The following is a 57,671-nucleotide window of genomic DNA, read 5'->3' on the forward strand; positions in this document are numbered from 1 at the left end:
TGTTCGAGCTCGAAGCCGGCAGCGATGTCCTCGACAGTCCCCGTTACAACCACGATATCGCGCCGACCAAGGTGCGTGAACGAACCTGGAACAAATGGCACATCACCGCACTGTGGGTCGGCATGGCGATTTGCGTGCCGACCTATACCCTGGGCGGCGTGTTGACCGCGTACTTCGGCCTGAGCGTCGGCGAAGCGCTGTTGGCGATTCTGTTTGCCAACATCATTGTCCTGATTCCACTGACGTTGAATGCCTTCCCCGGCACCAAGTACGGCATCCCGTTTCCGGTGTTGCTGCGGTCGTCCTTTGGCATCCTCGGTTCCAACATTCCGTGCCTGATCCGGGCGCTGGTAGCGTGTGGCTGGTTCGGCATTCAAACGATGTTTGGCGGCCTGGCGATTCATCTGTTCCTCGGTTCGGTGTTCGAGGGCTGGAAATCCTTGGGCGGCACCGGTGAAGTGATTGGTTTCATGGTGTTCTGGGCGCTGAACCTGTGGGTGGTGATTCGCGGCGCCGAGTCGATCAAATGGCTGGAAACCCTTTCTGCACCGTTGTTGGTAGCGGTGGGAGTGGGTCTGTTGGTGTGGGCGATGCCCAATGTCTCAATGACCGAATTGCTGGCGATCCCGGCCAAGCGGCCCGAAGGCGCTGGCGTGGCGAGTTACTTCGCGGCCGGGCTGACGGCGATGGTCGGCTTCTGGGCCACCTTGTCGCTGAACATTCCGGACTTCAGTCGCTACGCGAAAAGCCAGAAGGATCAGATCGTCGGGCAGATTATCGGTCTGCCGCTGACCATGTTTCTGTTCGCGTCCCTGGGCGTGGTGATGACCGCGGCTTCGGTGAAACTGGTGGGGGTGACCGTGTCCGATCCAGTGACCCTGATCGGCCACATCCAGAGCCCGATGTGGGTGGCGCTGGCGATGGCGCTGATCATCATCGCCACACTGTCAACCAATACCGCCGCCAACATCGTGTCGCCGACCAATGACTTCCAGAATATCGCGCCCAAGGTGATCAACCGCACCAACGCCGTGCTGCTGACCGGGTTTGTCGGTCTGGCATTGATGGCCCATGAACTGCTGAAAAAGCTCGGGCTGATCGTCTCGGACATCAGTCTGGAAACCGTCTACTCCAATTGGTTGCTCGGGTATTCCAGCCTGCTTGGGCCGATCGCAGGGATCATGGTGGTGGACTATTTCCTGATTAAGAAACAGCAACTGGATCTCGCCGGGCTGTACCGCGATGACGTCTATCCGGCATGGAACTGGAGCGGCTTCATCGCGTTTGGTGTGCCCGTAGTGCTGACGTTGTTGTCGCTGGGCAGCGACGCGTTCAGCTGGTTCTACAGTTATGGCTGGTTTACCGGCTCGGCGCTGGGCGGGTTGATTTATTACGGGTTGAGTGTGATGCGCCCCAGCCCGTCTGTTGCGAAGACTGCGGTGTGAAGGAGGGCCTCATCGCTGGCAAGCCAGCTCCCACAAGTTTCTCGGGTGTTCACAAAACCCTGTGGGAGCTGCGGTGCGACGATTCGACTTGCCAGCGATGGCGGCCTAAAGCACAGCGCAGAATTGAACTGAACAAATTGATAAGAACAGCCTGAGGAGATCCCCATGAACGCGGCCGTTGACGTTCTGCAGTCCACCCATCAGCACATCGATCGCGATCGTCTATGGCAGTCGCTCATGGAGTTGGCCAAACTCGGCGCCACGGTCAAGGGCGGCGTTTGTCGCCTGGCCCTGACCGATCTGGACCGACAGGCCCGGGACATCTTTGTCAGATGGTGCGAGGAGGCAGGCTGCACTGTCAGCATCGACGCCGTCGGCAACATTTTCGCCCGCCGTGCAGGACGTAACCCGAACCTGCCACCGGTGATGACCGGCAGCCACATCGATACCCAACCCACCGGCGGCAAGTTCGACGGCTGTTTCGGCGTACTGGCCGGCGTTGAGGTACTGCGCACACTGAACGATTTGCAGATAGAGACCGAGGCGCCGCTGGAGGTGGTGGTCTGGACCAACGAAGAGGGCTCGCGCTTCGCGCCATGCATGATGGGCTCCGGGGTGTTCGCGGAAAAATTCACCCTCGAAGAAACCCTGGCCAAGGTCGATGCCGAGGGCGTGACGGTGGGTGAGGCGCTCAACGCCATTGGTTATGCGGGGGAGCGCAAGGTCAGCGGGCACAAGGTCGGGGCTTACTTCGAAGCACACATCGAGCAAGGCCCGATCCTCGAAGACGAACGCAAAACCATCGGCGTAGTGAGGGGCGCCCTCGGGCAAAAATGGTTTGACTTGAAACTGCGCGGTGTCGAAGCCCACGCCGGGCCGACGCCGATGCACCTGCGCAAGGACGCCCTGGTCGGCGCCGCGGTGATTGTCGGTGCGGTCAATCGTGCCGCACTCGGCCATCAACCTCACGCCTGCGGCACCGTTGGCTGCCTGCAAGCCTATCCCGGTTCGCGCAATGTCATTCCCGGTGAAGTGCGCATGACCCTGGATTTCCGCCACCTGGAACCGGCACGCCTGGACTCGATGATCGCCGAAGTCCGCGAAGTCATCGAGACCACCTGTGAAGAACATGGCCTGACGTATGAACTGACACCCACCGCCGACTTCCCGCCGTTGTATTTCGACAAAGGTTGCGTCGAAGCCGTGCGCGGTGCCGCTCAAGGCCTGGGCCTGTCGCACATGGACATCGTCAGTGGCGCAGGCCACGACGCGATCTTCCTTGCCGAACTCGGCCCGGCCGGCATGATCTTCGTGCCTTGCGAAGGCGGCATCAGCCACAACGAAATCGAAAACGCCGCACCCGATGACCTGGCCGCCGGCTGCGCGGTGCTGTTACGGGCGATGCTGGCGGCTTCGGCAGCGGTGGCGAAGGCTGAGCGGTAAACCCTGTAGGAGCGAGCCGCCCGGATCCGGCTCGCTCCTACAGGGGGACAGGTGCGGTGGGGGGTTATTCGTCGACGTTCATCAACTGCCTCACCCCATCCCACGCCTCGGCGCGCATCCGCTGTACATCCAGCCCCGGAATCACGCCGTCATCGACCACCACGCGACCGCCTACCAGGCTGTAGCGCACCGCGATCGGTTCACCCGCCACCACGGGCGCCACGGCAATGTCGTGGAAACCGAAGAACCGCGGATGATCCAGGCCATAAACCACCAGGTCCGCCGCTTGGCCCACTTCAAGCGTGCCGACCGCGCCCAGCCCGAGCACCTGCGCACCACCTGCCGTACCCCAGTGAATGACATCTTCGGCCGTGGTGGCTGATGCGCCTTGTTCCGCCCGGTGAATCAACCACGCGGTGTTGGCTTCACCGACCATGCTCCCTGACTCGTTGGAGGCCACGCCATCGACGCCAAGTGAGATCGGTACGCCCGCCTCGAACATCTGCGGGATTGGCGCAACGCCGCTGCCCAAACGCGCATTGCTCACCGGGCAGTGGGAAACGCCGGTGCCGGTTTGCGCGAGCATGCGGATTTCAGCGGGTTGCAGGTGCACCGCATGGGCGAACCAGACGTCCGGGCCGAGCCATTCGTGCTCGGCGACGAACTCCACCGGCAGGCAGTTGTACTTGTCGCGGCAGAAATTCACGTAGTTCTGCGTCTCGGACAGGTGCGTGTGCAAGCGCAAACCGAGGCCACGGGCCGTGTGCGCCAGTTCCCGCAGCAGGGTGGGCGGCAGAGAAAAAGTCGGAGTCGTCGGCGCCACCACCACCCGGCGCATCGCATCCGGAGTGTCCTGGTGATACCGCGACTTCAGGCGTTCGATATCGCCGACCATCTGCTCCAGGGTTTCCGGTTGCAGCGCGGTTTTCGAGAATCCGGGATGGGCGCTGGCGGACTCCAGCGCACCGCCCCGGCACAGCACAAAACGCAGACCGAATTCATCGGCCATGTCAAACAACAGGTCGCCGGTCTCGGTGGTGCCGTGGGCGTGATAGAGGTAGTGGTGATCGGCGCAGGTCGTTACCCCCGAGAGCAGCAACTCGGCCATTCCCAGTCGTGCGGCGATGCGCGCCAGTTGTGGCGTGAATCGGTTGAGGCGTGGATAGGGCACGCTGGCCAGCCAGCCTTGCAGGTCTTGATTCAAACCTTCCGGCACGGCTTTGAGCAGGTTCTGGAACAGGTGATGGTGGGTGTTGATCCAGCCCGGATAGACCACCGAGTGACGCGCATCGATGACCCGTTCACCGGGTTGCGCTTCGAGGTTGGCAGCCATTTCGGCGATGCGCCCGTTGACGATTCGAATGTCCACGGCACCGGCCCGGGCACGCGGGCCGCGCAGGCCGGTCATCACCGCCTGCGGGTTTTTGATCAGGATGTTTTGCAGTTGAGTCATGAGTGGCTCCAGTCAGAGGCTGTGGGAAGCGGATTTGCTGGTGGCGGCATCAGGCACGCTGACACCGTTGAGAGCGGCGTTGAGCAACACCGACACCAGGCAGGCGATCACCACGCTGCTGTGCAGGAACGGCTGCGACCACTCGGGAAGTTGCTTGAACAAGGCCGGTGCCAACACCGGCACCAGGGCGGCGGCGATGGTGAAACCGACGATCAGCACGTTGTAGCGATTGCGCTCGTAGTCGACCTTGGCCAGGGTCTGGATGCCTGCCGCCGCGACCACACCGAACATGGCAATCCCGGCTCCGCCAAGCGCCGCGGTCGGCATCGACGCAATGATCGCGCCGGCCTTGGGCACCAGCGCCACCGAGCACATCAACAAGCCGCTGACGGCCACCACCCAACGACTGCGCACGCCGGTGAGGATCACCAGACCGACGTTTTCCATGAAGGCAATGAACGGAAACGCAGCGAACATCCCGGCGATGGTGCTGGCCAGGCCGTTGGCGCGCAGGCCGTTGATCACCTGTTTGTCTTCCACCGGTTTGTCGACGATGTCGCCGATGGCCACGAACAGGCCCATGGACTCGACCATCTGCACGATCATCACCACCACCATGGTGGCAATGGGGATCAGGCTGAAGGTCGGCAGGCCGAAATAGAACGGGTAGGGCACGGTCAGCCAGGGGGATTCCTGCACGCTGTGAAAGCTGCCCATGCCCAGCCCATAGGCGAGCCCCGCACCCACCAGCATGCCCACCAGCACCGCCATGTTGCGCAGCATCGGGCTGCCATAGCGGTTGACCAGCAGGATGGTGAGCAACACCACCGCTGCCACCGCAAGGTAGGCCGGTGCGCCGAAATCAGCGGCATGACGCCCGCCGCCGACCCACTCATAGGCAATCGGAAACAGCTGCAAGCCGATCACCGTGACAATGCACCCGGTGACTACCGGCGGAAAGAACCGCCGCAAGCGTCCCACGAACGGCGCGGCGAGCATGGTGAAAATCCCCGCGCCGATCACCGCCCCGCAAACCCCGGCGAAACCGACCTCCGGGTTGCTGCCGATGGCGATGACGGGGCCGACGCTACTGAAGGCCACGCCCTGGAGGATCGGCAGGCGCACGCCGAATTTCCAGAAACCGACGGTTTGCAGGAGGGTGGCGATGCCGGAACAGAACAGCGTGGTGCTGATCAACACCACGGTGTCGGCCTGTGACATCTTCAAGGCGCTGGCGACAATCAACGGCACGGCGATGGCGCCGATGTACGAGACGGCCATGTGTTGCAGGCCGAGGGTGAGCATTTGTCGTACCGATAACACCTGGTCGACGGGATGGAGGGTGACGGGTTTTGCAGGGGTAGTGGCTGACGACATGGGGAAACACCTCTTGCTGTTTTTATGCTGTAGAGAGGGGTATTCGTTCTGATGCCAATTGCGGGAACGCCATCGATCACTGTGGGAGCTGGCTTGCCAGCGATAGCGGTCTGATAGTCGAAAAGAAAGTGACTGTCCTGCCCTCATCGCTGGCAAGCCAGCTCCCACAGGTTTTGCGGCGTTCTTTCGGACTGACATCAGTCATTCGTGTGCCCCGGAACCGCCATCCACCGGCTCCGATGCCTTCGTTCAGCCTGCCAGGCAGGCGGCAAAGCCCTGGTTCAACGCTGCGCGGTCCAGGTCGCGGCCGATGAACACGATCTTGCTGGAGCGCGGTTCGCTGCCCCACAGGGTTGATGCGCGGAACTCGACGAGGCTGTGCACGCCCTGCAGCACATAACGCTGATCCTGATCGGCGACCGCCAGCACACCCTTCATGCGGTACAGGTTGTCGGCCTGCTCGGTGCGCAACTGCGTGATCCAGCGGTGAAAGTCGCCGAGGTTGACCGCAGCGTCCACGGCAATGCCTACCGACGACACGCTTGGGTCGTGGTCATGATCCAGATCGTCATGATCGTGATGGTGCTCATCGGCGTGATGATCGTGCTCGGCGCCGATTTCCATGAGTTTTTGCGTGGACTCGAAGGCGCCGATGCCTAGGATCCTGGTCAAGTCGATTTCGGCGTAGCTGCAAGTCACCAGATCCGCCGTGGCGTTGAGGCCGCGGATCTTGTCGCTCAGGGACGCCACTTCGGCGGCGCTGACCAGGTCGACCTTGTTGATGACAATACGGTCGGCGCAGACAATCTGGTCCACCGCCTGATTGTCCACGCCATCGAGTTGCAGGTCTTCCAGGTGCTGGGCGATGTGCTTGGCGTCGACCATGGTGACGATGGCGTCGAGTTCGACTTCATCGGCAATCGGGTCGTTGATGAAGAAACTCTGGGCGACCGGGTAGGGGTCAGCCAGGCCACTGGTTTCGATCAGGATGTGATCTAGCCGCACCGGGCGCGCCACCAGTTCGCGGACGATGCGCACCAGATCCTCGCGGACTTCGGCGGTGCAGCACACGCAGCCGTTGACCATCTCGTAGATTTCTTCGGTTTCGGAGCTGAGCACCAAATCACCGTCGATGCCGACTTCGCCGAATTCGTTTTCGATCACGGCGATTTTTCGGCCATGGTTCTCTTTAAGGATGTAGTTGAGCAGGGTGGTTTTGCCGGCGCCGAGGAACCCGGTGAGGATGGTCACCGGGATTTTGGTGTTCGGGGTCGGGGCGTTGAAGGGCGTGTTCATGTGATGCTCCTTGCCTGTGTTATTTGTCGGAATGCGATCCACTGTGGGAGCTGGCTTGCCAGCGATTGCGGTATTTCATTCAGCAGAGATGGCAACTGATCTACCGCTATCGCGAGCAAGCTCGCTCCCACAGGGTTTTGTGTGTTCGCCCCAGCGCATCGCAGTGCCCGCATCGAGGCCAAACAGATCGAGGACCCGGCCGAGGCTGTGATCGACCATTTGCGCAAGGTCTTGCGGGCGGGCGTAGAAGGCCGGGACGGGCGGGGCGATGATGCCGCCCATTTCGGTCACGGCGGTCATGTTGCGCAGATGGGCGAGGGTCAGCGGTGTCTCCCGGGCCATCAACACCAGCGTGCGGCGCTCCTTGAGTGTGACGTCGGCCGCGCGACCGATCAGGCCCGATGAAGTGCCGGTGGCGATTTCCGCCAGGGTGCGCATGGAACACGGCGCAACGACCATGCCCAGGCAGCGGAACGAACCGCTGGCGATCCCGGCGGCCACATCGTCAGCGCGGTGGTAGTGGCTGGCCAGCGCGGTGACGTCGGCCAGCTTGTAGTCGGTTTCGTGGGCCATGGTCAGCAGCGCCGCGCGGCTGATGATCAAGTGGCTTTCGATGCCCAGTTCGGCGAGCAATTGCAGCAGGCGCACGCCATAGATGAAACCCGATGCACCGCTGATGCCCACCACCATGCGCTGGCGATTCATGACGCAAAGCTCCTGAGCAGATTGCGCGCGCGCTCCAGCACATCCCGGTCGAGCTGCGCCTTGATCCCGTCGAATCCTGAACCGCGCGTAGCGTCCAGGCCCATGCGCGAGGTGGTGCCGTTGACCGAGGAGGAAGGGTCCAGCGGGCTGCCGGGCAAACCGTCGATGACGAACAGGTCCTGGTGCGGCTGGAAGTGGGTGGCCAGCGCCCACAGCACCTGGCTGTCGTCGCTGATGTCGATATCGCTGTCCACCGCGATCACGGTTTTCAGATACGGGTCCCAGCCGAGTAACGCCAGCATGATCTGCCGTGCCTCGCCGTCACGGCTCTGGTCCAGCGCCACGTAGCAGTGAAAATGCGTGCCGGAATTCGGGTAATGCACGGCCGTCACGGCGGGGAAACGGGCCTTGAGCTTTTCACTCATCTCCGCTTCCCTTGGCAGTCGCGCCAGGGTCAGGTGCTCGGCATAACGACCACCGACCACATCCACCAACCAGGCGTCCTTGCGCCGCATCAGGGTGTCGACCCGCAGCACATTGTTGGTCGAGCGATCCGAGGAATAGCCGCTGAATTCACCGAACGGACCTTCTTCGGCATAGGCCGCCGGGTCAATGGCGCCTTCCAGGACGAATTCCGCGTACGCCGGCACGCCGATGCCATAGCGCGGGGTTTTCACCAGCTCCAGCGGCGCACCGAACAAGCCCCCGGCCACTGCGCGCTCATCGCTGCCGAAGGGCAAGCGTGCGGCAGCGGCGAGCATGAACAACGGGTGCGCACCGACCACCATGGCCACGCGCAATTCTTCGCCACGCTCGCGGGCGGTTTGCAGCATGCGCCACAAGTGGCCGCGCGAATGCAGGCTGGTGGCGAGGGTCTGCCGGGCATGGCGCATCGAGCGGTGATAGCTCATGTTGGCGATGCCGGTGAGCGGGTCTTCGGCGATGATGATCGCGTTGGTGATGTATGGCCCGCGGTCACTGGCGAAATGCTTGAGCATCGGCAGCAATGCCAGGTCCACGGCTTCGCCTTCGAAGATTTCATCCAACACTGGGCCGCTTTCCACGTAGCGCGGGGCGATGGGGTTATTGGCGCGTTGCTGGAAAGTTTCGTGCAGTTGCGCCGGGGCAACGCCGAACATCCGGGCGATTCGGCTGCGGGAAGCGAACAGGTTGGTGACCACGGGGGCGCCGAAGTTGCCGACTTTTTCGCAAATCAGCAGGGGATCGCGACCTTGTGAGGTCAAGGCATCGACCAGGGCGGTGACGTCCTGATCGGCAGAAAGGCAATGTTGGACGGCCAGCACATCGTCCGGGTACTGCCGGCGATAGGCATCTAGAAAGTCGTGAAAATCCTGGGTATCGCCGAGCGTCGAGAGGGTCATGGTTTCACCTCCATGTAGGCGCGAGCCTTGCTCGCGATGGTTTTAAAGACAACGCGGGATTCCAGACAGCACGGCGTCATCGTTGACCTCCATCGCGAGCAGGCTCGCTCCTACAGGTTTTGCGGGTTAGAGGTACGTCGTGGTCAGACGAATGTCCGCCTCGATCAGGTCCTTGGGCGGCGGCGTCGGTTCGATGCCGCACAGCCGGGCGATGTTGTTGCCCAGGTAATCCTCAAGGTGGTCCTCGTCGATGCCCAGGCCTTGCGGTGCGGGTGAGCACAACACTTCCAGTTCGCGCAGCCACATGCCCGGTTCGTTCGGCGGCGAATCGGTGCCGAACACGATCTTGTTGCGTGGCAGGTCCTTGGCGAACTCGACGATCCGCGACTGGAAACACCAGCCGGATTCGCAGTAGACGTTTGGCGTGTCCATGGCCATCCAGAACGCCTCGAATGAGTAGTTGCCGCCGGTCTGGATGCCGAAGTGGCCGATGATGAAGTTGACCATCGGGAACTCACGGATGATCGGGTAGAACATCGTCGGAATGGTGTACGGCCCGTCACCGGTGTGGATCAGCACCACGATGTTGTACTTGGCGCAGACTTTCATGGCCGGACGCAGCCAGTCCAGCGCCCGGTCCGGGCGATAGCCGTGCATGTTGGCGTGCAGCTTGAGCATCTTGAAGCCGTATTCCTTGATATGGAATTCCAGCTCCGCCGCGCCGTTTTCCGGTCCCCAGCGCGGGTTGAAGTTGAAGTTGCCGATGAAGCGGTCCGGGTACTTCACGCACAACTCAGCGACGTACGACATGTAATCGCGCACGCCCTCGCGGCCCCGACGGTTACCGTCGCGATAACCGGTGTTGCCCGGTGGCGGCTGGATGAATCCCATGTCGATACGGCGCGGTTTGCCATTGATCATGTAAGGGCCGTCCATCAGCTTGAGCATGCGCTCGCCGGTGAACGGTTCGCCGGTGTGGCGCCAGGCCTCGTCGACCAGGTTGGTGGGGTGCAGATGGGTATCGATAATCATCGGTTCAGCTCCTGGCCAGTTGCGTGGTGACGGGACGCTTGAGTTGCGCCTGTGCTTCGCTGACCGAGCGTGGCGGCGGGGTCGGTTCGAGGCCGATCATCCGGGCAGTGTTGTTGCCCAGGTATTCTTCCAGGGTGTCCTCGTCGAGGTTCAGGCCCTGCGGCGGCTCGTGGCACAACACTTCGAGCAGGCGCAGCCACATGCCCGGTTCGTTCGGCGGGGTGTCGGTGCCGAACAGAATCTTGTGGGTCGGCAGGACCTTGGCGAATTCGACGATCCGTGATTGCAGGCACCAGCCCGATTCGCAGTAGACATTGGGCAGCTCCATCGCCCATTGCATCGGTTCGAACACGTAGACGCCACCGGTCTGCACGCCAAAGTGCGCCATGATGAAATCGACGTTGGGGAACTCCTTGATCATCGGCACCCATTCCGAGGGGATGCTGTAAGGCCCGTCGCCGGTGTGCAGCTTGACCGGGATGCCCAGCTCGGCGCATTTCTCGAAGGCCGGGCGCACCCAGTCCAGCGCACGGTCCGGGCGGTAGGCATGCATGTTGGCCTGCATCTGGACCATCTTGAAACCGTGTTCCTTGACGTAGCGTTCGATCGCCTCGACGCCGTTTTCCACGCCGCAGCGCGGGTTGTAGACGAAGCAGCCGATGAAGCGGTCCGGGTAGGTCTGGACCATTTTCAGTGTGTAGGCCATGTACGCGTCGATGGACTCGCGGCCGCTGAGGTCGCCGTCGGTCCAGGTGTAGATGGTGTTGCCCTGCGGTGGCTGGATGAAGGCTTTGTCGATGCGGCGAGGCTTGCCGTTGACCATGTACGGGCCATCCATCATCTCCAGCAGACGCTCGCCGGTGAACGGGTCACCGTCATGCCTCCAGGCGAGGTCCACCAGATCGGTGGGATAGCAGCTGATATCGATGATCATTGAAGTCGATCTCCTGATAGCGGGGAAGGGAACCTTGCGGTTCACAGCAGCCACGTCCCGGGCAATCGGCCATTTCTATGCGCAAAGACTCACGCATTCCCTCGCCTGGTCGCATCCGGCTCGGGACGCTGGCTGCTTGGGGGGAAGTATTGGAAGGGGGTGTCGGGTTCGTACAATATTAATTGGGCGGGGGTTTGATATGCGTTCGATATGGCTTTGTATCGACCCGGCGGGCCTCATCGCTGGCAAGCCAGCTCCCACAGGTTTTCTGGTGTGACAGAGATTGGATTTGCCAGCTCCCACAGTTTTGAGGTGTGACAGAGATTGGATTTGCCAGCTCCCACAGTTTTGAGGTGTGACAGAGATTGGATTGCCAGCTCCCACAGGTTTTGAGGTGTGACAGAGATTGGATTGCCAGCTGCCACAGGTTTTGTGGTGTGACAAAGATTGGATTGCCAGCTGCCACAGGTTTTGAGGTGTGACAGAGATTGGATTTGCCAGCTGCCACAGATTTTGAGGTGTGACAGAGATTGGATTGCCAGCTCCCACAGATTTTGTGGTGTGACAGAGATTGGATTGCCAGCTGCCACAGGTTTTGTGGTGTGACAGAGATTGGATTGCCAGCTCGGTCACTGTGGGAGCTGGCTTGCCAGCGATGGCGTCAGTGTTGTGTAAGCAAGGCCAGCTGCCTGACCGCCTCAACCACCGGCGCCACCCGCTCGGCCTGCCCACGCGGCCACACTGCATACAGGTTGTAATGCGCCGCAATCTGCGCGTCGTTCAGCGCCACCAGCCGTCCGCTGCGCAACGCATCCGCGGCCAGCAGACCTCGCACCAGCCCGGCACCGACCCCGGCTTCGGCGGCGGCAATCAGGTTCGCCGCGTTATCAAAGACCACCCGCGCAGGAGGCTCAACGGGAGGCATGCCCGCCGCATCCAGCCATGGTATCCAGGAGCGCCGCGTGTAACCCAGCAAAGGCAATTCAAGGATCTGCGCCGGACTCAACGGCAACTGCAAACCATAGCGCTCCAGTAGCTCGGGCGAAGCCACCGCCATCACCCGATCACCGCAGATCTGCGTCATCTCGCAGTCTTCCCAATCGCCATAACCGTAACGCAAGGCGAGGTCGACGCGCTCGAACGCGCTGCGGTCCGAGCGTGGCATCGACAACAGCACCACCTCATGATCGGGCAACAGACCCAGCAATTGCGGCAAGCGCGGATTGAGCCAGCTCTGGGCCAGTTCACTGTCGACATCCAGGGTCAGCCGTTGGGTCACGCTGCGGTTTTTCACCGAAGACAGCGCCCGGTCGATCTGCGCCAATCCGTCGGACAACACACTGGCGAACAATTGCCCGGCATCGGTCAGGTTACTGCCGCCACCTTCGCGCACGAACAGCGGCTGGCCGATGAAGTCCTCAAGGGCGCGAATCTGCTGGCTGATGGCGCTGTGAGTCAGGTCGAGTTTGCGCGCCGCGCTGGAGAAACTGCCGCTGCGCGCCGCCTGGATGAATGCGCTCATGGACTGCACCGACGGGTATCGCTTGTACATGCTGTTAGTCCTACTTACACAGGATGGCAGAAATCGTCGCTGGCCCGGTTTTCACAAGGCTTCCAATAATCGATCACCAGGCCTGCACAAAGACGGGCCGCTCTCTTGGAGCCTGACAATGATCGAATTCTCGGTAAACGGCGAACGACACGAGCTGGTTGAGACATCGCCCTCCATGCCCTTGTTATGGGTGTTGCGTGACCACTTGAAACTCACCGGCACCAAGTTCGGTTGCGGCATGGGCCTGTGCGGTGCCTGCACCGTGCACCTGGACGGTGTCGCGGTGCGATCCTGTCAGTTGCCGGTCGCCGCCGTGGCGGGCCACAGCATCACCACCATCGAAGGCCTGTCAGCGACACAAGAGCATCCGTTGCAACTGGCGTGGGTTGCCGAAGATGTCCCGCAATGCGGCTACTGTCAATCCGGGCAGATCATGTCCGCCGCCGCGCTGCTCAACACTGGCGCTGCGGTCACCGACGATTCGATTCGCAATGCCATGTCCGGCAATCTGTGCCGCTGCGGCACTTACGGACGCATCAACAAAGCGATCAAGCGCGCGGCGTCCGCGTCGAAGGAGGCGTGATGACGATCTCCCAAGTGAATCTTTCGCGGCGCGTGTTTCTCAAGCAAGCCGCGACCGCTACCGGCGGTCTGGCCATCGCGTTTTATCTGCCATCGAGCCTGGGCGCGACTGACCCCAAAGCTCCGACGCCGACGGGAACGTTCGAACCCAATGCCTGGGTGCGCATCCTGCCCGACGGCACGGTGAAACTGGTGGTGCACAAGCACGATTCCGGCACCGGAACGCACACGGCTCTGGCGGCTTGCGTGGCCGAGGAACTGGATGTCAACCCGATGACTGTGCAGGTGATCTCGCCCGAAGATCCGTTTTTCGACACCTACATTCATCCGGTCTGGAAAGTCTTCTCCACGGGCGGCAGTACCAGTGTGTCGCTGGAGTACGACCGCTTGCGCATGGCTGGCGCCACGGCCCGGGCGTTGCTGATCACGGCGGCAGCGAGGCAATGGAAAGTCAGCCCCGACAGTTGCAGCACCGTTGAAGGGCGCGTGGTGCATGGCGCGAGCCAGCGCAGTCTCGCTTACGCTGAACTGGTGGACGTTGCCGCCGAACTGCCGGCACCGGCCCAGGTCACGCTCAAGGATCCGGCGCAGTTTCGCTACATCGGCAAGCTTCGGCATAAGCGCGACGCCCAGGCCAAGGTTTGCGGGCGCTTCAAGTACAGCATCGATGTAGAGCTGCCGGACATGTTGGTCGCAGTCATCCAACGCACGCCGGTGATCGGTGCAAAGGTGTTGTCGGTGGATGCCGCCGCGACCTTGCAAGTGCCCGGTGTGCGCCAAGTGATTGCCGTCCCGGGGCGGCCTGACGTGCTCGGTGGCAACGTGGAAGGCGTCGCGGTGCTGGCCGACAACTACTGGGCGGCGCATCAGGGCCGGGCATTGCTCAAGGTGCAATGGAGCGAATCGCCATTGGCCGGTTTCGACAGCGACGAACTGGTCAAGGCCCAGTCCGCAGCGCTGGATGACAAAGGCGCGCAACGGGTCTCCGCCATGGCGGCGGGCGATGTAGGCGCGCAATGGCCGGTCGCGTTGAAGCTGCTCGAAGCCGATTACCGCATGCCGTACAAAGTGCAGAACCCGCTGGAGCCGATCTGCATCACAGCGCAGGTCAAGGACAATGCCATCACTTATTGGGGCGGGGTGCAGGTGCCGTCATCGGCGCTGGAGGCAGCGCAAAAGGTGTGCAGAATCGCCAAGGACAAGGTGATCATCAACGAAATGGTGTCCGGCGGCAGTTTTGGTGCGCGAGAAGCCAAGTATTGGTTGTTTGAGGTGGCTTATCTGGCGCAGCAGGCCAAAGTACCGGTGAAGCTGATGAACAGCCGCGAAGATGAAATGCGCTCGTTGTTCATGCATCCGGCGACGCTGCACCGCGTCAAGGGCGCACTCGATAAACAGGGGCGCCTGACCGCGTTGCAGCTCAACGCGGTGTCGCCGGCCTCGCCGGAACAATGGGAGCCGGGTTATTTCGAGCGTCCGGACAAAATGGATTACAGCACCACCGAAGCCATCACGGCCTGGGATTTCGCCTATCGTCCGGCCAATCTGGACCTGATCTGGGTCAAACATGAAAGCAATGTGCCCAGCGGTTGGTATCGCTCGGTGAGTTTCATCCCCAATGTGTTTGCCGTGGAAAGCTTCATGGATGAACTGGCCGATGGCGCCGGGCAAGACCCCTTGGCCTTTCGCCTGGCCCATATGCACGAGCGGCCACGGCATGTCGCCGTGCTGAAAAGCGCTGCCGAACGTGCCGGTTGGGGCCAGCCACTGCCGGAGGGGACGGCGCTCGGGATCGCTACCCATCAGGGCTACACCAGTTTCATCGCGGTGGTCGCGCGCCTGTCGAAAAAGGACGGCGCAATCAACGTCGACAAGCTCACGTGCGTGGTCGATTGCGGCTTGGCGGTGTCGCCCGGTGGTGTCGAAGAGCAGATTTATGGCGGCTTGATGTGGGGCCTCGGCCATGCACTGTTCGATCGACTGGACATCAAACAGGGCAGGGTGTTGCAGAGTAATTTCCATGATTATCGGGTGACGCGCATGTCGGACATGCCCGCGGTGGACATCCTGATCTTCGACGGCGAACCGGGCAAACCCGGTGGTGTCGGTGAGCTGGGCAGCCCGGCGGTGGCCCCGGCCATCGCCAATGCCTTGTTCAGTCTGACCGGGGTGCGTCAACGCTCGACACCGCTGAACCTGGGGTAAACGGCATGGACCTGCGCTTGCTGCGGTACTTCATGGCGCTGGCCGAAGAGTTGCACTTCGGTCGCGCCGCCACTCGGCTGCACATCTGCCAGCCACCACTGAGCCAACAGATTCGCTTGCTGGAAGAGGAGTTGGGCACGCCGTTGTTCGAGCGCAGCCATCACCGCGTTGAACTGACCGCCGCCGGGCAGATGCTCAAGGAACAGGCACCGCTGGTGTTCGAACAGCTCAACCGCGCACTGGACCTGACCCGCCAGACCGGCCGCGGCCAGTTGGGCGAGCTGGAAATCGGCATGATCAGCTCGGTGATGGTCGGTGTGCTGCCGCGGGCCTTGCATCTGTTTCGTGAGCGTTATCCGCAGGTCAACTGGCGATTGCACGAAATGACCCCGGCGGCGCAGGTCAAGGCGTTGAAGGAGAAGCGCATCGATGCCTGTGTGTTCCGGGTCGGCTATGACGATCCGCAGTTGCGCAACGAACTGCTGATCTACGAGCCGATCCGGGTGGTCATGCCAATCGATCATCCACTGGCGACGCGGGAAACCCTGGCGCCTGCGGATCTGGCTCAGGAGCCATTCGTGGCCCTGGAACTGAAGCAGTCGCGGTTCGCCGATTTTCTGTTCCAGTGCTGCCTCCAGTCCGGGTTTACCCCGCAGATCCGCCAGCAGGTGATCGAGGTGCAAACCTTGCTCAGCCTGGTGCGTGCCGGGTTCGGCGTGGCGTTGCTGCCGGCGTCCATTGAGCAACTGGCGCCGGCGGGCCTGGTGTTCCGACGCCTGACCCCGGCATTGCCGGAAGTGCCGCTGTACGCCACTTACCGCGCAGATGATGATTCGCCGGTGCTCAAGCTGTTCCTCGATACGTTGCGCGAGTTGGTGTTGCAAGATCGAACGGTTTAACCCAAACCTTTGTGGGGCTAATCTCTTCCGGATGTGCCTCAACCCCTGTGGGAGCCAGCCTGCTGGCGAAGAACGTCCGGACACTGCGATCATTCAGACAGGGCGCGTTATCGTTGAAGTCCATCGCCAGCAGGCTGGCTCCCACAGGTTCTTCGCACGATCAGATACACCTGCGGTCGTAGTCTTCACAGGGTCATTACACGTGTGGAGCCACAATGAGCCAGGACGTCCTCGCCACCGAAACCAATCGCCGCCAGTTGCAGCAGATCATCGCCGGCCTGTCTGACGGGGTCATCCTGCTCGACCCCGACCAGACTATTCTCTGGGCCAATGACGCCGCGCTGGCCATGCACGGCGTCGAACAGGTCAGCGATCTGGGAAACAACGCCAAGGCCTACGCCAAGCGATTCTCCCTGCGCTATCGCAACAATCATGAGGTGCCGGTCGACAGCTACCCGATCAACCGCGTTGCGCGGGGCGAGACGTTCAGCGATGTGCAGGTGGAAGTCAGCTCCACGGCGGACAAAGACGAGCGCTCGTGGGTCCACAAAGTACGCAGCATCGTTTTGGCCGATAGCCGAAACGAGCCGGAATCCCTGGTGTTGATCATGGACGACGTCACCGACTGGGCCAGCGCCGAGCAGCGTTTCGAAAAAACCTTCGCTGCCAACCCCGCGCCCGCTGTGATCTGTCGCCTCAGTGATTTGCGCTACATCAAGGTCAACCCCGGCTTCCTTGAAATGACCGGTTTTGCCCGCGACCAGGTGATCGGCACGTCCACCTACGAGTTGGACGTGCTCGAGCAGGCCGAAAACAAGGAATTGGCCAAGCAGCGCTTGCTCGAAGGGACCACCATCCCGCAAATGCAGGCTGAATTGCGCATGGCTGACGGTACTGGCAAGCAGGTGATCGTTGCCGGCCAACCCCTGGAACTTAACGATGAGCCTTGCATGTTGTTTTCGTTCGTCGACATGGAGCCGCGGCACAAGGCTGAAGTCGCCTTGCGCCAGAGCGAGGAGCGTTTCGCCAAAGCCTTTCGCTTGTCCCCGGTGCCGATTCTGCTGTGCGGTGCGGGGGATCAGGTAGTGCTCGATGTCAACGAAGCGTTTCTCGACACCCTCGGTTACCCCAGCGAAGAGGTCCTGGGCGAGAGTATTGCGCACATTGATTTCTTCGATGACAAGAGCGCCCGTGCGCGGCTGTTCGCGGCACTGGAGAAAACCGGCAGGCTGGATCGCGTCGATGTTCGCGTGCGCAGCAAAGACAGCGGCCTGATTGATTGCGCAGTGTCAGCCGACACCGTGAACATTCAGGACAGCCCGTGCTACCTGCTGGTGCTGATGGACATCACCGAGCGCAAACGCACCGAGCTGGAACTGGTGTCGGCTATCGAAGAAGTGATGAAAGACGCTTCGTGGTTCAGCCGCACGCTGATTGAAAAGCTGGCCAACGTGAAGAGCGTCAACTCACCACGATTGCCCGACGTTTCCTTCACCGATCTGACCGCGCGCGAGCGTGATGTATTGGGCCTGATCTGCGAAGGCCTGGCCGACAAGGAAATCGCCGCACGCTTGAAACTGGCACCCAATACCGTACGTAATCACGTGGCGACGGTGTACTCCAAACTGGATGTTCACAGCCGCAGTGAAGCGATTGTCTGGGCACGCGAGCGAGGATTGTTTGCAGGCGCGGGGCGAAACAAGGGGCAACGTTAAGGTGCAAATGCACTAATGCACCGGGTGCAAATTAATGTGTTGGCTCGGTGTAGCGGCTTTTAGGCTGGTAGTGCAGGGCAGGCGTCTGCTGATCGCTTGTCTGTCCCCACGAAACCGCTAAAGGAACGGCCTCATGAACCTGCAATACCACGGAATATGCCGCCAGGGCCCACCGCAATGATTACGCTGGCCCAGTTGCGGACCCTGATCGAACAGAGTTTTTCACCGCTGGCCTGTGAGTGCAGCATCAGCGGCGACCATTCATTGACGGTCAAGCTCTACCATCCTCTTTCCGGGCAGGTGGACCTGGTGGTCAGTGGCTTGAACATGGCCACGTTGCAAACCGCCGAAGCCGCGGCAGCCCTGATTGAAGAATTGCGTTATGAATTGCAGAGCAACACCTTGCATCGCTCCGATTCGGTGATGTAAGAACTGCCAGGTTTTCATGGCCTTGCTCATGATTGGGCTATAAGTGATACGCGAGTAATTTTTTTTGTGACAGGTCCGTGGATTTTGCGCGCGGGTTTTGTTGTCACAAAAAGGTGTCGATCACTTATCGCGGGTCAACCTATGAAAAATCTTGGGAAACGCGTTTGTACACCTTTGTCGTTGGCATTTTGCGCAGCGATCCTCGGTGGTTGTGCCAGTCCGCCACCACCCCCACCTGTCACTCCACCCCCACCGCCTGAACGTACTTGCCAGACCCTGGATAAAACCGACGTCCTGGGCGATGTGCGTGACGAAAACGGCGAGGTGACCCGAGTCACCACGACCACCCGCTGCATCACCCAGTAAGCAGAAATACACAAACCCTGCAGGAGCAAGCTTTGCGCCTACAGGGATTTGTGTGGATCAGGGATCAGGACAGGAAACCGCCGTCCACGTTCAGCGAAACACCTGTGGTGTAGCTGGAGGCGTCGCTGGCCAGGTACAGCACCGCGCCGGCCATTTCGCTCGGGTCCGCCACGCGTTTCAAAGGGATCTGCTGCAACGCGGTGTTCAGGATCGCCTCGTTCTTGACCAGTGCCGAAGCGAACTTGGTATCGGTCAGACCTGGCAGCAGGGCGTTGCAGCGGATGCCGAACTGCGCACATTCCTTGGCGAAAACCTTGGTCATGTTGATGACCGCCGCTTTGGTCACCGAATAAATGCCCTGGAAGATTCCCGGCGAAACGCCGTTGATCGAGGCCACGTTGATGATGCTGCCGCCACCGTTTTCGCGCATCAGCTTGCCGGCTTCGACCGACATGAAGAAATAGCCGCGGATATTCACGTCGACGGTTTTCTGGAAGGCGCCGAGGTCGGTATCCAGTACGTTGCAGAATTGCGGGTTGGTGGCGGCGTTGTTGACCAGAATGTCCAGGCGACCAAACTGTTCCTTGATCCCGGCGAACACCTGGCTGATCTGTTCCATTTCGCCGATGTGGCAGGCGATGGCGGTGGCTTTTCCACCGGCGGTAATTATCGAGTCGGCCACGTGCTGGCAACCCTCGAGCTTGCGGCTCGAGACGATCACGTGGGCACCTTGCTGGGCCAGCAGTTTGGCGATGGCCTCACCGATGCCACGGCTGGCGCCGGAGACGAATGCGATCTTGCCGTCGAGGTCGAACAACTGAGTCTTGGACATGGGTTTTCCTTGTTATAGGCCTGATAGGTGTAGGTGCGGTTTGCTGACGAAGAGCGATGACGCGGTATGACCGCTACACCGCAGTGTCTGATTCGCCGGCAAGCCTGGCTCCTGCGGGTCGTGTTGGTATCAGAGGCTGGATTTCTGGATGACCTGCAAGCTCATCTGCTCCAGCAGTTTGTTCATGTGAATGAACTGCGCGAAGCGCTTGTCCTGGGTCTGGCCATGGTAGAAGCGGTAGTAGATCTGCTGCACGATGCCGGCCAGGCGGAACAGGCCGTAGGTGTAGTAGAAATCGAAATTGTCGATCTGGATGCCGGATCGCTGGGCGTAGTAGTCGACGAACTCGCGGCGGGTCAGCATCCCCGGGGCGTGGCTCGGCTGGCGGCGCATCATCTGCACCGGCGCCGGGTCGTCGGCCTCGATCCAGTAGGCGAGGGTATTGCCCAGGTCCATCAAGGGATCGCCGAGGGTGGTCAGTTCCCAGTCGAGCACGCCGATGATCTGCATCGGATTGTTCGGGTCGAGGATGACGTTGTCGAAACGGTAGTCGTTGTGAACGATGCTGGACGTCGGGTGGTCGGCGGGCATCTTGTCGTTGAGCCAGGCCTTGACCACGTCCCACTGTGGGGCATCGGGAGTCAGGGCTTTTTCGTAGCGGTCGCTCCAGCCTTTGATCTGCCGTGCCACGTAACCTTCGGGCTTGCCGAGGTCACCCAGGCCGTAAGCGTTGTAGTCGACCTGGTGCAGTTCGACGAACTTGTCGATGAAACTCTTGCACAGGGCTTCGGTTTTCGCTGAATCGAGCCCTAGTTCCGCTGGCAGTTCCGAGCGCAGGATGATGCCGTTGACCCGTTCCATCACGTAGAACTCGGCACCGATCACCGATTCGTCGGTGCAATGCACGTAGGCTTTGGGGCAGTACGGAAAACCCTCGCGCAATTGATTGAGGATGCGAAATTCGCGGCCCATGTCATGGGCGGATTTGGCCTTGTGGCCGAACGGCGGCCGACGCAGGACAAACTCCTGTTCGGGGTATTCCAGCAAATAGGTAAGGTTCGACGCACCGCCCGGGAACTGGCTGATCTGCGGCAAGCCGCTCAGACCCGGAATGTGGGCCTTGAGGTATGGATCGATCAGGCTGGCATCGAGTTCTTCGCCGGTACGGATACGGGTGGACTGGTCAGTAAGCGCCATGCTTATCCCTTCTACTTATTTTGGAGGCCAGACATCATTGGCTAATCTAATGGTGCGCCTTGGGAGCCACAAGCGCGACACGGTCTTATAGGTTAGCGTGTTGCCGGATAATCAGTGATCCTGATGTGTAAGCAACCCTCATCCGATCAGCCTCCATCACACCCCGGAGCCTCCTTGCTCGCAGGTGGGGCGCGCCTCAGAACGAATTGCTGACGCTCGCCACCACAGTGGCGCTGCAAACGTCATCGAACCCCCAGTTGCTGGTGCACTGGCTTTTCGACAGGTCGGTGTCGATGTAGCTCAGGCCCAGCATCACGCCGGCCAGTTCGTGGGTCAGCTTGACCTCCCACTCACGGTACGAATCTTCGGCTTCGCCCGAACGTGAGTAGAGATGCGGGTCCTTGAAGTCCATGTTGCCGTAACGCAGTTTCAGACCCACATCGTAGGGCAACTCGGTTTCGTAGCCGACATAGCTGTAGAGCGAGTTCTGCTCGCTGTCGATTCCCGGCGCATCGGCGGAGTAATAGGCTCCGAGCTTGACCCCGTAGACGCTGAGAATGCCGTAGGCCTCACTCTGGTTGAACTGGCTTTCTCTGGGATAGGTGTACTTCAGGTAGCCGACGTCCAGGCTCACTTCTTCAGTGGCTTGCCACAGCCAGCCGGCGTAATAGTCGACTTCCTGCCGGGTTTTCAGGCCACCGCCGAAATCGACGTTTGAACTCCATGCGCCGAGGTACAGGCCACTGCTGTGGGCCAGGGTGATGGCACCCTGAATGGCCGGGTCATTCTGGGTTTGCGAGATACCGCGGGTGCGGTAGTCGCTGGCCAGGGTCACGTCCAGCAGCAGGGCGAAGTCGTCATTCAAGGGGATGGCCTGGCTGCTCAAGGGCAGCAGGCTCAAGGAACCGAGGGCGAACAGGGTCAAGGCTTTCATAAGATGCATTCCGCTATTGTGATTGTTATGGGCAGATGTCGGGCAAGGCTGCGCCAGGCCCCGGGTGGGAACACACCGGGGGCGGGCAGCGAAGTGGTTGCGGGTTTTTATCAGAGGGTCGCTGCGTAGACCTGACGGCCGGCGAACCAGGTTTGCAGCACTTGGGTGTCGTGCAGGGCTTTGTCATCGACGCTGAACACGTCGCGGTCGAGGACGATGAAGTCGGCCTGTTTGCCGGCGCTCAACGAACCGATGTTCTTGTCCAGGCCGATGGTGCGCGCAGCGTTGAGGGTATAGGCGTAGAACATGGTTTCGCGGTCGATACGTTCATCGGCGTTGAGCACGCCCAGCGGGCCGACCCGGGTCATCGCCTGAGCCATGGCGTTGAACGGGTTCGGCGACGACACCGGCCAGTCGCTGGCGCCGGAAATGATTGCGCCCTGTTTGAGCAGCGAGTGCGCCGGGTATTGGTAACGGAATGCCTGGGCGCTGACGTAAGGCTTGATCATGTCGGTGGTGTAGTCGTCGGCGGCGGCCCAGAGCAGTTGCATCGAGGCAATGACGTCGAGCGGCTTGAACCGGGCGAACTCCTTCGGGTTGACCATTTGCAGGTGAGTGACCGAGTGCGTCACGCCGCTTTGGCGGTCCTTGCGCGCCTGGGCGATCCCGTTCAGTGATTCACGCACGGCACGGTCACCGATGGCGTGGATGTGCACCAGCCAGCCGCGCTGGTCGATGGCACTGACCAGCTCGCCGAAATGCTTTGGATCGATCAGCAGTTCGCCCTGTTTGTGCGAGTTGCTGTAGGGATCGATCATCGCCGCGCTCTGCGCCGGGTACTCGATCACACCGTCGGCGAAGATCTTGACCCCGGGCAAGGTCAGGTTGGGGATGCCCTGAAATTGCTGGCGGACCTTGTCCAGCGTATCCAGATCGGCCGGCACGCTTTTCGAATTGGCCACCAGCAGCGCGGCAATGTGGGCGGTCATGGCGCCACTTTGCGCCAGTGCCTTGTACACCGGCAGCACACCGACGGTTTTTTCCGTCGGCTTGAGGGCGAAGATCGGTTCGCCGGGCGCGGCGTTGGCGGCCGGGTCCATCCACGCGGTAATGCCCAGACTGTTGTTGTAGCTCACGGCGGTTTGCGCGGCCTTGAGCATGTCGGCGGCGCTCGGTGCCGGTATTTTCGAGGCCACCCGATCCCAGCCGGCATCTACCAGAAACCCGTTGGGCCTGCCGTCCTTGAGTTTGCCGATGGTGCCGTCTTCAGCTGCCGGCAATGACTTGATCAGCGCAGCATCGACACCGGCGCGCTTGAGCATTACATCATTGGCCCAGGCCGTATGGTGGTCGCTGCCGGTAAACACCACCGGCACGTCGGCCCATTCGCCACTGTTGAACTTCTTGCCCAGCGCTTCCGACTGCGCCCAGTACGCCGAACTCATGCCGGCCACGCTCAGCACATCGCCGTGCCGCGCTTTTCCGTCGTCACGCCAGGCGCGCAGGCGTTTCTCCAGTTCGTCAAGGTCCACGACCTCGTCTTCCATGTTGGCCGACACCATTTCCAGGCCACCGAAGATGGCATGGGAATGGGTGTCGATCAGGCCGGGCATCAGTGTTTTCCCGTCCAGGTCGATGACCTGTGTTCCAGACTCGATCAGCGCCTTGATCTGCGCATCGCTGCCCACTTGCAGCACTTTGCCGTCCTGGACCGCCAGCGCCTGGACCTTGGGCTGATTGCGGTCGGCGGTGAAAATCTTGCCATTGAATAACACCAGGTCAGTCGCTGCCATGGCTTCCAACGAGGCAAAACTAATGGCGGCCATCAATAGATTCGGGATGAATCTTTTCATTGAATGTTTCCTTGTTATTGCGTCTGATGGCCAGATTAGTGGCTTGCTGCGCTCGGCAGAACGCCTCACTCACGAAAAACGTTTTTGCCTGATTGGAAAAAATATGGACAAGCTCGGTGCACTGAAAATGTTTGTGGTCACGGCGCAACTGGGCAGTTTCAGCCGCGCCGCCGAGCAACTGGGCAAGACCCCGTCGGCCCTGACCAAAGCCGTCAATCACCTGGAAGCGGAGCTGGGCGCACGGTTGTTCGAGCGCAGCACCCGACGGATTTTGCTCACGGAGTCCGGGCGGCTCTACCTGGAGACTGCGCGTCAGGTGTTGCAGCGACTGGACGAGGCCGGCGAGGAAATCGAGCAGTTGCAGCATGGTTTGCGCGGCAGCCTGAAAATCACCGCACCGCTGGCCTATGGGCAGGCTTTTCTCGATCAGGTGTGCGGTGGTTTTCTTGAGCAATACCCGCAAATCAACCTGCAAGTGGACCTGTGCGACGAGTTCGTCAATCTGCTGGAGAGCGGCTACGACCTGGCGTTGCGCGAAGGGCATGACGACTTGCCGGGGTTGATTGCGCGGGTGGTCGGCAGCAATCGCCTGGCGCTGTGCGCCAGCCCGGAATATCTGGCACGCAAGGGGCTGGCGGTCACCCCGCAGACCCTTGATGACCACGAATGGTTGCTGTATCGCCATCCGTTGCTCAGCCGTGAATTCTGGTGGGCCGAGCGCGATGGCCAGCGCCTGAGCTTGCCACAACCGTTGGCACCGCGCCTGCGCAGCGACAATTACGACTTGCTGCTGGCCAATGCCCTGGCGGGGCGCGGTTTGCTGCACACACCCTTGTGGAGTGCCGCGCCGTACATCGCCGACGGGCGACTGGTGCGGCTGATGGCCGACTACGACATCGACCCGGACAGCTTCGGCCCGCACATTCTGGCGGTGTACCCGAGCCATCGGCGGGCGACGGCCAAAGTGCTGGCGTTCATCGATTACATCGCAGGGTTTCTGGCGTCCCGTGGGTTGAGCTGACTGGCGGTGCTTGTCAGGAAAATGGCAAAAGAGTACAAATGTACTCCATGACGACTCTGACTCCCCGCCGTACCGCCATCCTGACCTTTATCCGCGAGCGCATCGCCGAGCACGGTCAGTCCCCGAGCCTCGCTGAAATCAGCGAGGCGTTCGGCTTCGCCTCCCGCAGCGTGGCGCGCAAGCATGTGCTGGCGCTCACCGAAGCCGGGTTTATCGAGGTCAACCCGAATCAGGCCCGGGGCATTCGCCTGCTCGGGCAGCCACCGCGCCCCGAGTTGCTGGATATCCCGGTCCTCGGTCGCGTGGCGGCGGGTGCGCCGATCGGCGCCGATGCCGAAATCCATAGCCGCTTGCTGCTCGATCCTGCGATCTTTTCCCGGGTGCCGGACTACATGCTGCGGGTGCGCGGCGACTCGATGATCGAGGACGGCATTCTCGACGGCGACCTGGTGGGCGTGCACCGCAGCCCCGAGGCGGTCAACGGCCAGATCGTCGTGGCGCGCCTCGACGGCGAAGTCACCATCAAGCGCTTCGAACGGGTCGGCGACACGGTCCGGTTGCTGCCGCGCAATCCGGCCTATCAGCCGATCATCGTCGAAGCCGACCGGGACCTCGCCATCGAAGGCGTGTTCTGCGGCCTGGTGAGGCAAGGCTGATGGGCGCCGTCGTTGCGTTGGATACGCTGTTCAATGGCGGCCAGGTGTGGAAGGGCCGGCCTGCGCCGCCAGCCGTCAGCCCACAACCCACCGGGCATGCCGCGCTGGATGCGGCGCTGCCCACCGGTGGCTGGCCTGAGGCGGCGCTGACCGAAATCCTGCTGGCCGGGCAGGGTGTCGGTGAGTTGCAACTGGTGTGGCCGGCGCTGGCGCGATTGTCGGCGGCTGGCGAGCGCATCGTGCTGGTGGCACCGCCGTACGTGCCATATCCGCAAGCCTGGCAGAGCGCCGGGGTCGATCTGCGCCAGTTGTCGATCATCCAGGCCAGTGAACGCGATGCGCTGTGGGCCGCGGAACAATGCCTGCGTTCGGGCAGTTGCGGTGCGGTGCTGTGCTGGCCGCACAAGGCGGATGATCGCGCCTTGCGTCGCTTGCAGGTGGCGGCGGAAACCGGCCAGACCCTGGCATTCGCCTACCGTTCGCTCAATGAAGCGGTCAACCCTTCGCCGGCGGCGCTGCGCATCGCCATCGATGCCAGGCCGGCGCAATTGCGCGTGCTCAAGTGTCGGGGCGGGCTGGCCCGGTCGGCACCGATTGCCTTCGCCGTAGGGCATTGAGGTTGCCATGCGCTGGGTGTGTATCCTTTTCCCGCAATTGGCACTGGACGCAGTACTGCGTCAGCGCACCGATCCCGATGAACCGCTGGTGCTACTGACCGGTCCGGCTCAGCGCCGGATGCTGCAAGCGGTCAACGGCCCGGCACGCGCCCTGGGCCTGCGCCCCGGCCAGTCCATGAGCGCCGCCCAGGCCCTGAGCAAGGGCTTTGCCACGGCCGAATACGACGTCGCCGACATCGAGCACTGGCAGCAGTTTCTGGCGGCCTGGGCCTATCGGTTCAGCTCCCAGGTCAGCGTCCATTATCCGCGGGCCCTGGTGTTTGAAATCGAATCCAGCCTGGGCCTGTTCGGCGACTGGCCGCAATTCGAGGCGCGCCTGCGCAACGAGCTTGGCGAACTGGGCTTTCGTCACCGCATTGTCGCTGCGCCCAACCCGGTGGCGGCACGAATGCTGGCCAATGCCTATGACGGTCTGGTGGTGGCCAATGATCAAGCCTTGCAGTATCACCTCGGACAAATGCCCATCGACCGCATCGGCCTTGAGGCCAGCGTCGCCACGGCGTTGTCGCGCATGGGGCTGCGCACCCTGAGTCAGGTGCAGGCCTTGCCCCGGCACAGCCTGGCCCGGCGTTTCGAAGCCCAGGTGCTCAGGCATCTCGACACTTTGTTCGGGTTGCGGCGGCTGGCCCTGGCGTTCTACTTGCCACCGGATCGCTTCGACGTGCGCATCGAACTCAACTTCGATGTGCAATCCCATCAGGCCTTGCTGTTTCCGCTGCGTCGATTGACCGGTGACCTGTCGGCGTTTCTCTGTGGTCGCGACAGCGGCGTGCAGCGTTTCGACCTGCACCTGGAACACGCCGGATTGCCGGACACGGTGATCAAGGTCGGCCTGCTCAGCGCCGAGCGCGACCCGGCGATGCTTTTCGAATTGGCCCGGGGCCGGCTGGAGCAGGTTCAGGTCGAGGCCCCGGTGCGCGGTTTTCGCCTGTGCGCCGAAGACTTGCCGGCCTTCGTGCCCCAGTTTCAAGAACTGTTCGACGACCGTCCGCAGCAATCCTTGCCCTGGGAGCAACTGCGCGAACGCCTGCGTGCGCGGTTGGGGGATGAGGCGGTGCATGGTTTGCGCTTTCAGGCCGATCACCGCCCCGAGTGTGCGTGGCAGGCCCGTGCCGACAGCCAGCCCTGCGCAGGATTCCCGATCGTGCAGCGTCCGGGCTGGCTGCTGACCGAACCGCTGACGGTGCACGAAGGCTCGACCCGTATCCTCATGGGGCCAGAGCGTATCGAGTCCGGCTGGTGGGACGGTGATGATGTGCGCCGCGATTACTACCTGATCGAAACCCGCGCCGGTCAGCAGGGCTGGGCCTACCGTGTGGTGGGCGAGAATGGCCCGTTGTGGCTGCAAGGCTGGTTCGCATGAGTGCCGGGTATGCCGAACTGCACTGCCTGTCGAACTTCAGTTTCCAGCGCGGTGCCTCGAGTGCCCTTGAACTGTTTCAACGGGCGAAAAAACAGGGCTATCAAGCCTTGGCGATCACCGACGAATGCACGCTGGCCGGGATCGTCCGCGCCTGGCAAGCGGCGAAATCCGTTGAGTTGCCGTTGATTATCGGCAGCGAAATCCGCATCGAAAACGGCCCGAAACTGGTGTTGCTGGTGGAGAACCTTGAGGGCTATCAGACGCTGTGCCGTTTGATCACCCGCGCCCGACGCCGTACGCAGAAAGGCCAGTACCGGATATTACGCGAGGATTTCAGCGAACCATTGCCCGGGCTGTTGGTGCTGTGGGTGCCTGACACGGTGAATGACGTGGAGCAGGGCCGCTGGCTGCAACAGGTCTTTGCAGAACGGCTGTGGCTGGCGGTGCAGTTGCATCGGTGCCAGGACGATGTCCGCCGTCTCAACGACCTGCTGGCCCTGGCCCGGGAACTGCGGATTCCAGCGGTGGCCTGTGGCGATGTGCACATGCATGCACGCGGGCGCCGGGCCTTGCAGGACACCATGACCGCGATCCGCCATCACCTGCCGGTGGCCGATGCCGGGTTGCGCCTGCATCCCAATGGTGAACGGCATCTGCGCAGCCTTGAGGTTCTCACCAGCCTGTATCCGCCAGCCTTGCTCGACGAAACACTGGCCATTGCCCGGCGCTGCTCGTTCGACCTCGGCCAGTTGCGTTATCAATATCCTCGGGAGCTGGTGCCTGCAGGGCATTCGGCCGCGTCGTGGCTACGGGACCTCACAGAAAAGGGAGTCGCGTGGCGTTGGCCAAAAGGCCCGAAAATCGAAGTGCTGAAGCAGATCGACAAAGAACTGGAGCTGATTGCCGAGCTGGGCTACGAAAGTTATTTTCTGACCGTCCACGACATCGTGCGCTTCGCCCGTGAGCAGCAGATTCTTTGCCAGGGACGCGGTTCTGCCGCTAACTCGGCGGTGTGTTTTGCCTTGGGCATCACCGAAATAGATCCGGATCGCACCACGTTGTTGTTCGAACGCTTTATTTCCAGGGAGCGCAACGAGCCCCCGGACATTGATGTCGACTTCGAGCATGAGCGGCGCGAGGAAGTCTTGCAGTACGTGTTCCAGCGTTATGGCCGGGCCCGTGCTGCGCTGACGGCGGTGGTCAGCACCTACCACGCGGCGGGCGCGGTGCGCGACGTCGCCAAGGCGCTGGGTTTGCCAGCGGACCAGATCAACGCCCTGGCCGACTGCTGCGGTCACTGGAGCGATCAAACCCCACCCGTGGAACGCCTGCTCGAGAGCGGTTTCGATCCCGAGAGCCCGATACTGCGGCGGGTGCTGAGCCTGACGGGACAACTGATCGGCTTCCCCCGGCATCTGTCCCAGCATCCCGGCGGCTTCGTGATTTCCGAGCAGCCGCTGGACAGTCTGGTCCCGGTGGAAAATGCGGCCATGGCCGAGCGCACCATCATCCAGTGGGACAAGGACGACCTCGACGCGGTGGGGTTACTCAAGGTCGACATTCTCGCGCTGGGCATGCTCAGCGCGATTCGTCGCTGTTTCGATCTGGTGCGTCGACACCGAAACCTCGACTTGAGCCTGGCGACGATTCCGCCCGAAGACGCGGCCACCTACGAAATGATCGGTCGCGCCGACACGGTCGGCGTGTTTCAGATCGAGTCCAGGGCGCAGATGTCGATGCTGCCGAGGCTGCGGCCGAAGACGTTTTACGATTTGGTGATCGAGGTGGCAATCGTGCGGCCCGGGCCGATCCAGGGCGGCATGGTGCACCCGTACCTGCGACGGCGAAACAAGGAAGAACCGGAGGTTTATCCGTCGCCGGAACTGGAAGTCGTGCTCAAGCGCACCCTTGGCGTACCGCTGTTCCAGGAACAAGTGATGCAGATCGCCATTGTCGCCGCCGACTACAGTCCCGGCGAGGCCGACCAGTTGCGCCGTTCCATGGCTGCCTGGAAACGTCATGGCGGGCTTGAACCGCACAAGGAACGGCTGGCAGCCGGTATGAAAAAGAACGGCTACAGCGCTGAATTCGCCGCGCAGATTTTCGAGCAGATCAAAGGCTTCGGCAGTTACGGTTTTCCCGAGTCCCATGCCGCCAGTTTTGCGTTGTTGACCTATGCCAGTTGCTGGCTGAAATGCCACGAACCGGCGGCATTCGCCTGTGCGCTGATCAACAGTTGGCCCATGGGTTTCTACAGCCCGGACCAGATTCTGCAGGACGCGCGTCGCCATCACTTGCAGATTCGTCCGGTGGACGTGCGGGCCAGCGACTGGGATTGCAGCCTGGAGCCGGTCACCGGCGCACAACCGGCGATTCGCATGGGCCTGCGGATGATCAAGGGCTTTCGCGAGGACGATGCCCGGCGTATTGAAGCGGCCCGTTGTACAGGCGCGTTTACCGACATCGCCGGCCTCGGCGAACGGGCACGACTCGATGCCCGCGCCCGCGAGCAACTGGCCGATGCCGGAGCATTGCGCGGGCTGGCCGGTGATCGCCATCGGGCGCGCTGGGAGGTTGCGGGTGTGCAAAGGCAACTCGGGTTGTTTGCCGGTCTGCCGAGCCAGGAAGAGGGCGCCATCGTGCTGCCCAAACCCACGGTCGGCGAAGACCTGCGGGCCGATTACAACAGCCTCGGCACCACCCTCGGTCCGCATCCGCTGGCGTTGCTGCGCGCTGAGTTGAAAGCCCGGCGCTGCCGCAGTTCGAAGGAGCTGCTGGAGGTCGACCACGGGCGCCCGGTCAGCGTTGCCGGGCTGGTGACCGGCCGACAACGCCCGGGCACCGCCAGCGGTGTGACCTTCGTCACCCTGGAAGACGAGTTTGGCAACGTCAATGTGGTGGTCTGGCGCGACCTGGCCGACCGGCAACGAAAGGTGTTGGTCGGCTCGCAGTTGCTCAAGGTCGATGGCCGCTGGGAGCGCGAAGGCGAAGTACGACACCTGATTGCCGGGCGCTTGAGTGACCTGAGCTCCTTGCTGGACGGCATCAGCGTGCGCAGCCGGGATTTCCACTAACCCATGGTGAACTGACTTTTGTGGCGAGGGAGCTTGCTCCCGCTGTGCCGCGAAGCGGACCCAGAATCATCGCGCGCAATGATTCAACGACCGCTGCGCAGCCGGGCGGGAGCAAGCTCCCTCGCCACAGCGGGTTTTGATGATTTTTATTTAGCCTGCGGCCAAAACCGCTCACCGCCGCCCGGTGCATCCGTCCAGGCCTGCAACGACCGTGTCGGCAAGTCGAAGTAATCCCGCGTACGGGCATAACCATGGCCGCCCATGCGGCCAATCGCATCGAGCCCCAGTTGATCGATGTACAGGGTTTTCGGGTCGATCAGCTCGTCCCGCACATGGGCCATCAGCACTTCACCAAAGATGATTTCCCGGGATTGGCCGATGGACAGCGCCATCATCCGTCGACATTCCAGTGCTACCGGGGCTTCACCGATCCGCGGGCATTTGACCGTGGTGCCGGGGATGGCGGTGAGGCCGGCCGCGGTCAGTTCGTCGAAGCCGGGAGCGAAAGGCACGGCACAAACGTTCATGGCCTCCACCAGCGCATCGCTGACGATGTTCACGGTGAACTCCTGGTTGAGCTGGATGTTGCGCGTGGTGTCCTTGGGGCTTTGATCGCCATAGTTTTCCACGCCCAGGGCGAGGATCGGCGGGTCGGCGGAAAGTGCATTGAAAAAGCTGAACGGCGCGGCATTGACTCGGCCTTCGCCATCGACCGTGGTGACCAGCGCAATAGGGCGCGGCACCACACTGCCGATCAGAATCTTGTATTTGTCCCGTGGGCTCAGTTGGCTGAAGTCAAAGCTTTGCATAGTCAGAAATCTCTAGAGAAGAGGGTCAATGGCGCACAGTGGCGCCTGTGCGCTGTAGTCGTCGGCGTACGGGATGGCCGGTTGGAACAGACCTTTCCAGTCCGGTTGACCGAAGGCGCGATCGCTGTGGCTGCGCATCAGTTTTTCGAATTGTCGTTGGGCCTTGCGTTGCAGGGCGGGGTAGTCGACGCCTTGGACCTGACCTTCGTGCATCACGCAGCGGCCATCGATGTAACTGGCGATGCAGTCGTCACCGCGCCCGGCCAGAACCAGGTTTTTCAGCGGATCGAATAACGGCCCCAGGTGCATTCCGCGCAGATTGAACACCGTGATGTCGGCCTTGCAGCCCGGCGCGAGGCGACCGATATCGTCGCGGCCCAGTGCCTTGGCGCCGCCCAGGGTCGCCGCGTTGTACAGGTCCAGCGCGCTGGTCAGTTGATTGCCGCCCTCCATCAGGCGCGCAATGTTCAAGCCTTGACGCATGTTGTCCAGCAAGTCCGCCGGCCAGGTATCGGTGCCCAACGCGAAGTTGATGCCTTTGGCCCGATAGCGGCCGAACGAATTCAGCGCCTCGCCATCCCGGGCAAACACCACCGGGCAATGCACCAGGCTGGCGCCGCCATCCACCACTTGCTGCAGGTCTGCATCGCCGCGGGTATAGATGCCGTGGGGCAACAGGCTGCGCGGGGTCAGCAAGTCCAGTTGCTGCAACCAGCCCAGTGGCGAGGTGCCGCGCAGTTGCTCGACCATGGCCACTTCGCCGAGGCCCTGACAGCAATGCAAGCGCATCGGCGCGTTCAGCTCCCGACTCAGCGCGGCGGTGCGTTGCAACAGGGTGGGCGTGCAGGTCTGGATGCGATCAGGCAGTAGCGCACCGCGAATCAGGCCGCCGTTCGCGCCGTCGAAATCCACGAAAAAGCGCTCGGCCGCATCGAGTCCGGCCATGCCCCGGGGTTCATCCCAGTGATGCGCCAGGGTGCCGTCGGCCTGCCAGTAGCTCATCCCGCTCATGTAGCAAGGACCGAGGTAAGTACGCAGGCCCAACTCGGCCGCCACACCGGCCACGGCCGCGAACTCGTCGTAGGTTTCCGCCCATTCGCGGTAGTACATCGAGGTGATCGGCATGGCGGTGGTGATGCCGTTGCGGATCAGTTGCGTAAAGGCGTAGCGATACTTGGACACTTCTTCGTCGAGGCTGTAACTCTCCCGCGGACCGTGTGCCAGATACTCTGCCGACCACATGCGACCCATGTCGCGCTCTTCGCCGTTGTCCAGCGTCAACACCGTGGAATCGAGATCACCAAGGGCGTCCAGATCAATGAAGCCGGGGCCGATCAGTGCGTTGCCGTAGTCGATCCATTGATCCACCGGCCCAGCATAACCGCGCCCGACAAACTCAATGCGTGACCCGTTGAAGACCACTTCGCCGTCGCGCCACAGCACATGCTGCACACCGTCGAAGCCGACCACGCAACCGGCTCGTAAACCGATGCGTTTCACAGTCGGCTTTCCAGCAAGCGACCAGCCGATGCGATCAACCGACCTGCGCGATAGACCTGACGCAGCGGCCGGGAAACCACCGCCTCACCCAGTGTTTGTACCGGCATCAGCAGGAAGTCCGCGGGCTGGCCGATCTCCAGGCGATTCGCTTCGCAGCCCAACGCCTGGGCGCCATTGACCGTCGCGGCCTCAAACGCCGCTGCCAACTCTTCGTCCTTGTTCAAATCGAAACGGAACGCCAGCAACATGGCGCGCTCGAGCATGTCGCCATTACCCATGGGCGACCAGGCATCACGGATGCCGTCAGACCCCAGGCACACATTCACCCCGGTTTCGCGCAAGGCAAGGAACGGCGGCACGGCGCAGTCGGCAGGCGCCGAACTCATCAGTGAAATGTGCAAGGCAGCCAAGCGTTCGGCCAATGGTTTGACCTGACTCCACTGCAGCATGCCGAGGCAATAGGCGTGGCTGATCATCACTCGACCCTGGCGGTTGAAACGCTCGGTGTAGTCAGCGATCAGTGCAATCTGCCACAGGCCCAATTCGCCCTTGTCGTGCAGGTGAATGTCCACGCCGCGGTCAAAATCGCTGGCCAGCTTGAACACGAAATCCAGTTGCGCGACGGGATCATTGTCAATGCCACACGGGTCGAGCCCGCCGACGTTTTCCACGCCGAGGGCCATGGCTTCGCGCATCAGTTCGGCCGTACCGGGGCGGCTGATCAGGCCGGTTTGCGGGAATACCACCAGTTGCAGGTCGATCAGGTCACGGTATTTTTCGCGCAATTGCTGCATGGCCTCGACGTGACGCAAACCGAACTCCGGGTCGATGTCGACGTGGCAGCGCATCGTCAGCGAGCCACGGGCGATGCAGTTTTCCAGCAGCGCGCCGGCCCGTTGCGCGATGGGTGTCGTGACCTCGCGCAGAATGCGCCGTTCGTTGGCGATGTAGTCCTTGAGTGTCGGACCGGCGCTGTTTGGACGCCAGGGTTGGCCCCAAAGGGTTTTGTCCAGGTGCACATGGCTTTCCACCAGTGCCGGGGTCAGGAGTTGGTTCTGGCCATCGATGTCGGTCGCCAGCAGTTCGCTGGAGGAGGCCGGGCGGCGTTGGCTGAACCGACCGTTTTCGATCAACAGGTCCAAGGCGGTCGAACCGTAGGGCCGCACGTTGCGCAGCCAGCGAGGTTGGGTCATTGCGTACCTCAAAATCTTTGGTGTTTGCGCGGGCCTCATCGCTGGCAAGCCAGCTCCCACAGTGATTTGCATTGATCACAAAACGTGTGAACACCTTCAAACCCTGTGGGAGCTGGCTTGCCAGCGATGGCCGCGACTCGGTTTCAAACCGGGCGATCAGCCCTTGAGCTTGGCCCAGATCCGGTCCTGCAGTTCCCGCGCCTTGTTGCTGCATTCCTTCTCGGGACGCAGGCGCGAGGCGAATTCGTCGGGCATGTTGATGGCGTCCATGACCCGCCATTTGGCGTCGATCAACTTGTCGCTCTGAATGCCGTTGGCGTAGGCGATGGCGTTGGACACGGCGGCGGCGTTTTCCGGCTTCATCATCCAGTCGATGAAGATTTTCGCGTTGCCGGGATGCGGTGCGCTTTTCGGCACGGCGAAGTTGTCCTGGAACATCGCCAGGCCTTCCTTCGGATAGACGTACTTGATCGTGCTCTTCTGCAAGGTGGCTCGGGCGGTGGAGCCGTTCCAGTTTTGCATCATGATCACTTCACCGGAGGCCATGCGGTCGACGGTGTTGTCCGAGCTGTACATTTTCAGGAAGGGTTTCTGCTTTTGCAGCAGTTCGAGGATGCGTTTGGCGTCCTGCGGGTTTTCGCTGCACTCGTCGACGTTCAGGTAGTGGCTGGCGGCGTTGATCACGCTGCTGGAGGTGTCGAGGGCGGCGAGTTGGCCTTGCAATTCCTTGCGCGGTTCGAAGAACTCTTTCCACGAGTCGTCGAGTTTGCCGCCAGGCACCCGGGCGCTGTCATAGGAAAACCCGGTGGTGCCCCACAGGTAAGGCGCGGAGAACTTGCGTCCAGGGTCGAAGCTCGGGTCACGGAACGCCGGTTTGACGTACTGGAAATTGGGCAGGGTCGAAGCGTCGATTTCCAGGAGCAAGTCCTGGTTGATCAGGGTGCGCATGATCGATTGCGACGGCACGATCACGTCATAGGCCGCGCCACCGGCCTGCAACTTGGCCAGCAGGGTTTCGTTGCTGTCGTAGCCGTCCATGGTGACTTTGATGCCGGTCTCTTTTTCAAACTTGGCCAGCAGCTCGACCGGGTAGTAATCGGTCCAGTTGTAGAAGAACAGCTCTTTGGGCTCGGCGGCCTGGACGCTGAACGACGTGAAGCAACTCAAGGCCAGACCGGCAACGGCGAAACGCATGCTTTTGACTTTCTTGTTCATATCAGAAGGCTCCAGGCTTATTGTTGTTTGCCGCGCTGTCCCAGCCAGAAAGCCAGAACCACCAGCACGATGGAAATCACCAGCATCAGAGTCGAGATCGCATTGATCTCCGGCGTTACCCCGGACTTGATTGCCGAGAAGATGTACACCGGCAGCGTCGTCGAACCCGGTCCTGCGACGAAGAACGTCATGATGAAATCGTCGAGGCTGACTACGAACGCCAGCACCGCTCCGGACAACACCGCCGGCCATAACAGCGGCAAGGTCACTCGGCGAAACACCTGCCACGGGTTGGCGTAGAGGTCGTTGGCCGCTTCCAGCAGACTCTTGTCCAGGTCATTCAGGCGTGCGCGGATCGGTAAATAGGCGAAGGGAATGCAGAAGCCGATGTGCGCGACGATCACCGTCAGCAAACCGAGCTTGATCCCCAGGGCCATGAACAGCAGCAGCGTGGCGACCGCGGTGACGATCTCCGGCAGGATCAACGGCAGGTTGATCCCGCCCTCGACCATTTTCTGCCCGTAGAACGGTCGGTAAGTCGCCAGTGCCGCGAGCAGCGCAATCGCGGTGGCGCAGACCGTGGCGATGCTGGCGACGATGATCGAGTTCAGCGCCGCCGTCTGGATCGACGGGTTGGCCAGGATGCGCCCGTACCAGGCGAAGGAAAATTCGGTCCAGACCGTGGCCGAGCGATTGGCATTGAAGCTGTAGGCGATCAACACGAAAATCGGCAGGTACAGGTAGGCCAGGATCAACAGGCTGACTTCGCGGGTCAGCGGCAGTTTTTTCAGGTGCAAGGCAATCATGCGGTAGCTCCCCGACGAAGGGTTTTGGCGGCGCTGCGGCTATACAAGGCGTACAGCACCAGCGACAGCAGCAGAATTCCCAGCAACAGGAACGACAGCGAACTGCCCAGCGGCCAATTGCGCGCGGTGCCGAATTGCTGCTGGATCAGGTTGCCGATCATCAAGGTCTTGCCACCGCCGAGAATCGCTGGGGTGATAAATGCGCCCAGGCTCGGCACGAACACCAGCAGGGAGCCGGCTATCACCCCCGGCATCGACAGTGGCAGGATGATCCGCCGCAACGCGTGCCACCGATTGGCGCCAAGGTCATAGGCGGCTTCCACCAGGCGCCAGTCGAGTTTTTCCAGAGTCGAGTAGATCGGCAGAATCATGAACGGCAGGAAGCTGTAGACCAGCCCGACGCTGACCGCGAAGTCGTTGTAGAGCAGGGTGATGCCACCGGCCTGGGGCAACAGCGCGTTGAGGCCTTGGGCGACCCAGCCGTGTTCGCGCAGGATGATCAGCCAGGCGTAGTTGCGGATCAGCAGGTTGGTCCAGAACGGGATGGTGATCAGCAACACCATCAGGTTGCGTCGACGCGGGGTCAGGCTCGACATCCACAACGCCACCGGAAAGCCGAACAGGAAACACAGGATGGTGGTGCCACCGGCCTGGAACACCGAACGGATCAGCGCCTGGGCATAGACCCAGTTCAGCTCCAGTTCGCCATCGAAACCCTCCTGGAAAAACAGCTGCACGTAACTTTGCAATTGCCAGTCGGCCTGCCAGTCAACGCCACCGTAGACGTTGCGCGGCAACAGGCTGATGTAACCCATGATGCCCAGCGGGATGGCGATCAGCGCCAGCAGGGTCAGGACCACCGGGCTGAGCAATAACGCACGGTTGAGGGCGGGAGAAGTACTGCTGACGCTCATCTCAGGCCTCCATCAACAGACAGGCGTGGGGCGGCAGGTTGACCGCGACGCGATCGCCGACCACTCGGCCATGGTTCAGGCCTTCGTTGTTCTCGCGCAGCATGACTTTGATGTCATTGTTCAGGCGGCACTGATAGAGGGTTGCAGTGCCGACATACAACACGGCCTCGATCACGCCGCGCAGGTGATGCGGTTGCGCCGGATCGACCAGTTGCGAGCGCTCGGGGCGAAACGCCAGTTGCACCCTGGAGCCGTCGAAGCCTTGGGCCGGGCAGGGGATCTCTACCGGCATGCCGTTGGGCACGAAGAGTTTTTCATTTTGCTGGCCACGCTTGAGGTGGCCGGGAAGGAAGTTGATGTCGCCGATGAATTGCGCGACGAACTGGTGCTGCGGACGCTCGTAGATGTCATTCGGTGTGCCGATCTGCAAGATCTTCCCGGCCGACATCACCGCAATGCGATCGGACAGGGTCAGTGCTTCTTCCTGATCGTGGGTGACGAAAATGAAGGTGATCCCGGCTTCTTTTTGCACGCGCTTGAGTTCGACCTGCATTTCCTTGCGCAGCTTGAGATCCAGCGCCGACAGCGGTTCATCCAGCAACAGCACTTTGGGTTTTGGCGCCAGAGCGCGGGCCAGAGCCACCCGTTGCTGCTGGCCGCCGGACAGTTCGGCCGGTTTGCGTTTGGCCAGGTGCTGCATTTGCACCAGCGCCAGCATCTCATCGACGCGTTGCGGGATCAGTTTGCGATCAAGGCCCTGCATCTCCAGGCCGAAGGCGATATTCTGCGCAACACTCATGTGTGGAAACAGCGCGTAGCTCTGGAATACCGTGTTGACCCGACGCTTGAACGGCGGCAGGTCATTCACCGGTTCGCCGGCCAGACGGATTTCACCGTCGCTGACGTGCTCGAAACCGGCAATGGTGCGCAGCAAGGTGGTTTTGCCGCAGCCAGAAGGGCCAAGCAGGGTAAAGAATTCGTTGTCGGCGATATCGACCGAGACGTTGTCCAGGGCTGGAGCCATACCGGGATCGTCGGAATAGCGCTTGGAGACGTTTCGCACTTCAATTGCAACTGGATGACCCATAATGGTGCATTCCTCTAATTATTGTATGCAAAATCTGGATGCAATTTAGAAATACCCGGATTAACCTGCCGGTGCAAGCCCCTTTTTCAATGGCTGGTTATTTCGCCAGGGCTGTTTGCACAGGGCGCCAGGAGTTGATGAATGACTGAAAAGAAACTGGAAACCACGGTCGACCGCGTCTACCAAGGGGTTTACGAAGCGATCAGCAAGCGTTCGTTGCGTCCGGGAATGAAACTCGGCGAGGCTTCCTTGGCCGAGCTTTTTAATGTCAGCCGTACGTCAGTCCGAGCCGCGCTCAAGCAATTGGAGGCTGACGGATTGGTCACCACCGAACCCAATAAAGGTGCATCGGTGTCGCTGCCCAGTGACGAAGAGATCCGTTCGCTGTTCGAAACCCGGCGCTTGATCGAAATCGGCATCGTCAGTGAACTGTGTCGGCGGCGCGATACAGCGGTGACACAGGACCTGCGCGATCACTTGCTGCTGGAAGATGAAGCGCACCAGAGCGGCGATCACGAACGGCTGATTCATCTGCTCGGCGAGTTCCACATCAAACTGGCTCGCAGCCTGAACAACCCGGTGCTGCTCGATTGGTTCCAGAAGCTGATATCCCGCGCTTCTCTGTACGCCGCAGCGCTGGACGACGACAGTCATGAAGCCTGCCGCGACGATGAACATTTGCGACTGATCGAATACATCGAAGCCGGCAACCAGAGCGCCGCTATCGAACTGACCTGCATGCATTTGAATGGCATCGAGAAAGCGATCCTCGACGTGGCCGCGACCTTGAAGAGCAGCTACAACCCGCTCAAGCATTTAATAGAGGTTTGAATTCAACGCAGATCGATGCAGGAGCGAGCCTGCTCGCGATGGACGTCAACGATAACGTTCCCTGACTGATTGATCGCAGTGTCTTGAGATTTTTCGCCAGCAGGCTGGCTCCTACAGGGACTGAGGCGTTTGCGGGCCGGAGGTTGGCCCGTGAGAATCAGCTATACCTCTATGAAACGAATGGCGCGCACGATGCTCGAAACAATCGGGTGCAGTAACCGGGGCGTAGAGTCAGCCTATGCAATTTCTAGAAGATAGCCATGGGTGTTCTGGCTGGAACGGCGAAATGGCCGAGCGCATTCGTACGTTCGACTGGAGCGGGACCGAGTTGGGCGCGATCGAAAACTGGTCCAAAAGCCTGAGCGGCACGGTGCAATTGATGCTTGCTTCGCCATTGCCGATGGTGATGCTTTGGGGCCGGCCAGGCTACATGATCTACAACGACGCCTATTCGCAGTTTGCCGGCGGGCGTCATCCGTATCTGTTGGGGTCACCGGTGGAGTTGGGCTGGCCGGAAGTTGCCGAATTCAATCGGCACGTGGTCGATACCTGCCTGGCGGGCGGCACCTTGTCCTATCGCAACAAGGAACTGGTATTGCTGCGCGACGGTGTGCCTGAAGACGTCTGGCTGGATCTCTATTACAGCCCGGTCGCCAACGATGACGGTTGCCCCGGCGGGGTCATGGCCATGGTGGTGGAAACCACCGAGTTGGTGATTTCCGAGCGTCTGCGCCAAGCCGCGGAAAATGCCTATCGCGCCGACAACGAACGGGTACGTCTGGCACTCAATGCCGGAGCCTTGCTCGGCTCATTTGTCTGGGACATCAAGTCCAACGTGTTGAGTGGCGATGATCGCTTTGCCCGCACCTTTTCCTATCCTGCCGGGCAGAGCCTGGACAACCTGCCGCAGGAAATTGCCGAAGCGCGCATCCATCCCGACGATCTCGCCTGGGTTCAGGAACAAGTCAAACAATCGATGCAGACCGGCTCGCCTTTCAACGCCGAATACCGGGTGTTGCGTCCTGACGGCAGTTTCCTGTGGGTGTTGGCCAGCGGTTGTTGCGAGTTCGATGAACAGGATCAGCCCTTGCGTTTTCCCGGTGTGCTGATCGACATTCACGAACGCAAGATCGCCGAAGAATCCTTGCTCAAGTTCACCCGGGATCTGGAGCAGCGCGTGGCCTATGAAGTCGAAGCGCGGCTGGTGGCGGAGGAGCAGTTGCGCCAGTCGCAGAAGCTCGAAGCCATTGGCGGTCTCACCGGTGGCGTGGCCCACGACTTCAATAACCTGTTGCAGGTGATCGCCGGCAACCTGCATTTACTGGCGCGCCACGAACCGGACAACGTCAACGTGCAACGTCGGGTCAATTCCTCGCTTGCCGCTGTCGAGCGCGGTGCAAAATTGTCTTCGCAGCTGTTGGCCTTCGCCCGTCGTCAACCGCTTTCCCCGGCAATTTTTACGCCGCAGCAGATTTTTGACGGCCTTGGCGAATTGTTGCAGCGTGCGTTGGGCGAAACCATCCTGGTGCATATGACCGCGCCCGCTGAGCCTTGGCGGGTTTTTGTCGACCGCAATCAGTTGGAAAACGCCATTCTCAACCTGGTGATCAATGCCCGCGACGCAATGAAAGGCGAGGGGACGATCGAGTTGAGCGCCGACAACATTCGCCTGGACCATGAATTCTGTACCGGCAAAGGCATCGTGCCCGGTGACTATGTACAAGTCAGCGTGGCCGACACCGGGGGCGGCATGGCGCCGCAGGTGCTCGCCCAGGCATTTGAACCGTTTTTCACCACCAAGCCCGACGGACAGGGAACGGGGTTGGGGCTGAGCATGGTGTTCGGTTTCGTCAAGCAGAGTGGCGGCCATATCGAGATGTCCAGCGTCGTCGGCCAGGGCACACGGGTGGCCCTTTATTTTCCGCGCAGCCTGCGTCCGATGGACAGCGAAAGCAGCACGCCGGACGTGCAGCAGCGGGGCGGACACGAGCGGGTGCTGGTGGTGGAAGACAACGACGCGGTGCGTGCTTCGTCGGTGGAATTGCTGCGAGAGGAGGGCTATGAGGTGCTGACCGCTGCGAACGCCGATGTCGCCATGCAAATGCTGTTGGAGGGCGTATCGGTGGATCTGATTTTTACCGATGTAGTCATGCCTGGCCTGATCAAGAGTTCGGACCTGGCCGCCTGGGCCAAGGTGCAAAATCCTCCGGTGGCCGTGCTGTTCACCTCGGGGCATACCCGTGACATCATCTCGCGCAATCACCAGCTCAGCCCCGATACCCATCTGCTGAGCAAACCCTACAGCCCGGATGCGTTGACCCGGATGATTCGCATGGTCCTCAACGGCTGACACTCCATTTTTTCGCGACCTTACTTTTCAAGGCTACCCGATGACTTCAACGCGCACCTCCAACCCAAAATCCGGCATGGTCAGGGTGCGCGGCGCCCGGGAACACAATCTCAAGAACGTCGACGTCGATATCCCGCGCGATGCCTTGGTCGTGTTCACCGGCGTGTCCGGATCGGGCAAGTCGTCACTGGCGTTTTCGACGTTGTATGCCGAAGCGCAACGGCGTTATTTCGAATCGGTGGCGCCGTATGCGCGGCGGTTGATCGATCAGGTCGGCGTGCCGGACGTGGACTCCATCGAAGGCTTGCCGCCCGCCGTCGCCTTGCAGCAGCAACGGGGCACGCCGAGTACACGTTCTTCGGTGGGCAGCGTAACGACGCTGTCGAGCCTGATCCGCATGTTGTATTCCCGTGCCGGCAGCTACCCGGCAGGGCAACCGATGCTGTATGCCGAAGACTTTTCCCCGAATACACCGCAAGGCGCCTGCCCTGAGTGCCATGGGCTGGGCCGGGTCTATGAAGTCACCGAAGCGCTGATGGTGCCGGACCCGAACCTGACCATCCGCCAGCGTGCCGTGGCGTCCTGGCCGTTGGCATGGCAGGGTCAGAACCTGCGGGACATCCTGGTGACCATGGGCTATGACGTCGATATTCCCTGGCGCAAGCTGCCGAAAAAACAGCGCGACTGGATTCTCTTCACTGAAGAAACGCCTACGGTGCCGGTGTATGCCGGGCTTACGCCGGAAGAAACCCGGGTCGCCCTCAAGCGCAAAATGGAGCCGAGTTACCAGGGCACCTTCACCGGCGCGCGGCGCTACATCCTGCACACGTTTACCCACTCGCAAAGTGCGCTGATGAAGAAGCGTGTTTCGCAATTCATGCTCGGCAGCCCTTGCCCTTTGTGTGAAGGCAAACGCCTCAAGCGCGAGGCGTTGTCGGTGACCTTCGCCGGCTACGACATCGGCGAACTGTCGCAGATGCCCTTGTTGCAAGTCGCTGAAGTGCTCAAGCCGGTGGCAGCCCAACACTACCTGGAAGAAGGCGAGGAGGCAGGGGAAGTGCTGACTCACGACCAGACCCGCCAGGCCCGGGAACAACGCGTGGCCCACGGGGCCAGCGGCCATGCCAACGCCCCGGATGTGCGCCACACGCCAAACCTGTCGGTGGAGAAACGCCTGGCTGCACAAAGGATCGCCCAGGATCTGCTGGAACGGGTCAGCACCCTGACCGATCTGGGGCTTGGTTATCTGGCGCTGGAGCGCAGTACGCCGACGCTGTCTTCGGGTGAATTGCAGCGTTTGCGCCTGGCGACGCAACTGGGCTCACAACTGTTCGGTGTGATCTACGTGCTGGATGAGCCCTCTGCGGGCCTGCATCCAGCGGATGGCGAGGCGCTGTTCGAGGCGCTGCAACGCTTGAAAGCGGCGGGCAATACGTTATTTGTGGTCGAGCACGATCTGGAAACCATGCGTCGCGCCGACTGGTTGATCGATGTTGGCCCGGCCGCGGGTGAGCTTGGCGGTCGCGTGCTGTACAGCGGCGCGCCGGCCGGCTTGGCCGATGTTGCTGACTCGCAAACCCGTGCGTATCTGTTCGCCGACAAAACCCGCCAATCGCAAGCCAGCCGCAAGCCCAGCGACTGGCTGCGCCTGGAGGGCATCACGCGCAATAACCTCAACGACCTCAGTGTTGAGTTTCCATTGGGTTGCTTCACCGCGGTCACCGGTGTCTCAGGGTCTGGCAAATCCAGTCTGGTCAGCCAGGCGCTGCTGGAACTGGTCGGCGCGCACCTGGGACGCCCAACGGTCGACCATGATCCGCAAGAACTGAGCCTGGAAGACGACGCGCCGCAAGTCAGTGGCGGGCAGGTCAGCGCAGGCCTGGATTCGATCAAGCGACTGGTGCAAGTCGATCAGAAACCCATTGGGCGCACACCACGCTCCAACCTTGCGACCTACACCGGGCTGTTCGACAACGTGCGCAAGCTCTTCGCCGCCACACCTGAGGCTCAGGCGGCGGGTTACGACGCCGGGCAGTTTTCGTTCAACGTCGCCAAGGGCCGTTGCCCAACCTGTGAAGGCGAAGGTTTTGTCAGCGTTGAGTTGCTGTTCATGCCCAGCGTCTATGCGCCTTGCCCGACGTGCCATGGTGCGCGCTACAACCCGCAAACGCTGGCGATCGGTTGGCAGGGCCGCAATATTGCCCAGGTGCTGCAATTGACCGTGGACGAGGCGGTGGAAGTATTCGCCGAGCAAGCTGCAATTCGACGCTCACTGGAAGTGCTGCGCGACATCGGCCTCGGTTATCTGCGTCTCGGCCAACCGGCCACTGAACTGTCAGGCGGCGAAGCGCAGCGGATCAAACTGGCCACCGAGTTGCAGCGCAATCAACGCGGGGCGACGCTGTACGTGCTCGATGAACCGACCACCGGCCTGCACCCGCGGGACGTCGATCGCCTGCTGGAACAGTTGAACAACCTGGTGACGGCCGGGCATACGGTGATCGTTGTCGAACATGAAATGCGTGTGGTCGCGCAGAGTGACTGGGTGATCGATATCGGACCGGGAGCCGGAGATCAGGGCGGCAAGATTGTCGTGGCAGGGACGCCGCAGAAAGTCGCGAAGAACAAAAAGAGCCGGACAGCGCCGTTTTTGGCGCGTGCCTTGTGATCAATCCCTGTGGCAGCCCGCCTGCTGGCGAAAAATCTCCCGACACCACGATCATTCAGACAGGGCACGTTACCGTTGACGCCCATCGCCTACAGGGTTTGAAGGTCATCAGGCGCCGTCTATCGTACGCCGCACCTTGTCCAGCAATTCCTTGATCTGGAACGGCTTGATCAGCATGTCCATGCCGTCACCGAGGAACACCTGGCGGTTGATTGCGGTTTCAGCGTAGCCGGTCATGAACAGGATCGGCAAGGTACTGCGCCATCCACGGGCAACATCGGCCAACTCCCGACCGGTCATGCGTGGCAGGCCGACGTCGGTGAGCAACAAGTCAATGGATTGATCATTCTGCAAGCGCTCCAGGGCTTCCTCGATCTCGGCAACCTGCGTGCAGCGATAACCGGCGTCCACCAAAACCTCGGCGACGAACATGCGAACCGACGGAGTGTCCTCGACGATCAGTATGTGTTCGCCGGCCCCTTGCGGGTCGACGGTAGTGGGCAGGATTTCATTGGAGGTAGGGTCGGAGCTGGCCGGCAGCATGATGGTCACTTCGGTGCCGCGCCGGGCCACGCTGCGAATGTGTGCATCGCCACCGGATTGCCTGGCGAAACCGTAGATGGTCGACAATCCGAGCCCGGTCCCCTGGCCCAGCGGTTTGGTGGTGAAGAACGGATCGAACACCTTGTCGATCACGCTGTGGTCAATGCCGGTGCCGTCGTCACGCACGGACAAGGCGACATACGCGCCATCGGCGAGGCTGGGATCTCCGTGGGAATACGCCGCATACGTATTGACCCAGATGTTGCCACCCTGTGGCAGAGCATCGCGCGCGTTGATTACCAGATTGAGGACGGCACTTTCCAGCTGGATCGGGTCGACCAGGGCAATCGCCGCTTTGCTCGTCAGCTCAAGCTTCAAGGCAATGCGTTCGCCGATGGTGCGCACCAGCAGTTCCTCAAGGGAGCGGATGTGCTCGTTGATGTCCACTGGCCTTGTATCGAGCGGTTGCTGCCGGGCAAATGCCAGCAGGCGATGGGTCAGGGAAGCCGCACTCATCGCCGAGTTCAACGCCGCTTCGGTGTAGAACTGGACCTTGTCGGTGCGTGAATCGGCCACACGCTTCTGGATCAGTTCCAGACTGGTGATGATGCCGGTGAGCAAATTGTTGAAGTCGTGGGCAATACCGCCGGTCAATTTGCCCAGCGCATCCATTTTCTGCACCTGCAACAACTGCGCCTCGGTGCGCACGCGTTCCGCCACTTCCTTGGCCAACTGGGTGGTGGCGTCGTCCAGCCGTGCCAGATGTGAGCGTTCGCGGTGGCGGTGCTCGGTGACATCCTCGACAAACACCAGGCTCAGTTGCGGTGTGCGATACGGCGAAATCTGCCACTCGGTTTCACGGATCTGGCCCTGCACGCGCATGTTCAGGGTGCCTTTCCAGCGTTCGCCGTATGACAGCCGCAGACGCAGTTCGTTGATGATCGAGGCCTGATCGTCGGCGAAGCACTCGTGAAGTGTATCGGACGCGAGGTTGTCCACGGTCAGTTGGGCAAAGGCATGGTTGCACTCATGGATCTTCAGCCCGGCATCCAGCACCGCGATAGGCGCCGACACGTTGACGAAGATCTCGCGAAAACGCGCCTCGCTTTCGCGTAGCGCATTCTCGGTTTCGCGCACCCGCAACAAGGTGCGCAGCGTCGCCAGCAGCACGTCCGGGTCTACTGGATGGATCAGGTAGGCATCGGCGCCCGCGTCCAGGCCGGTGATGATGTCCCCGGTCTGGATCGAGGCGGCTGATACGTGGATCACCGGAAGCAGGGCGGTCGCGGGGTCGGAGCGCAGTTTGCGCACGATGTCGAACCCGCTCATGTCCGGCAGATTGACGTCGAGAATCAATGCATCGAAGTTGACGCTGTCGATCAACTCCAGGCCTTCGTTGCCGGTGCCGGCTTCGAGCACTTCATAGCCATGACGCTCAAGGCGTCGACGCAGGGCGTAGCGGGTGGCGACATTGTCGTCGACAATCAATAAGCGAAGGTCACGTTTCATCGGTGGACTCCGTGGCGATCGCCAGCGGGATGATCACGTAAAAGGTCGAGCCCGTGCCTGGCGTACTCTGGACGCCGACTTCGCCGCCCAGCAAACCGGCGAAGCGTTTGCACAGGGACAGCCCGAGCCCGGTTCCGCGCAGGCGCTTTTGCAGCGGTGAATCGACCTGGGAAAAGTCTTCGAACAATGCGCCATGTAGCTCCGGAGCGATACCTATTCCGGTGTCGCTGACGGCAAAACGCACGTGGGAGCTGTTTTCAAGGCGTGCCGAGACCCGGACTTCGCCATGGGTGGTGAATTTCAGCGAGTTGGCGATGAAATTGCGCAGGATCTGCGCGAGTTTCTTGTCATCGGTGTACAGGCGCGGCAGTCCCACCGGTTCTTCGAATATCAGGTCCACGGCGGTCGCGTCGACAATCGGTCGAAACATGCCGCGCAGGGCGGCGAACAGGTCGAACATATCGAACCAGGCCGGCGATATGGTGATGCGTCCGGCTTCTATCTTCGCCAGATCCAGCAGGTCGTCGACCATATCGCTCAGCTCGCGCGCAGAATTGCTGACGAATGCCACTTGCTTGTGTTGCTCGGCGCTCAAAGGGCCATCGAGTTCATCGGTCAACAGACTGGCGATGCTCAGGATCGAGCCCAATGGGGTGCGAAACTCATGGCTCATGTACGACAGAAAGCGACTTTTTAAATCCGAGGCCTGACGCAATTGTTCGGCCTGGGTGTCGAGTTCCGCGTACAGCGCCAGCACACCCTGGTTGGTTTCATCGAGTTCGGCGCGCAGGGCATCGGCTTCCCCCTGCAACTGGGCGATCAGTGCTGCTTGTTCGTCAATCTGAGTCGCAGGTGCGTCAGGCATGAGCGGCCTCCAGAGCAATGACCAATACCGTGACGTCGTCCCGTCCACGGCAGAAGTCGCGGTGCAAAATCGCGGCAATCACGGCGGGATGGCGATGCACCAGGCCGGGGTAATCCTGCAGGTTCCAGCGCGACTGCAGGCCGTCGCTGTACATGATCAGCAACTGTCCGTTGACCTGAGCATAGTCAAAGGCTTGTGCCTTTCGATACTGGCCGCCGACGATGCCGGGATGAGAGGCCAGTCCGCGAGACTTGTCCGCTGCAATCAGACAGGCGCCGATATTGCCGATGCCGACGAATTTCAACGCATCGTTGCCAGCATCGAACTGCGCAATGGCCATTGCACCGCCGCGAGTACCGACCATGGCCAGATGCATCTCTTGCAGCGCCAGTACCGGCGAAGCAAATGGCGCCAGTGCGAAGGTTTTTTCGCCGGCGCGGGCGGCTCGTTCGGCTTCTTCGCCATGGCCCAGACCATCGATCACCAGCGCGCTGATGCGTGGCCCGTCGAAGGCCAGGTGCCAGACATCGCCGCAGGCCGGATCGTTGTGCAACGAGTGCTGGCTGATGCCGACGCGGCGATCAGCCGTCTTGTCCTGGCGTGGATACAAGCGCGTCAGCAGCACGGTGCCGCGTGAGTCTGCATACACGTCGAAGACTTCTGTCTGACGCGAAACGGCGCCCAGCCCGATGCCCTGAGTGCCGCCGGTGGAGAAACCATCGGCCAGGCACGCTTGCAGGTCAAAGCCTCTGGCGCGGTCTATTGCGATCATTTCAATGCCGGCACTCTTCTCGCGGGGTAATACCCGCAGGTGCAGCTCGCCATGGGTGGCATGTTTGAGAATGTTGCTGGCAAGCTCGGTCGCCACCAGTGCTACACGACCTGCATCGGTACTGTCGAAGTCATGTTTTTCGGCGAGTTGTTGGGCGGTGCGCCGTGCGTGCCCGATCTGACTGCTATCTTCGATCACCAGCACCTGGGTCATCGATCCGCCAATATTCAAGTCCATCGCGTGATCGTCACGCGAGTGCCCTGGCCAGGCGCGGTGTCGAGTTCGAACTCGTTGACCAGCCGCTTGGCGCCGGTCAGGCCCAGTCCAAGACCACTGCCGGAGGTCCAGCCATCGGTCATTGCCAGCTTGATGTCGGGAATGCCGGGGCCTTCGTCGTGAAAAACCAGGCGCAGGCCGCAACGGGCCTGGTCGTCGAGGATCTGCCAATCCATGTCGCCGCCTCCGCCGTACACCATGGTGTTACGCGCCAGTTCGCTGACAGCGGTCACCAGTTTGGTCAGGTCGATAAGGCGCATGCCGCATTCCTGGGCCAGCTTGCGTGTCAGTTGCCGAGCCAGGACCACGTCCTGCTCGATGTGAATCGGATGAGTGCCGCTGCTGCGTACGATCATTGTTCACGTACTCGTTCCTGAAGCAGTTTCATCCCGCGTTCGACATTCAGCGCGGTGCTGACGCCGGGCAAGGTCAGGCCCAGTTCCACCAGGGTGATCGCCACCGCCGGTTGCATGCCGACCAGCACGGTCTGGGCATCCATGATTTTCGAGAGACCGGAAATCGTCCCGATCATCCGGCCGATAAAGGAATCGACCATGTCCAGGGCGGAGATGTCGATCAGTACGCCCCGGGCGGAAGTGCGGCTGATCCGCTCGGACAAGTCGTCCTGAAGCGTCAGCGCCAACTGGTCGTGCATGTCGACCTGAATGGTCACCAGCAAGAAGTCGCCCATTTGTAATATCGGGATGCGCTCCATAAGCTCACACCGCCTTGCTGATGGTCATTCCCAACCGGGTCAGTGCCAGTTTCAGGGCATCGGCCAGATTGGCTTTGGTCACTACGCCTTGCAGGTCCAGGCCCAGGTGCACGATGGTCTGGGCAATCTGCGGACGCACACCACTGATGATGCAATCGGCGCCCATCAGGCGAATCGCCGTGACAGTTTTGAGCAGGTGTTGCGCCACCAGCGTATCGACGGTGGGCACACCCGTGATGTCGATAATGGCAATTTCCGAACCGGTGTCGACGATTCGCTGCAACAGCGATTCCATGACCACCTGAGTGCGTTGCGAATCCAGGGTGCCGATCATCGGCAGCGCCAATACGCCATCCCAGAGCTTGACCACCGGCGTCGACAGTTCCAGCAGTTCTTCCTGCTGACGCTTGATCACCGCCTCGCGGGATTTCTGGAAGGTGCGGATAGTGTGCAGGCCCAGGGCGTCGAGCAGTTCGGAGACTTCCAGAAGCTGTTCGGCCAATAGCGCCGGACTGTCCTGATAGTGGTTTTGCAGCAGGGCAAACAACGGCCCTTTCAAGGCGAAGATAAAACTGGCGGTCTGCTGAGAGTCGTGGCCCAGCAGGGCACGGCTATGGGAGAGTTTTTCGAGAAACTGGCGAATGTCGTCCCAGCCCGGGGCGGCGATATTCTGGGTGTTGCCGCTCTGCAGGCCCGAGATGATCAGCTCGAGGAATTGCGACGTTTGCTGCTGCAAGTCCTGGACTTTGAGATTGCGTGTGGCACCACTGGTTTCGAGGTCGTTTGTCCATTGGGCAAGCAATTGTGCCGAGTTCTTTTTCATTGCATCGAGCGTGGTGGATTGCAGTGCCGCCATGAGACTTGACTCCTTGAGTTTAAGCGCCGACTCCCCAAAAAATGACCGGCGCAGTTGAATGACCTTTGCCGGATGAAATAGTTGTTGGTTTTCCAGGGCTTTTTTTCATTTCGGCACATGGACTTTAGTCGGCGAAGGCCGTTTCGGTAGTTTTTCACGGAGAATCAGTGCTCCGAAGGAACCCTGAAGCTCAGCCGACTTCGAAACTTCAAGGCTCGGCTATTGAGTCTGGCCGCGCGGATGCAGTGACGAGGACGTAACCATGAAAGACCATTCGATAACGCCGCAAAAGGATCGACCGCAAAGCGACAACCTTGGCGAACCCGTGGAAAACACCCCGCAGCCGCAAAGCGGCGATGACGCGGTTGACCAGAAAAACCGCCATACCGATAACGACAATGAGTTCAGCCCGGGCTTCAAACCCAACCCGGACCGCCCAAAACCCAGCGATGACACCGATGCCGATATCGACACCGATGGCGGCTGAAATCCGCAAATAAAGAAAGCCGCATCTAACGTGCGGCTTTCTTTTTTGCGCTGCGATCATTTACTTGGCATGCGCAGCTTGCAGTTTCTTCGCCATGTCCAGGTGTTTTTGCAGTCCCGGCAACATTTTCTGGGCGAAGCCTTTGAGTTCGACGGCGCCTTTGGTTTTGTCATCCGTTACTGTATTTGCTTCTTTCTTGAATAGTTCGATGGTTTCTTCGTGGGCTTTGACCTGATTGTTTGCGTAGGCCGCATCGAACGATTCATCGCGCATGTCGAGGATTTTTTCCTTGGCCTGCTTTACCAAGGTGGTTTCGTCTGGCACTTCAATGTCGTTTTTCTTCGCGATGGCCGCCAGTTCGTCATTGGCCTTGCCATGATCGGTGATCATCATGTTGGCGAATGCCTTGACGTCCGCCGATTGGCTTTTTTCCAGCGCCAGTCGGCTGGTTTCGATTTCGGCAATACCACCCGCTGCGGCTTTGTCGACGAAATCATTGGAAGTGGCAGCGAATGCTGCGCCCATGCTGGTGCTCAGGGCTACGACCAGGGCGAGGTGGCGCATTTTGAATCCGTCCATTGGTTTTCTCCGCTTGGTTTCAAGGTCAGGTTTCAAGGGCAGGTTTGATGGGCGATCCGCAGTGATCGTTAAGCTGTGGAGGCGGATTTACCGGCAAAGGTTTTATCGCATTTGCGACAGGACGACGAACGGACGCCGCTGGTCTGACAGGTGGTCGACAGAACCGTCCAAGCAAGGCCATTCTGATAGTTGGCGAGCGCAATCAGTCGCGTTCGCTGCCGATTAACAAACGGAGGTGTTCCATGCCGGTGCCACACGACCTTTTTCAGGATCTGAGTTGCACAAAGGAAGAAATCCAGCAGAAACGCACCAAGGATCCGTTACTGGATTCACTGATCAACAAGTATTCCCTGGCAGACGCCGAGGTGGTGAAGGCCGAGCAAGCCAAATCCAGCGATGATGCGGTGACGAAGCTCAAGGCCAAGCGCCTGGAGGTCAAGGACAAAATCGTCAGACAGCTGCAGTCGCGGACCTGATCACGATTTAAGAGTTGCAGGAGCGAGGTTGCTCGCTCCCGCATTGTTCCGGCGTTATTGCAATGCGCTGCTCAAGGGCAAGCGCGCCATGTTCCTGGCCTTCAGCGAACCGAAATACAACCAGTCTCCATACTCGCGCACCGTGGTAATCGGAGAGTAGTTGCCGCTGCTGCCGTCCTGCAGGTTGGCGATGACCTTGCCTTGCAGATCCAGACCCAGCACAAAACCACGTTTTTCCACGGGTTTGGGCAGTATGGTCATGGCTCGCACGATCATCTTGCGCAAATACGGGTGAGGTGCGGTGGCATCGAGCAGAGCGTTGCGCGGTGCATACAGCGCCACCCAGAAGCGGTCGCGGCCATTGAATGACAGGTTGTCCGGCAAGCCCGGCAGGTTGTCGATGAATATCTCGTGGGTACCGGCGTTCGGTCCGGTCAACCAATAGCGGCTGATGCGATAGGCGCCCGTTTCATTGACCAGAACGTAGGCATCTTCGGGACCCAACGTCACGCCGTTGGCGAACTCCAGTTTGTCCAACAGGACCGAAGTTTTACCGGTCTGAAAGTCATAACGCAGCAATCGACCGTCGCCACCATGCTCGATGATTGCCTCGCCATCCTCGCCATCCTTGCCATAGCCAAAGCGGCTGGAAGCATCGCTGAAATAAGCAAAGTGCCCCGGTTTGTCGATGACCACGTCGTCAGTGAAACCAAAGGGCACGCCGTTGGCCTCGGTGGTCAACGCCACCAGTCGACCTTGCGCATCGAGCGACAGCAAGCCTTTGACCGCATCAGCGATGACCAGCAAGCCATTTGGATGGCGGGCCAGCCCCAATGGTCGGCCGCCGGTATCGGCGAGCATTTTGGTGATCTTGCCATCCAGGCTGGTGCGGATGACGCGGCCGTCATGCAAACCGCTGATCAGTGCATCATTTTCCAGCAGCAGTGCTTCCGGGCCGTCGATGTCCACTGCGCCCACGCGCTCGATGCCTTTGAGGCGCTGATTGTCGGCGTAGACACCTGCGGTGAGGGGCGGAGCAGGTGACGGCGTCCAGGCCACCGGTTGCACCTTGGTTGGCATCAGCAGCAGGAACCCGCCAATGGCAACAATCAGCAGCAACACCCAATGGTGGAACCTGATCGATCGACTCACGCGCCGACTCCTGATTGTGCCAAGTGCTTTTGTGCCATCTCGCGCAAAGCCAGCATCGACGCCGCCGACTCGTGATCTATTCGCCGCTTGAGCAGCAACCGATTGGCAATGCGCATCGCCAGACCACTGAATTGATACTCCAGCGTGCGGACAAACCGCGTGCTGTCGCCTTGGGCCTCGCATTCGTAAGTCACCACCAGCGACAGTCCATGGTCGCCATCAGCCCGGGCAATCCAACGCCGTCCCGGCAGATACTCGTCGACCACCCAACGCAAATGCCCGTCGCGGCCACCGGCACGGATGTCTTCTTCGAACCGGGCGCCGGCATGCAACGAACCTTTCTGGCCATTGATCTTCAACGATGATGGATGCCACTGCGGCCAGAGGCTCACGGTGCTGGCGTAGGCGAGAACCTCGATGGGATTGCCGGCAATTTCGATCTGGTGCTGCATGCGGGTCATGGCTGTTCTCGTCAGGTACGGGGAGGCCTGCTCCGGTTCCCAGTAAAGGGTGCCGAACAGGTAATCCATCAACGGAAAAACAATGTTGAAATTTCGCTCCTGCATCATCTCGCGGCGATGGTGCAGTTCATGCAGGCGACGCATCTGACGAATCCACGGCAGGCGTGTCAGCGGATTGTGCGGCGGCAAATGTTCGCAGGCATGAAACACTTCATACGTGAGATAACCGAGGACCATGCACCCGCCCACCAGGCCGGCGACGTTGGCGTCAAATTGCTTGAGCAGCCACCAGAGGGGCAGGGTGATCACCAGTGTGTGTAACACGATCAGCCATGCGGGAAACAGGATCACCCGCCAGTCGCGGGCGTTGTCGTAAGTCATGTGCCCGGGGGCGAAGAAGCTGTGATGGTCGCCGGCATGGCGGGCATAGAACATCCTTGCGAAGGCTTTTTTGTGATGCCCCAGATGCCGATGCACGATGTAAACGCCAAAGCTGAACGCCAGCAGGGTCAACGGCACCGCCAGCCATTGCAGCGGGCGCACCTGGTGCACGCTAGTCCAGAACATGGCGATGGCCAGCATGCCGAACAACAATACAAAAATGCCATGTAACCAAGGGTTGTAGCGGGGGTGGATGTCGGCGCGGTAGCGGCTGCGGAATGCTTCGGTGGTCTGCCTCACTGCAATCACCTGTCGTTTTTATTATCTCCAGCAGATTAGACGATTTCGACAGGTTGTCCCGCCGAACCTTGAGGACACAACGGCCATGATCCGGTGCAAACCGGACTCACGTCAGCGGGTTCCAGCGTTGCGACCAGTCGTCATCGGACTTGATCACTTCGCGCAGTAGATCGAAAGCCTGTTGCAGGGTTTCCGAGTCGCGATCGCGGGAGTAGACCAGGTAGGTGGGATAACTGAATTCCGGGGCTTTCGCGACGGACTCCAGCACGCCGCTTTCCAGATAGCTCTGCACGACGCGGGTGCGGAAATAGCCACTGCCGCCGTTTTCCAGAATGTATTGCAAGGCCAGCGGGCCAAGATTGAAGCTCAGCGCAGCCTTGGCTTTCTCCGGTAACGCCGCATCGTGCTGGCGCCGGAAGTCCGGACCCCAATCGATATACACGTAAGGGGCAGGACGCGCAGGATGGCGGACGAGGATGAGTTTTTCTTCGAGAATCTGCTCGACTTGCAGACGCGGCCAGTACTCGGGTTGATAGACCAGCGCTGCATCCAGCACACCGAGTTCCAGCTGCCGCAGCAGGTTTTCGCCATCACGAATCTCCATGCGCAGGGCGTGGCCGGGAATTTTTTCCCGCAGTTCAGCGGCCCAACTGAGCATCAGCGGGTTGCACAGGCTGACCTCTCCGCCGATATGCAACACATCGTGGTAACCCTCGGGCAATGGTAGATCGCGCCGCGCCGCTGCCCAGGTTTCCACCAGTTGGTTGGCGTACACCACGAAGGCTTCGCCATTGGGCGTCAACCGGGCGCCGGCGCGATTGCGCACGAACAGGGTGCTGCCCAATTGGCTTTCGAGTTTCTGCACTCGGGCGGTGATTGCGGTCTGGGTGACGTGAAGTTTTTCGGCGGCTGCGGCAAGGCTGCCGTGGCGGACGATTTCCAGGAAGGTGCGGGCTAGGTCGATGTCCATGGGGCGGCCGGTGCGAAGAGTGCAGGCATTGTAAGAGCGTAATTGTGCGCAGGCTACAGGCACCGAAAACGACAAATCCCGCCACCAGGGCGGGATTCGTTTGTAGCCAGGCGTGCTCCCGAAAAGCCGGGAGCGACTTGCTTAGCTTGGGAACAGCTCGGACAGTTTCATCGCCAGCATCATGTCGCCTTCAGCGCGCAGTTTGCCGCCCATGAACGCTTGCATGCCGTCGGTTTCACCGCTGACGATGCCTTCCAGGGTTTCGCCGTCCATCACCAGAGTGACCTGGGCGTCCGGGTTCTCGCCTTCCTGCAGTTCGCAGGTCTGGTCCTTGACGATCAGCGAAAAGTTCTTGGTGTCGTCGATGCGGAAACCGAAGACCAGGTCCAGACCGGCAGCAGCGGCTGGGTTGAACTTGGCTTTCATTGCTTGTACTGCATCTGCTACGGAGGTCATGGTTTGATCCTTTTTTCTGATAGATAGAGCAGGGTAATTAGAGCTGGGTGATTACAGCCAGGGTCACAATAGTCCGGACTCAGCGAAACGTGATGAGTTCCGGGGCCTTCAGCAGTTGCAGGTGCGCATGACTGTTGAAGGAAGCCAGAGCCACCTCGCGACCACGAAACTTCAAATGGTTGAGCGAGGTGTTGACGATTTGCCAGTTCAATTCAAAAGCCTGTTTGGCAGGCATTTGCGTAATGAGATGGAGCAGGGCAGTGATGGTGCCGCCGGAGGTGAACACGGCGATTTTCTGTGTGTTGTCGGCCTGTTCGAGGATCCGGTGCAGGCCGGCCTGTACACGCTCGACAAAACCCAGCCAGCTTTCCAGCCCCGCCGTGTCGTAGGTGCCCGCCAGCCAGCGCTCGATGATCAGGGCGAAAATGCGCTGAAATTCGCCGCGGTTTTGCGCCGCGTTGCGCAAAATGTTCAGGGCTTCGGGTTCGTCCGGCAGCATGGCGGGCAACAGCGCGCGAATCACTGCGTCGGCATCGAATTCATTAAATGCGGAATCGGTTTCGAGAATGGGAACCGGCAGCCCTACGGCGGCAAATTGCTCCAGGGCGCTGTTGGCCGTGTGCTGCTGGCGACGCAGGTCGCCTGCAATGCAGCGATCGAAGCTGATACCGAGTTCGGCCAGGTGTTGGCCGAGGATTTCTGCCTGACGGATACCGGTCGGCGACAGGACGTCATAGTCGTCTGCACCAAAGGAGGCCTGGCCATGTCGAATCAAATAGATGCTGCCCACGTCCGCGTCATCCCGGTACGTTGAAGGTTTGGCGAGGTTATGAGGATGGCGGTGAGCTGTCAATGAAAAAACATACGCTTGTTTGAAATGCTCGTTCCAGCCGTGTTGCCAGAGGTTTCACGGCTGGTCGCAAGGCTGGCGCATGGGTATGCTGGAGGCATCCCGCGCGCGTAGATGTCGCGCATCGTTTGAGGAGTCCCTGTGGAGTTTTTTTCCGAGTACGCCATTTTTCTGGCCAAGACTGTGACCCTGGTGATCGCCATTCTGGTGGTCCTGGCCAGTTTTGCGGCCTTGCGCAGCAAAGGTCGACGTAAATCGGCCGGGCAGTTACAGGTCAGCAAGCTCAATGATTTCTACAAAGGGCTGCGTGAACGCCTGGAGCAAACCTTGCTCGACAAGGATCAGCTCAAGGCCTTGCGCAAGGTCGAAGCCAAGACCGAGAAAAAACAGAAGAAAAAGCCCGAGGCCAAACCACGGGTGTTCGTGCTGGATTTCGACGGTGACATCAAGGCGTCGGCCACGGAAAGCCTGCGCCATGAAATCACCGCACTGCTGACCCTCGCCACCCCGAAAGACGAAGTGGTGCTGCGTCTGGAAAGCGGTGGCGGTATGGTCCATAGCTACGGACTGGCATCTTCGCAGCTGGCGCGTATCCGTGAAGCTGGCGTGCCATTGACCGTGTGCATCGACAAAGTGGCAGCCAGCGGCGGCTACATGATGGCGTGCATAGGCGAGAAGATCATCAGTGCACCATTCGCGATTCTCGGTTCGATCGGCGTGGTGGCACAATTACCCAACGTCAATCGCCTGCTGAAAAAACACGACATCGACTTCGAAGTGCTGACGGCCGGTGAATACAAGCGCACCTTGACGGTGTTCGGCGAAAACACCGAGAAGGGCCGGGAGAAGTTCCAGGAAGACCTGGACATTACTCACCAATTGTTCAAGAACTTCGTATCACGCTACCGCCCGCAACTGGCCATCGACGAAGTCGCCACTGGCGAAATCTGGCTGGGTGTCGCGGCGCTCGACAAGCAACTGGTGGACGAACTCAAGACCAGCGACGAATACCTGGCCGAGCGTGCCAAGCAGTCCGAGCTCTATCACCTGCACTATGCCGAACGCAAAAGCCTGCAGGAACGCATTGGCATGGCAGCCAGCAGTTCGGTTGAGCGAGTGCTGATGAACGTGTGGGGACGCCTGACACAAAATCGATTCTGGTAATGCATGAGCTACACCGGCACTCAATAAAACCGCAGCGTTAGCTGCGGTTTTATTTTGGGCGGAAAGTTGAGTGCGTTAGTTAAGTATTAGAATCTCTAGTCCAATAAATATTTTGTGCTTATTAATGGCGTTTACTTGTCAGGTGCATTGATTAGAATCGGCTTTCCCTAATCAGCAGCAAGGAAGTTGCACAATGGAAATAAGCACTCAATACAATGGTAATCCGGATGACTTAGCTCTTTTTGTAAAGCTATTGCCCGAAGAGTCCATGTTTCTTATCGATCTACGGCCCAAAAAGGATCACAAGGTTGTCCATCGATCCAATGGTGAAATCCTGTTCACCCTTATCAGGCGCCATCAGCCCAGTCCGTCGAAGCCGGACTTCAAGGTTTTCATCGTAGGTGCAAACTGGGGAAGTTTGAACGGTACGTTATTTGAAGATGTCGCTGCATTGGCATATGCCATTCAGAAAAGAGGACTGCAGCAAGTCGCGTTTTAACTCTTCTTTAGAAGCGAAGTTCAAGTAAGGTCTTGATGATCAACGTCATCAAGACTTTTTTATGGGTGACGGTGGTCAAGGCGAGCCCGCTCCTACAAGTGCTATCTGCTTCTTCCCACATTGCAAAACGTTCACATTGGTTAGAGTGAAATCCTTCCACTGCAACGGACTGCGCAATGAACGAGTATCCTCTCCAACCCCTGTACGAGGCGCTGAAGGTCGCTGTCGACACTACGCTGCCACAAACCCCGACCCAGTTTGCCGAGTATCTGATCAAGCAAAAATGGGCTATCGATCCGCAGGATGCCCTGCTTGTCACCCTCGATTACGATTACCGCGGCCATCCTGCACAGGACGGCATTTACCAGGGACAGGTCGCGAATTCGCAAAGCCTGGTTCAGGTGCTGCTCAGCAATTACCAGACCGTCGGCGACGGGCATTTCGGTGAAACGGCTTTCGGACTGTATACGCCGCCGGATATCGGGCCGGCCGTTCGCGTCGTTGAGCATGTCGATGAATTCGCCGATGACGGTAGCGGTAATCACAAAACCTATGAAGGTATTTA

At 60.5% G+C, this 57,671-nt stretch carries 52 protein-coding genes (1 of these 52 running past the window's edge); 21 read left to right on the top strand and 31 right to left on the bottom strand.

What is annotated here, in order from left to right:
- Together D8U18_RS10070 and D8U18_RS10075 are read left to right on the top strand one after the other, a co-directional pair.
- A partial coding sequence (locus D8U18_RS10070) for an NCS1 family nucleobase:cation symporter-1 (protein ID WP_130932389.1) occupies positions 1–1,445 on the top strand: 1,445 nt, incomplete at its 5' end.
- Between the two features lie 165 nt (positions 1,446–1,610).
- Positions 1,611–2,888, top strand: coding sequence for a Zn-dependent hydrolase (locus D8U18_RS10075; RefSeq protein WP_131107550.1), 1,278 nt, complete (start codon positions 1,611–1,613; stop codon positions 2,886–2,888).
- Positions 2,889–2,952: 64 nt separating this feature from the next.
- Here the strand turns inward: D8U18_RS10075 and D8U18_RS10080 are convergent, their stop codons facing one another.
- From D8U18_RS10080 to D8U18_RS10115, 8 genes are all read right to left on the bottom strand, one after another.
- Entirely contained in the window at positions 2,953–4,341 is a 1,389-nt protein-coding gene (locus D8U18_RS10080) for an amidohydrolase family protein (protein ID WP_131107551.1), read from the bottom strand.
- Between the two features lie 12 nt (positions 4,342–4,353).
- Positions 4,354–5,718 (bottom strand): nucleobase:cation symporter-2 family protein, encoded by a 1,365-nt coding sequence (locus tag D8U18_RS10085; protein WP_056852869.1) that lies wholly within the window; start codon positions 5,716–5,718, stop codon positions 4,354–4,356.
- A gap of 249 nt (positions 5,719–5,967) precedes the next feature.
- Complete coding sequence (locus D8U18_RS10090; protein ID WP_056852868.1) at positions 5,968–7,014, bottom strand: GTP-binding protein; 1,047 nt, start codon at positions 7,012–7,014, stop codon at positions 5,968–5,970.
- 75 nt (positions 7,015–7,089) lie between these two features.
- Positions 7,090–7,719, bottom strand: a complete 630-nt coding sequence (locus tag D8U18_RS10095) for a UbiX family flavin prenyltransferase (protein WP_130906426.1) — start codon at positions 7,717–7,719, stop codon at positions 7,090–7,092.
- Positions 7,716–9,101 carry a UbiD family decarboxylase gene (locus D8U18_RS10100; protein ID WP_131107552.1) on the bottom strand — a complete coding sequence of 462 codons (1,386 nt, stop codon included), beginning with the start codon at positions 9,099–9,101 and terminating at the stop codon, positions 7,716–7,718. The genes D8U18_RS10095 and D8U18_RS10100 overlap by 4 nt, the downstream gene beginning before the upstream one ends.
- Before the next feature lie 126 nt (positions 9,102–9,227).
- Positions 9,228–10,133 carry an amidohydrolase family protein gene (locus D8U18_RS10105; protein WP_053158646.1) on the bottom strand — a complete coding sequence of 302 codons (906 nt, stop codon included), beginning with the start codon at positions 10,131–10,133 and terminating at the stop codon, positions 9,228–9,230.
- Positions 10,134–10,137: 4 nt separating this feature from the next.
- Entirely contained in the window at positions 10,138–11,067 is a 930-nt protein-coding gene (locus tag D8U18_RS10110; RefSeq protein WP_056852865.1) for an amidohydrolase family protein, read from the bottom strand.
- A gap of 661 nt (positions 11,068–11,728) precedes the next feature.
- The gene (locus D8U18_RS10115; protein ID WP_056852864.1) at positions 11,729–12,619 is read right to left on the bottom strand and encodes a LysR substrate-binding domain-containing protein; all 891 of its coding nucleotides are present in this window, start codon (positions 12,617–12,619) and stop codon (positions 11,729–11,731) included.
- Positions 12,620–12,737: 118 nt separating this feature from the next.
- Here D8U18_RS10115 and D8U18_RS10120 point away from each other — a divergent pair, with 118 nt between their 5' ends.
- The 6 genes from D8U18_RS10120 (at position 12,738) to D8U18_RS10150 (ending at position 18,815) form a co-directional block, all read left to right on the top strand.
- Positions 12,738–13,202: a (2Fe-2S)-binding protein gene (locus D8U18_RS10120; protein ID WP_130904776.1), complete on the top strand. Its 465-nt coding sequence runs from the start codon at positions 12,738–12,740 to the stop codon at positions 13,200–13,202.
- Complete coding sequence (locus tag D8U18_RS10125; protein WP_131107553.1) at positions 13,202–15,406, top strand: molybdopterin cofactor-binding domain-containing protein; 2,205 nt, start codon at positions 13,202–13,204, stop codon at positions 15,404–15,406. Before D8U18_RS10120 ends, D8U18_RS10125 begins: the two co-directional genes overlap by 1 nt.
- Positions 15,407–15,411: 5 nt before the next feature.
- A complete protein-coding gene (locus D8U18_RS10130) occupies positions 15,412–16,305 on the top strand; it encodes a LysR substrate-binding domain-containing protein (RefSeq protein ID WP_130906422.1) in 894 nt (297 codons plus the stop codon).
- 215 nt (positions 16,306–16,520) lie between these two features.
- The gene (locus tag D8U18_RS10140; RefSeq protein ID WP_131107555.1) at positions 16,521–18,020 is read left to right on the top strand and encodes a helix-turn-helix transcriptional regulator; all 1,500 of its coding nucleotides are present in this window, start codon (positions 16,521–16,523) and stop codon (positions 18,018–18,020) included.
- Between the two features lie 177 nt (positions 18,021–18,197).
- Complete coding sequence (locus D8U18_RS10145) at positions 18,198–18,449, top strand: DUF1652 domain-containing protein (protein ID WP_056852859.1); 252 nt, start codon at positions 18,198–18,200, stop codon at positions 18,447–18,449.
- Positions 18,450–18,590: 141 nt separating this feature from the next.
- Positions 18,591–18,815: a hypothetical protein gene (locus tag D8U18_RS10150; protein ID WP_131107556.1), complete on the top strand. Its 225-nt coding sequence runs from the start codon at positions 18,591–18,593 to the stop codon at positions 18,813–18,815.
- 64 nt (positions 18,816–18,879) lie between these two features.
- Here the strand turns inward: D8U18_RS10150 and D8U18_RS10155 are convergent, their stop codons facing one another.
- From D8U18_RS10155 to D8U18_RS10170, 4 genes are all read right to left on the bottom strand, one after another.
- A complete protein-coding gene (locus D8U18_RS10155) occupies positions 18,880–19,647 on the bottom strand; it encodes an SDR family oxidoreductase (RefSeq protein ID WP_131107557.1) in 768 nt (255 codons plus the stop codon).
- A gap of 129 nt (positions 19,648–19,776) precedes the next feature.
- A complete protein-coding gene (locus D8U18_RS10160) occupies positions 19,777–20,844 on the bottom strand; it encodes a phosphotransferase family protein (RefSeq protein ID WP_056852857.1) in 1,068 nt (355 codons plus the stop codon).
- Between the two features lie 196 nt (positions 20,845–21,040).
- A complete protein-coding gene (locus D8U18_RS10165; RefSeq protein WP_131107558.1) occupies positions 21,041–21,778 on the bottom strand; it encodes a TorF family putative porin in 738 nt (245 codons plus the stop codon).
- Between the two features lie 110 nt (positions 21,779–21,888).
- Positions 21,889–23,631, bottom strand: a complete 1,743-nt coding sequence (locus D8U18_RS10170; RefSeq protein ID WP_131107559.1) for an amidohydrolase — start codon at positions 23,629–23,631, stop codon at positions 21,889–21,891.
- 103 nt (positions 23,632–23,734) lie between these two features.
- Here D8U18_RS10170 and D8U18_RS10175 point away from each other — a divergent pair, with 103 nt between their 5' ends.
- From D8U18_RS10175 to D8U18_RS10195, 5 genes are read left to right on the top strand one after another with little or no spacing between them, the layout of a single operon-like run.
- On the top strand, positions 23,735–24,652 hold the full coding sequence (locus D8U18_RS10175; protein WP_131107560.1) for a LysR family transcriptional regulator: 918 nt from the start codon (positions 23,735–23,737) through the stop codon (positions 24,650–24,652).
- A 38-nt stretch (positions 24,653–24,690) separates the two neighbouring features.
- Positions 24,691–25,308 carry a transcriptional repressor LexA gene (lexA, locus tag D8U18_RS10180; protein WP_056852853.1) on the top strand — a complete coding sequence of 206 codons (618 nt, stop codon included), beginning with the start codon at positions 24,691–24,693 and terminating at the stop codon, positions 25,306–25,308.
- Positions 25,308–25,925 carry a translesion DNA synthesis-associated protein ImuA gene (gene imuA, locus D8U18_RS10185; RefSeq protein ID WP_056852852.1) on the top strand — a complete coding sequence of 206 codons (618 nt, stop codon included), beginning with the start codon at positions 25,308–25,310 and terminating at the stop codon, positions 25,923–25,925. The genes lexA and imuA overlap by 1 nt, the downstream gene beginning before the upstream one ends.
- Before the next feature lie 7 nt (positions 25,926–25,932).
- Positions 25,933–27,348 carry a DNA polymerase Y family protein gene (locus tag D8U18_RS10190; protein ID WP_131107561.1) on the top strand — a complete coding sequence of 472 codons (1,416 nt, stop codon included), beginning with the start codon at positions 25,933–25,935 and terminating at the stop codon, positions 27,346–27,348.
- Positions 27,324–30,422 carry an error-prone DNA polymerase gene (locus D8U18_RS10195; RefSeq protein ID WP_177435012.1) on the top strand — a complete coding sequence of 1,033 codons (3,099 nt, stop codon included), beginning with the start codon at positions 27,324–27,326 and terminating at the stop codon, positions 30,420–30,422. The genes D8U18_RS10190 and D8U18_RS10195 overlap by 25 nt, the downstream gene beginning before the upstream one ends.
- 146 nt (positions 30,423–30,568) lie before the next feature.
- Here D8U18_RS10195 and D8U18_RS10200 read toward each other — a convergent pair whose 3' ends face one another.
- The 7 genes from D8U18_RS10200 to D8U18_RS10230 all read right to left on the bottom strand — a co-directional run bounded on the left by D8U18_RS10200 (position 30,569) and on the right by D8U18_RS10230 (position 37,946).
- On the bottom strand, positions 30,569–31,231 hold the full coding sequence (locus D8U18_RS10200) for a flavin reductase family protein (RefSeq protein ID WP_130903455.1): 663 nt from the start codon (positions 31,229–31,231) through the stop codon (positions 30,569–30,571).
- A gap of 12 nt (positions 31,232–31,243) precedes the next feature.
- Positions 31,244–32,731 (bottom strand): amidohydrolase family protein, encoded by a 1,488-nt coding sequence (locus D8U18_RS10205; protein ID WP_131107563.1) that lies wholly within the window; start codon positions 32,729–32,731, stop codon positions 31,244–31,246.
- Positions 32,728–33,924: an amidohydrolase family protein gene (locus tag D8U18_RS10210; protein ID WP_131107564.1), complete on the bottom strand. Its 1,197-nt coding sequence runs from the start codon at positions 33,922–33,924 to the stop codon at positions 32,728–32,730. The genes D8U18_RS10205 and D8U18_RS10210 overlap by 4 nt, the downstream gene beginning before the upstream one ends.
- A gap of 156 nt (positions 33,925–34,080) precedes the next feature.
- Positions 34,081–35,139 (bottom strand): extracellular solute-binding protein, encoded by a 1,059-nt coding sequence (locus tag D8U18_RS10215; RefSeq protein ID WP_131107565.1) that lies wholly within the window; start codon positions 35,137–35,139, stop codon positions 34,081–34,083.
- 17 nt (positions 35,140–35,156) lie between these two features.
- Positions 35,157–35,945 carry an ABC transporter permease gene (locus D8U18_RS10220; protein WP_056852845.1) on the bottom strand — a complete coding sequence of 263 codons (789 nt, stop codon included), beginning with the start codon at positions 35,943–35,945 and terminating at the stop codon, positions 35,157–35,159.
- A complete protein-coding gene (locus D8U18_RS10225) occupies positions 35,942–36,859 on the bottom strand; it encodes an ABC transporter permease (protein WP_056852844.1) in 918 nt (305 codons plus the stop codon). Before D8U18_RS10225 ends, D8U18_RS10220 begins: the two co-directional genes overlap by 4 nt.
- 1 nt (position 36,860) lies before the next feature.
- Entirely contained in the window at positions 36,861–37,946 is a 1,086-nt protein-coding gene (locus D8U18_RS10230; RefSeq protein ID WP_131107566.1) for an ABC transporter ATP-binding protein, read from the bottom strand.
- A gap of 141 nt (positions 37,947–38,087) precedes the next feature.
- Between D8U18_RS10230 and D8U18_RS10235 the strand changes: the two genes are divergently transcribed.
- From D8U18_RS10235 to D8U18_RS10245, 3 genes are all read left to right on the top strand, one after another.
- Positions 38,088–38,777, top strand: a complete 690-nt coding sequence (locus D8U18_RS10235) for a GntR family transcriptional regulator (protein WP_007987445.1) — start codon at positions 38,088–38,090, stop codon at positions 38,775–38,777.
- A gap of 238 nt (positions 38,778–39,015) precedes the next feature.
- Complete coding sequence (locus tag D8U18_RS10240) at positions 39,016–41,127, top strand: PAS domain-containing hybrid sensor histidine kinase/response regulator (RefSeq protein ID WP_131107567.1); 2,112 nt, start codon at positions 39,016–39,018, stop codon at positions 41,125–41,127.
- A gap of 40 nt (positions 41,128–41,167) precedes the next feature.
- Positions 41,168–43,795, top strand: coding sequence for an excinuclease ABC subunit UvrA (locus D8U18_RS10245; RefSeq protein ID WP_131107568.1), 2,628 nt, complete (start codon positions 41,168–41,170; stop codon positions 43,793–43,795).
- A gap of 108 nt (positions 43,796–43,903) precedes the next feature.
- Here D8U18_RS10245 and D8U18_RS10250 read toward each other — a convergent pair whose 3' ends face one another.
- From D8U18_RS10250 to D8U18_RS10275, 6 genes are read right to left on the bottom strand one after another with little or no spacing between them, the layout of a single operon-like run.
- Positions 43,904–45,847: a response regulator gene (locus D8U18_RS10250; protein WP_131107569.1), complete on the bottom strand. Its 1,944-nt coding sequence runs from the start codon at positions 45,845–45,847 to the stop codon at positions 43,904–43,906.
- The gene (locus D8U18_RS10255) at positions 45,837–46,712 is read right to left on the bottom strand and encodes an ATP-binding protein (protein WP_056852839.1); all 876 of its coding nucleotides are present in this window, start codon (positions 46,710–46,712) and stop codon (positions 45,837–45,839) included. Before D8U18_RS10255 ends, D8U18_RS10250 begins: the two co-directional genes overlap by 11 nt.
- Positions 46,705–47,715: an ATP-binding protein gene (locus tag D8U18_RS10260; RefSeq protein ID WP_131107579.1), complete on the bottom strand. Its 1,011-nt coding sequence runs from the start codon at positions 47,713–47,715 to the stop codon at positions 46,705–46,707. The genes D8U18_RS10255 and D8U18_RS10260 overlap by 8 nt, the downstream gene beginning before the upstream one ends.
- The gene (locus D8U18_RS10265) at positions 47,712–48,116 is read right to left on the bottom strand and encodes an anti-sigma regulatory factor (protein ID WP_131107570.1); all 405 of its coding nucleotides are present in this window, start codon (positions 48,114–48,116) and stop codon (positions 47,712–47,714) included. The genes D8U18_RS10260 and D8U18_RS10265 overlap by 4 nt, the downstream gene beginning before the upstream one ends.
- Entirely contained in the window at positions 48,113–48,475 is a 363-nt protein-coding gene (locus D8U18_RS10270; RefSeq protein WP_056852837.1) for an STAS domain-containing protein, read from the bottom strand. Before D8U18_RS10270 ends, D8U18_RS10265 begins: the two co-directional genes overlap by 4 nt.
- A 4-nt stretch (positions 48,476–48,479) precedes the next feature.
- Entirely contained in the window at positions 48,480–49,331 is an 852-nt protein-coding gene (locus tag D8U18_RS10275; protein ID WP_130903446.1) for an STAS domain-containing protein, read from the bottom strand.
- A 262-nt stretch (positions 49,332–49,593) separates the two neighbouring features.
- Between D8U18_RS10275 and D8U18_RS10280 the strand changes: the two genes are divergently transcribed.
- On the top strand, positions 49,594–49,818 hold the full coding sequence (locus D8U18_RS10280) for a hypothetical protein (protein ID WP_131107571.1): 225 nt from the start codon (positions 49,594–49,596) through the stop codon (positions 49,816–49,818).
- A gap of 60 nt (positions 49,819–49,878) precedes the next feature.
- Here the strand turns inward: D8U18_RS10280 and D8U18_RS10285 are convergent, their stop codons facing one another.
- Entirely contained in the window at positions 49,879–50,397 is a 519-nt protein-coding gene (locus tag D8U18_RS10285) for a DUF4142 domain-containing protein (RefSeq protein WP_056852834.1), read from the bottom strand.
- A gap of 242 nt (positions 50,398–50,639) precedes the next feature.
- Here D8U18_RS10285 and D8U18_RS10290 point away from each other — a divergent pair, with 242 nt between their 5' ends.
- Positions 50,640–50,873: a DUF465 domain-containing protein gene (locus tag D8U18_RS10290; RefSeq protein ID WP_056852833.1), complete on the top strand. Its 234-nt coding sequence runs from the start codon at positions 50,640–50,642 to the stop codon at positions 50,871–50,873.
- Positions 50,874–50,927: 54 nt separating this feature from the next.
- On the opposite strand, the gene D8U18_RS10295 is transcribed toward D8U18_RS10290, so the two are convergent.
- The 5 genes from D8U18_RS10295 to D8U18_RS10315 form a co-directional block, all read right to left on the bottom strand.
- Positions 50,928–52,025 carry an SMP-30/gluconolactonase/LRE family protein gene (locus D8U18_RS10295; protein WP_131107572.1) on the bottom strand — a complete coding sequence of 366 codons (1,098 nt, stop codon included), beginning with the start codon at positions 52,023–52,025 and terminating at the stop codon, positions 50,928–50,930.
- The gene (locus D8U18_RS10300; RefSeq protein ID WP_131107573.1) at positions 52,022–53,167 is read right to left on the bottom strand and encodes an SRPBCC family protein; all 1,146 of its coding nucleotides are present in this window, start codon (positions 53,165–53,167) and stop codon (positions 52,022–52,024) included. The genes D8U18_RS10295 and D8U18_RS10300 overlap by 4 nt, the downstream gene beginning before the upstream one ends.
- A 106-nt stretch (positions 53,168–53,273) precedes the next feature.
- Entirely contained in the window at positions 53,274–54,137 is an 864-nt protein-coding gene (locus D8U18_RS10305; protein ID WP_131107574.1) for a LysR family transcriptional regulator, read from the bottom strand.
- Positions 54,138–54,278: 141 nt separating this feature from the next.
- Positions 54,279–54,593, bottom strand: coding sequence for an SCP2 sterol-binding domain-containing protein (locus D8U18_RS10310; RefSeq protein WP_007987439.1), 315 nt, complete (start codon positions 54,591–54,593; stop codon positions 54,279–54,281).
- A gap of 79 nt (positions 54,594–54,672) precedes the next feature.
- Positions 54,673–55,383: a histidine phosphatase family protein gene (locus D8U18_RS10315; protein ID WP_130907498.1), complete on the bottom strand. Its 711-nt coding sequence runs from the start codon at positions 55,381–55,383 to the stop codon at positions 54,673–54,675.
- Between the two features lie 201 nt (positions 55,384–55,584).
- Between D8U18_RS10315 and sohB the strand changes: the two genes are divergently transcribed.
- The 3 genes from sohB to D8U18_RS10330 all read left to right on the top strand — a co-directional run.
- Positions 55,585–56,607: a protease SohB gene (gene sohB, locus D8U18_RS10320; RefSeq protein ID WP_056852828.1), complete on the top strand. Its 1,023-nt coding sequence runs from the start codon at positions 55,585–55,587 to the stop codon at positions 56,605–56,607.
- A 193-nt stretch (positions 56,608–56,800) separates the two neighbouring features.
- Entirely contained in the window at positions 56,801–57,106 is a 306-nt protein-coding gene (locus D8U18_RS10325; protein WP_056852827.1) for a hypothetical protein, read from the top strand.
- 176 nt (positions 57,107–57,282) lie between these two features.
- Positions 57,283–57,671, top strand: the start of a protein-coding gene (locus D8U18_RS10330) for a DUF6543 domain-containing protein (protein ID WP_131107575.1). 3,463 nt of this gene lie beyond the right edge of the window; only the first 389 of its 3,852 coding nucleotides appear in the window; it begins with the start codon at positions 57,283–57,285; its stop codon lies off the right edge, out of view.

Origin of the sequence: Pseudomonas sp. Sample_10 (assembly GCF_004321495.1) — a bacterium.
GTDB lineage: Bacteria > Pseudomonadota > Gammaproteobacteria > Pseudomonadales > Pseudomonadaceae > Aquipseudomonas.

Coding starts and splice junctions, on each gene's coding strand:
- D8U18_RS10075 (WP_131107550.1), top strand. CDS start 1,611: ATGAACGCGGCCGTTGACGTTCTGCAGTCCACCCATCAGCACATCGAT.
- D8U18_RS10080 (WP_131107551.1), bottom strand. CDS start 4,341: ATGACTCAACTGCAAAACATCCTGATCAAAAACCCGCAGGCGGTGATG.
- D8U18_RS10085 (WP_056852869.1), bottom strand. CDS start 5,718: ATGTCGTCAGCCACTACCCCTGCAAAACCCGTCACCCTCCATCCCGTC.
- D8U18_RS10090 (WP_056852868.1), bottom strand. CDS start 7,014: ATGAACACGCCCTTCAACGCCCCGACCCCGAACACCAAAATCCCGGTG.
- D8U18_RS10095 (WP_130906426.1), bottom strand. CDS start 7,719: ATGAATCGCCAGCGCATGGTGGTGGGCATCAGCGGTGCATCGGGTTTC.
- D8U18_RS10100 (WP_131107552.1), bottom strand. CDS start 9,101: ATGACCCTCTCGACGCTCGGCGATACCCAGGATTTTCACGACTTTCTA.
- D8U18_RS10105 (WP_053158646.1), bottom strand. CDS start 10,133: ATGATTATCGATACCCATCTGCACCCCACCAACCTGGTCGACGAGGCC.
- D8U18_RS10110 (WP_056852865.1), bottom strand. CDS start 11,067: ATGATCATCGATATCAGCTGCTATCCCACCGATCTGGTGGACCTCGCC.
- D8U18_RS10115 (WP_056852864.1), bottom strand. CDS start 12,619: ATGTACAAGCGATACCCGTCGGTGCAGTCCATGAGCGCATTCATCCAG.
- D8U18_RS10120 (WP_130904776.1), top strand. CDS start 12,738: ATGATCGAATTCTCGGTAAACGGCGAACGACACGAGCTGGTTGAGACA.
- D8U18_RS10125 (WP_131107553.1), top strand. CDS start 13,202: ATGACGATCTCCCAAGTGAATCTTTCGCGGCGCGTGTTTCTCAAGCAA.
- D8U18_RS10130 (WP_130906422.1), top strand. CDS start 15,412: ATGGACCTGCGCTTGCTGCGGTACTTCATGGCGCTGGCCGAAGAGTTG.
- D8U18_RS10140 (WP_131107555.1), top strand. CDS start 16,521: ATGAGCCAGGACGTCCTCGCCACCGAAACCAATCGCCGCCAGTTGCAG.
- D8U18_RS10145 (WP_056852859.1), top strand. CDS start 18,198: ATGATTACGCTGGCCCAGTTGCGGACCCTGATCGAACAGAGTTTTTCA.
- D8U18_RS10150 (WP_131107556.1), top strand. CDS start 18,591: ATGAAAAATCTTGGGAAACGCGTTTGTACACCTTTGTCGTTGGCATTT.
- D8U18_RS10155 (WP_131107557.1), bottom strand. CDS start 19,647: ATGTCCAAGACTCAGTTGTTCGACCTCGACGGCAAGATCGCATTCGTC.
- D8U18_RS10160 (WP_056852857.1), bottom strand. CDS start 20,844: ATGGCGCTTACTGACCAGTCCACCCGTATCCGTACCGGCGAAGAACTC.
- D8U18_RS10165 (WP_131107558.1), bottom strand. CDS start 21,778: ATGAAAGCCTTGACCCTGTTCGCCCTCGGTTCCTTGAGCCTGCTGCCC.
- D8U18_RS10170 (WP_131107559.1), bottom strand. CDS start 23,631: ATGAAAAGATTCATCCCGAATCTATTGATGGCCGCCATTAGTTTTGCC.
- D8U18_RS10175 (WP_131107560.1), top strand. CDS start 23,735: ATGGACAAGCTCGGTGCACTGAAAATGTTTGTGGTCACGGCGCAACTG.
- lexA (WP_056852853.1), top strand. CDS start 24,691: ATGTACTCCATGACGACTCTGACTCCCCGCCGTACCGCCATCCTGACC.
- imuA (WP_056852852.1), top strand. CDS start 25,308: ATGGGCGCCGTCGTTGCGTTGGATACGCTGTTCAATGGCGGCCAGGTG.
- D8U18_RS10190 (WP_131107561.1), top strand. CDS start 25,933: ATGCGCTGGGTGTGTATCCTTTTCCCGCAATTGGCACTGGACGCAGTA.
- D8U18_RS10200 (WP_130903455.1), bottom strand. CDS start 31,231: ATGCAAAGCTTTGACTTCAGCCAACTGAGCCCACGGGACAAATACAAG.
- D8U18_RS10210 (WP_131107564.1), bottom strand. CDS start 33,924: ATGACCCAACCTCGCTGGCTGCGCAACGTGCGGCCCTACGGTTCGACC.
- D8U18_RS10215 (WP_131107565.1), bottom strand. CDS start 35,139: ATGAACAAGAAAGTCAAAAGCATGCGTTTCGCCGTTGCCGGTCTGGCC.
- D8U18_RS10220 (WP_056852845.1), bottom strand. CDS start 35,945: ATGATTGCCTTGCACCTGAAAAAACTGCCGCTGACCCGCGAAGTCAGC.
- D8U18_RS10225 (WP_056852844.1), bottom strand. CDS start 36,859: ATGAGCGTCAGCAGTACTTCTCCCGCCCTCAACCGTGCGTTATTGCTC.
- D8U18_RS10230 (WP_131107566.1), bottom strand. CDS start 37,946: ATGGGTCATCCAGTTGCAATTGAAGTGCGAAACGTCTCCAAGCGCTAT.
- D8U18_RS10235 (WP_007987445.1), top strand. CDS start 38,088: ATGACTGAAAAGAAACTGGAAACCACGGTCGACCGCGTCTACCAAGGG.
- D8U18_RS10240 (WP_131107567.1), top strand. CDS start 39,016: ATGCAATTTCTAGAAGATAGCCATGGGTGTTCTGGCTGGAACGGCGAA.
- D8U18_RS10245 (WP_131107568.1), top strand. CDS start 41,168: ATGACTTCAACGCGCACCTCCAACCCAAAATCCGGCATGGTCAGGGTG.
- D8U18_RS10250 (WP_131107569.1), bottom strand. CDS start 45,847: ATGAAACGTGACCTTCGCTTATTGATTGTCGACGACAATGTCGCCACC.
- D8U18_RS10255 (WP_056852839.1), bottom strand. CDS start 46,712: ATGCCTGACGCACCTGCGACTCAGATTGACGAACAAGCAGCACTGATC.
- D8U18_RS10265 (WP_131107570.1), bottom strand. CDS start 48,116: ATGATCGTACGCAGCAGCGGCACTCATCCGATTCACATCGAGCAGGAC.
- D8U18_RS10270 (WP_056852837.1), bottom strand. CDS start 48,475: ATGGAGCGCATCCCGATATTACAAATGGGCGACTTCTTGCTGGTGACC.
- D8U18_RS10275 (WP_130903446.1), bottom strand. CDS start 49,331: ATGGCGGCACTGCAATCCACCACGCTCGATGCAATGAAAAAGAACTCG.
- D8U18_RS10280 (WP_131107571.1), top strand. CDS start 49,594: ATGAAAGACCATTCGATAACGCCGCAAAAGGATCGACCGCAAAGCGAC.
- D8U18_RS10285 (WP_056852834.1), bottom strand. CDS start 50,397: ATGGACGGATTCAAAATGCGCCACCTCGCCCTGGTCGTAGCCCTGAGC.
- D8U18_RS10290 (WP_056852833.1), top strand. CDS start 50,640: ATGCCGGTGCCACACGACCTTTTTCAGGATCTGAGTTGCACAAAGGAA.
- D8U18_RS10305 (WP_131107574.1), bottom strand. CDS start 54,137: ATGGACATCGACCTAGCCCGCACCTTCCTGGAAATCGTCCGCCACGGC.
- D8U18_RS10310 (WP_007987439.1), bottom strand. CDS start 54,593: ATGACCTCCGTAGCAGATGCAGTACAAGCAATGAAAGCCAAGTTCAAC.
- D8U18_RS10325 (WP_056852827.1), top strand. CDS start 56,801: ATGGAAATAAGCACTCAATACAATGGTAATCCGGATGACTTAGCTCTT.